The 56,775-nt window shown below is 62.5% G+C and carries 52 protein-coding genes (1 of these 52 only partly in view); 20 read left to right on the top strand and 32 right to left on the bottom strand.

The window, feature by feature from the left end:
- The 3 genes in view from HX830_RS27940 to HX830_RS27930 are tightly spaced (each overlapping or abutting the next) and all read left to right on the top strand, a layout consistent with a single transcriptional unit that may run on beyond the window.
- Positions 1 to 1,044: the 3' portion of a COX15/CtaA family protein gene (locus tag HX830_RS27940; RefSeq protein WP_152736533.1), read on the top strand. The gene continues 36 nt to the left of window position 1, outside the view; only the last 1,044 of its 1,080 coding nucleotides appear in the window; its start codon lies off the left edge, out of view; it ends in the stop codon at positions 1,042 to 1,044.
- A complete protein-coding gene (cyoE, locus tag HX830_RS27935) occupies positions 1,032 to 1,931 on the top strand; it encodes a heme o synthase (protein ID WP_177103915.1) in 900 nt (299 codons plus the stop codon). The genes HX830_RS27940 and cyoE overlap by 13 nt, the downstream gene beginning before the upstream one ends.
- Positions 1,928 to 2,563, top strand: a complete 636-nt coding sequence (locus HX830_RS27930; protein ID WP_177103914.1) for an SCO family protein — start codon at positions 1,928 to 1,930, stop codon at positions 2,561 to 2,563. Before cyoE ends, HX830_RS27930 begins: the two co-directional genes overlap by 4 nt.
- Positions 2,564 to 2,566: 3 nt before the next feature.
- Here the strand turns inward: HX830_RS27930 and HX830_RS27925 are convergent, their stop codons facing one another.
- Positions 2,567 to 2,992, bottom strand: coding sequence for a VOC family protein (locus HX830_RS27925; protein WP_103496261.1), 426 nt, complete (start codon positions 2,990 to 2,992; stop codon positions 2,567 to 2,569).
- Between the two features lie 105 nt (positions 2,993 to 3,097).
- On the opposite strand from HX830_RS27925, the gene HX830_RS27920 reads away from it, so the two are divergent.
- A complete protein-coding gene (locus HX830_RS27920; protein WP_177103912.1) occupies positions 3,098 to 3,958 on the top strand; it encodes a LysR family transcriptional regulator in 861 nt (286 codons plus the stop codon).
- A 134-nt stretch (positions 3,959 to 4,092) separates the two neighbouring features.
- Here the strand turns inward: HX830_RS27920 and HX830_RS27915 are convergent, their stop codons facing one another.
- From HX830_RS27915 to HX830_RS27905, 3 genes are all read right to left on the bottom strand, one after another.
- Positions 4,093 to 4,866, bottom strand: coding sequence for a MetQ/NlpA family ABC transporter substrate-binding protein (locus HX830_RS27915; RefSeq protein WP_177103910.1), 774 nt, complete (start codon positions 4,864 to 4,866; stop codon positions 4,093 to 4,095).
- Between the two features lie 67 nt (positions 4,867 to 4,933).
- On the bottom strand, positions 4,934 to 5,608 hold the full coding sequence (locus HX830_RS27910; RefSeq protein WP_103496264.1) for a methionine ABC transporter permease: 675 nt from the start codon (positions 5,606 to 5,608) through the stop codon (positions 4,934 to 4,936).
- Entirely contained in the window at positions 5,608 to 6,615 is a 1,008-nt protein-coding gene (locus HX830_RS27905; protein WP_103496265.1) for a methionine ABC transporter ATP-binding protein, read from the bottom strand. The genes HX830_RS27910 and HX830_RS27905 overlap by 1 nt, the downstream gene beginning before the upstream one ends.
- 485 nt (positions 6,616 to 7,100) lie before the next feature.
- On the opposite strand from HX830_RS27905, the gene HX830_RS32665 reads away from it, so the two are divergent.
- Positions 7,101 to 9,122: an RICIN domain-containing protein gene (locus HX830_RS32665; protein ID WP_177103908.1), complete on the top strand. Its 2,022-nt coding sequence runs from the start codon at positions 7,101 to 7,103 to the stop codon at positions 9,120 to 9,122.
- Positions 9,123 to 9,180: 58 nt separating this feature from the next.
- Here HX830_RS32665 and HX830_RS27895 read toward each other — a convergent pair whose 3' ends face one another.
- From HX830_RS27895 to zur, 4 genes are read right to left on the bottom strand one after another with little or no spacing between them, the layout of a single operon-like run.
- Positions 9,181 to 9,897 carry a PA5502 family lipoprotein gene (locus HX830_RS27895; protein WP_103496267.1) on the bottom strand — a complete coding sequence of 239 codons (717 nt, stop codon included), beginning with the start codon at positions 9,895 to 9,897 and terminating at the stop codon, positions 9,181 to 9,183.
- Positions 9,898 to 9,934: 37 nt separating this feature from the next.
- Positions 9,935 to 10,723: a zinc ABC transporter permease subunit ZnuB gene (gene znuB / locus HX830_RS27890; RefSeq protein ID WP_100940005.1), complete on the bottom strand. Its 789-nt coding sequence runs from the start codon at positions 10,721 to 10,723 to the stop codon at positions 9,935 to 9,937.
- On the bottom strand, positions 10,716 to 11,504 hold the full coding sequence (gene znuC, locus HX830_RS27885) for a zinc ABC transporter ATP-binding protein ZnuC (RefSeq protein ID WP_103496268.1): 789 nt from the start codon (positions 11,502 to 11,504) through the stop codon (positions 10,716 to 10,718). Before znuC ends, znuB begins: the two co-directional genes overlap by 8 nt.
- Positions 11,504 to 11,986 (bottom strand): zinc uptake transcriptional repressor Zur, encoded by a 483-nt coding sequence (gene zur, locus HX830_RS27880; RefSeq protein WP_103496269.1) that lies wholly within the window; start codon positions 11,984 to 11,986, stop codon positions 11,504 to 11,506. Before zur ends, znuC begins: the two co-directional genes overlap by 1 nt.
- Positions 11,987 to 12,052: 66 nt before the next feature.
- On the opposite strand from zur, the gene HX830_RS27875 reads away from it, so the two are divergent.
- Entirely contained in the window at positions 12,053 to 12,973 is a 921-nt protein-coding gene (locus HX830_RS27875) for a zinc ABC transporter substrate-binding protein (protein WP_177103906.1), read from the top strand.
- A gap of 90 nt (positions 12,974 to 13,063) precedes the next feature.
- On the opposite strand, the gene HX830_RS27870 is transcribed toward HX830_RS27875, so the two are convergent.
- Both HX830_RS27870 and HX830_RS27865 read right to left on the bottom strand, forming a co-directional pair.
- Positions 13,064 to 14,014, bottom strand: coding sequence for a homoserine kinase (locus HX830_RS27870; protein ID WP_177103896.1), 951 nt, complete (start codon positions 14,012 to 14,014; stop codon positions 13,064 to 13,066).
- Between the two features lie 56 nt (positions 14,015 to 14,070).
- Entirely contained in the window at positions 14,071 to 14,361 is a 291-nt protein-coding gene (locus tag HX830_RS27865) for a DUF2782 domain-containing protein (protein WP_103496272.1), read from the bottom strand.
- Positions 14,362 to 14,435: 74 nt separating this feature from the next.
- Here HX830_RS27865 and polA point away from each other — a divergent pair, with 74 nt between their 5' ends.
- Positions 14,436 to 17,255: a DNA polymerase I gene (polA, locus tag HX830_RS27860; protein ID WP_177103894.1), complete on the top strand. Its 2,820-nt coding sequence runs from the start codon at positions 14,436 to 14,438 to the stop codon at positions 17,253 to 17,255.
- A gap of 427 nt (positions 17,256 to 17,682) precedes the next feature.
- Here the strand turns inward: polA and yihA are convergent, their stop codons facing one another.
- Positions 17,683 to 18,327, bottom strand: coding sequence for a ribosome biogenesis GTP-binding protein YihA/YsxC (gene yihA / locus HX830_RS27855; protein ID WP_103496274.1), 645 nt, complete (start codon positions 18,325 to 18,327; stop codon positions 17,683 to 17,685).
- 189 nt (positions 18,328 to 18,516) lie between these two features.
- Here yihA and HX830_RS27850 point away from each other — a divergent pair, with 189 nt between their 5' ends.
- From HX830_RS27850 to HX830_RS27820, 7 genes are all read left to right on the top strand, one after another.
- Entirely contained in the window at positions 18,517 to 18,807 is a 291-nt protein-coding gene (locus HX830_RS27850) for a c-type cytochrome (RefSeq protein ID WP_103496275.1), read from the top strand.
- Positions 18,808 to 18,852: 45 nt separating this feature from the next.
- The gene (locus HX830_RS27845) at positions 18,853 to 19,458 is read left to right on the top strand and encodes a c-type cytochrome (protein WP_152736526.1); all 606 of its coding nucleotides are present in this window, start codon (positions 18,853 to 18,855) and stop codon (positions 19,456 to 19,458) included.
- Positions 19,459 to 19,664: 206 nt separating this feature from the next.
- Positions 19,665 to 20,312, top strand: a complete 648-nt coding sequence (locus HX830_RS27840; RefSeq protein ID WP_103496277.1) for a thiol:disulfide interchange protein DsbA/DsbL — start codon at positions 19,665 to 19,667, stop codon at positions 20,310 to 20,312.
- Positions 20,313 to 20,322: 10 nt separating this feature from the next.
- On the top strand, positions 20,323 to 21,183 hold the full coding sequence (locus tag HX830_RS27835; protein WP_177103892.1) for an endonuclease/exonuclease/phosphatase family protein: 861 nt from the start codon (positions 20,323 to 20,325) through the stop codon (positions 21,181 to 21,183).
- Between the two features lie 17 nt (positions 21,184 to 21,200).
- A complete protein-coding gene (locus HX830_RS27830) occupies positions 21,201 to 23,399 on the top strand; it encodes a diguanylate cyclase (RefSeq protein WP_177103890.1) in 2,199 nt (732 codons plus the stop codon).
- 225 nt (positions 23,400 to 23,624) lie between these two features.
- On the top strand, positions 23,625 to 24,404 hold the full coding sequence (locus HX830_RS27825) for an N-acetylmuramoyl-L-alanine amidase (RefSeq protein ID WP_177103880.1): 780 nt from the start codon (positions 23,625 to 23,627) through the stop codon (positions 24,402 to 24,404).
- Between the two features lie 76 nt (positions 24,405 to 24,480).
- Positions 24,481 to 26,094 (top strand): EAL domain-containing protein, encoded by a 1,614-nt coding sequence (locus HX830_RS27820; protein ID WP_177103878.1) that lies wholly within the window; start codon positions 24,481 to 24,483, stop codon positions 26,092 to 26,094.
- On the opposite strand, the gene HX830_RS27815 is transcribed toward HX830_RS27820, so the two are convergent.
- The gene (locus HX830_RS27815; RefSeq protein WP_103496280.1) at positions 26,091 to 27,869 is read right to left on the bottom strand and encodes an ATP-binding protein; all 1,779 of its coding nucleotides are present in this window, start codon (positions 27,867 to 27,869) and stop codon (positions 26,091 to 26,093) included. The two genes, HX830_RS27820 and HX830_RS27815, sit on opposite strands and share 4 nt — an antisense overlap.
- A 10-nt stretch (positions 27,870 to 27,879) precedes the next feature.
- Positions 27,880 to 29,226: a sigma-54-dependent response regulator transcription factor AlgB gene (algB, locus tag HX830_RS27810; RefSeq protein ID WP_103496281.1), complete on the bottom strand. Its 1,347-nt coding sequence runs from the start codon at positions 29,224 to 29,226 to the stop codon at positions 27,880 to 27,882.
- 449 nt (positions 29,227 to 29,675) lie between these two features.
- Here algB and HX830_RS27805 point away from each other — a divergent pair, with 449 nt between their 5' ends.
- From HX830_RS27805 to HX830_RS27790, 4 genes are all read left to right on the top strand, one after another.
- Positions 29,676 to 29,957: a hypothetical protein gene (locus HX830_RS27805; protein WP_177103876.1), complete on the top strand. Its 282-nt coding sequence runs from the start codon at positions 29,676 to 29,678 to the stop codon at positions 29,955 to 29,957.
- 90 nt (positions 29,958 to 30,047) lie between these two features.
- On the top strand, positions 30,048 to 30,212 hold the full coding sequence (locus HX830_RS27800; protein WP_100940022.1) for a DUF1328 domain-containing protein: 165 nt from the start codon (positions 30,048 to 30,050) through the stop codon (positions 30,210 to 30,212).
- Positions 30,213 to 30,739: 527 nt separating this feature from the next.
- Positions 30,740 to 32,071 carry a glutamate/aspartate:proton symporter GltP gene (gene gltP, locus HX830_RS27795; protein ID WP_177103874.1) on the top strand — a complete coding sequence of 444 codons (1,332 nt, stop codon included), beginning with the start codon at positions 30,740 to 30,742 and terminating at the stop codon, positions 32,069 to 32,071.
- A gap of 175 nt (positions 32,072 to 32,246) precedes the next feature.
- A complete protein-coding gene (locus HX830_RS27790; protein WP_152736521.1) occupies positions 32,247 to 33,476 on the top strand; it encodes a nucleoside recognition domain-containing protein in 1,230 nt (409 codons plus the stop codon).
- A 71-nt stretch (positions 33,477 to 33,547) separates the two neighbouring features.
- Here HX830_RS27790 and HX830_RS27785 read toward each other — a convergent pair whose 3' ends face one another.
- The 19 genes from HX830_RS27785 to HX830_RS27695 form a co-directional block, all read right to left on the bottom strand.
- Positions 33,548 to 34,180, bottom strand: a complete 633-nt coding sequence (locus HX830_RS27785; protein ID WP_177103872.1) for an ABC-type transport auxiliary lipoprotein family protein — start codon at positions 34,178 to 34,180, stop codon at positions 33,548 to 33,550.
- Positions 34,177 to 35,115, bottom strand: a complete 939-nt coding sequence (locus HX830_RS27780; RefSeq protein ID WP_152736519.1) for an MlaD family protein — start codon at positions 35,113 to 35,115, stop codon at positions 34,177 to 34,179. The genes HX830_RS27785 and HX830_RS27780 overlap by 4 nt, the downstream gene beginning before the upstream one ends.
- Position 35,116: 1 nt before the next feature.
- Positions 35,117 to 35,920, bottom strand: coding sequence for an ABC transporter ATP-binding protein (locus HX830_RS27775; RefSeq protein WP_103496287.1), 804 nt, complete (start codon positions 35,918 to 35,920; stop codon positions 35,117 to 35,119).
- Positions 35,917 to 37,062: an ABC transporter permease gene (locus HX830_RS27770; protein ID WP_177104017.1), complete on the bottom strand. Its 1,146-nt coding sequence runs from the start codon at positions 37,060 to 37,062 to the stop codon at positions 35,917 to 35,919. The genes HX830_RS27775 and HX830_RS27770 overlap by 4 nt, the downstream gene beginning before the upstream one ends.
- 66 nt (positions 37,063 to 37,128) lie before the next feature.
- A complete protein-coding gene (locus HX830_RS27765) occupies positions 37,129 to 38,136 on the bottom strand; it encodes a DUF5924 family protein (protein ID WP_103496289.1) in 1,008 nt (335 codons plus the stop codon).
- A 185-nt stretch (positions 38,137 to 38,321) separates the two neighbouring features.
- Complete coding sequence (locus tag HX830_RS27760) at positions 38,322 to 39,698, bottom strand: M16 family metallopeptidase (protein ID WP_177103870.1); 1,377 nt, start codon at positions 39,696 to 39,698, stop codon at positions 38,322 to 38,324.
- A gap of 55 nt (positions 39,699 to 39,753) precedes the next feature.
- Positions 39,754 to 41,412: a Na/Pi cotransporter family protein gene (locus HX830_RS27755; protein WP_177103868.1), complete on the bottom strand. Its 1,659-nt coding sequence runs from the start codon at positions 41,410 to 41,412 to the stop codon at positions 39,754 to 39,756.
- Between the two features lie 205 nt (positions 41,413 to 41,617).
- Positions 41,618 to 42,385, bottom strand: a complete 768-nt coding sequence (locus HX830_RS27750) for a TerC family protein (protein ID WP_103496292.1) — start codon at positions 42,383 to 42,385, stop codon at positions 41,618 to 41,620.
- An 89-nt stretch (positions 42,386 to 42,474) separates the two neighbouring features.
- Positions 42,475 to 43,782, bottom strand: a complete 1,308-nt coding sequence (locus HX830_RS27745) for a CitMHS family transporter (protein WP_177103866.1) — start codon at positions 43,780 to 43,782, stop codon at positions 42,475 to 42,477.
- 289 nt (positions 43,783 to 44,071) lie between these two features.
- Positions 44,072 to 46,039, bottom strand: a complete 1,968-nt coding sequence (locus HX830_RS27740) for a DUF7844 domain-containing protein (RefSeq protein WP_177103864.1) — start codon at positions 46,037 to 46,039, stop codon at positions 44,072 to 44,074.
- Positions 46,036 to 46,356, bottom strand: coding sequence for a DUF2388 domain-containing protein (locus HX830_RS27735; protein WP_103496297.1), 321 nt, complete (start codon positions 46,354 to 46,356; stop codon positions 46,036 to 46,038). Before HX830_RS27735 ends, HX830_RS27740 begins: the two co-directional genes overlap by 4 nt.
- Positions 46,357 to 46,383: 27 nt before the next feature.
- Entirely contained in the window at positions 46,384 to 46,677 is a 294-nt protein-coding gene (locus HX830_RS27730) for a DUF2388 domain-containing protein (protein ID WP_177103862.1), read from the bottom strand.
- Positions 46,678 to 46,742: 65 nt separating this feature from the next.
- Positions 46,743 to 47,060: a DUF2388 domain-containing protein gene (locus HX830_RS27725; protein WP_103496299.1), complete on the bottom strand. Its 318-nt coding sequence runs from the start codon at positions 47,058 to 47,060 to the stop codon at positions 46,743 to 46,745.
- Positions 47,061 to 47,440: 380 nt separating this feature from the next.
- Positions 47,441 to 47,656 (bottom strand): DUF1127 domain-containing protein, encoded by a 216-nt coding sequence (locus HX830_RS27720; RefSeq protein WP_100940038.1) that lies wholly within the window; start codon positions 47,654 to 47,656, stop codon positions 47,441 to 47,443.
- Positions 47,657 to 47,975: 319 nt separating this feature from the next.
- Complete coding sequence (locus HX830_RS27715; protein WP_103496300.1) at positions 47,976 to 49,469, bottom strand: acetyl-CoA hydrolase/transferase family protein; 1,494 nt, start codon at positions 49,467 to 49,469, stop codon at positions 47,976 to 47,978.
- Positions 49,470 to 49,650: 181 nt separating this feature from the next.
- A complete protein-coding gene (locus HX830_RS27710; RefSeq protein WP_100940040.1) occupies positions 49,651 to 51,087 on the bottom strand; it encodes an NAD(P)(+) transhydrogenase (Re/Si-specific) subunit beta in 1,437 nt (478 codons plus the stop codon).
- Complete coding sequence (locus HX830_RS27705) at positions 51,087 to 51,410, bottom strand: NAD(P) transhydrogenase subunit alpha (protein ID WP_003187010.1); 324 nt, start codon at positions 51,408 to 51,410, stop codon at positions 51,087 to 51,089. Before HX830_RS27705 ends, HX830_RS27710 begins: the two co-directional genes overlap by 1 nt.
- Before the next feature lie 15 nt (positions 51,411 to 51,425).
- Positions 51,426 to 52,547, bottom strand: coding sequence for a Re/Si-specific NAD(P)(+) transhydrogenase subunit alpha (locus HX830_RS27700; RefSeq protein WP_177103859.1), 1,122 nt, complete (start codon positions 52,545 to 52,547; stop codon positions 51,426 to 51,428).
- Positions 52,548 to 52,964: 417 nt separating this feature from the next.
- Positions 52,965 to 53,885: a LysR family transcriptional regulator gene (locus HX830_RS27695; RefSeq protein WP_177103857.1), complete on the bottom strand. Its 921-nt coding sequence runs from the start codon at positions 53,883 to 53,885 to the stop codon at positions 52,965 to 52,967.
- A gap of 158 nt (positions 53,886 to 54,043) precedes the next feature.
- Between HX830_RS27695 and HX830_RS27690 the strand changes: the two genes are divergently transcribed.
- Entirely contained in the window at positions 54,044 to 55,225 is a 1,182-nt protein-coding gene (locus HX830_RS27690; RefSeq protein ID WP_100940044.1) for an acyl-CoA dehydrogenase, read from the top strand.
- 17 nt (positions 55,226 to 55,242) lie between these two features.
- Entirely contained in the window at positions 55,243 to 56,463 is a 1,221-nt protein-coding gene (locus HX830_RS27685; protein ID WP_177103855.1) for a CaiB/BaiF CoA transferase family protein, read from the top strand.
- Positions 56,464 to 56,775 lie beyond the last annotated feature (312 nt).

Here is a 56,775-nt window from a genome sequence, read left to right as displayed (position 1 = left end):
ACGCTGCTGGCGCTGATTGTCGTCCTGCTGGGCGCCTACACCCGGCTGACCCACGCCGGCCTGGGCTGCCCCGACTGGCCGGGCTGCTACGGCTTTATCAGCGTGCCCCAGAGCGAAGCCCAGCTGGCCCATGCCGAATTGCATTTTCCCGATACCCCGGTGCAAGCCCACAAGGGCTGGAACGAGATGGTCCATCGCTACTTCGCCGGGACCCTGGGTCTGCTGATCGTGCTGCTGGCCGCACGCTCCTGGCATGAACGCCGGCGTGACGGGCAACCACTGAAGCTGCCGCTGTTCCTGCTGGGAGTGGTCTTCGCCCAGGCGGCCTTCGGCATGTGGACGGTCACCCTCAAGCTCTGGCCCCAGGTGGTCACGGCGCATCTGCTCGGCGGTTTTGCCACCTTGAGCCTGCTGTTCCTCCTGACCTTGCGCCTGTCCGGCGTGCTGCCGGCGCTGGCGGTGCCACGGCGTTTGCAGCGCTGGGCCACGGCCGGGTTGCTGCTGGTGATTCTGCAGATCGCCCTCGGCGGCTGGGTCAGTTCCAATTATGCGGCGGTGGCCTGTATCGACCTGCCGACCTGTCACGGGCAATGGTGGCCGAACGCGGATTTCGCCAATGGTTTTCACCTCACCCAGCATATCGGCCCCAACTACCTGGGCGGCCAGCTCGACAGCGATGCGCGCACGGCCATTCACCTGACCCACCGCATCGGCGCCCTGTTGGTGGCCCTGGTGCTGCTAGGCCTGGCCTGGCAACTGCGGGCGGTGGGCATGACCCGGCTCGCCGGGTTGCTGCTGCTGGCGCTGGCGGCGCAGATCTGCCTGGGCCTGAGCAATGTCTACTTTCATCTGCCGCTGCCGGTGGCCGTGGCGCACAATGCTGGCGGCGCGGCCTTGTTGCTGACGCTGGTGCTGGTCAATTACCACGCGCGTACCGCGCTGGTCCGGGTGCGCGCGCAAGCGCCGGCACGCTGGCGTCTGAGCCCGATCAAAGCGGTCCATGCGCCCATCACGATCAAGGGAGAAATGCCGTGGCGACTGTAATCGGTGAGGCCCAGGCCCAGGCGCTCTGGCGCGACTACCTGGAGCTGACCAAACCCAAGGTGGTGGTGCTGATGCTGATTACCTCGCTGGTGGGCATGTTTCTCGCGACCCGTGCCGGCGTGCCCTGGACCGTGCTGGTGTTCGGCAACCTGGGCATCGCCCTGTGTGCCGGCGGCGCGGCGGTGGTCAATCATGTGGTGGATCGGCGCATCGATGCGCTGATGGCCCGCACCCACAAGCGGCCGCTGGCCCAGGGCCGGGTATCGCCGGCGGCGGCGCTGAGTTTCGCGCTGGTCCTCGCGGTGCTCGGGCAGGCCTTGCTGCTGAGTTTCACCAACCCGCTGACGGCCTGGCTGACCCTGGCGTCCCTGCTCGGTTACGCGGTGATCTACACCGGCTTTCTCAAGCGCGCCACGCCGCAGAATATCGTGATCGGCGGCCTGGCCGGGGCGGCGCCGCCGTTGCTCGGCTGGGTCGCGGCCACCGGTCATGTCAGCGCCGAACCGCTGTTGCTGGTGCTGATCATCTTCGCCTGGACCCCGCCGCATTTCTGGGCCCTGGCCATCCACCGCAAGGAAGAGTACGCCAAGGCGGATATCCCGATGCTGCCGGTGACCCATGGCGAGCATTACACCAAGGTGCATATCCTGCTCTACACCTGTGTCCTGCTGGCGGTCAGCCTGCTGCCGTTCGTGATCCACATGAGCGGCCTGCTCTACCTGGTCTGCGCCACGCTCCTGGGCGCGCGTTTCCTGAACTGGGCGTGGGTGCTGTACCGTGGCAGTCAGCCGCATGCGGCGATCAACACCTTCAAGTACTCTATCTACTACTTGTTCCTGCTGTTTATCGCGCTGCTTGTCGATCACTACCTATTGTTGAATCTATGACTCGAGTTCAGAAAACCGTTTTTATTCTCGTCGCCGTGGTGGCCCTGGTCCTGGGCCTGACGGTCAACAAAGTGATCCATAACCAGCGCCAGGGCGAGCCCACGGCGATGATCGATGCGGGGATCATCCTGCTGCCCCAGAGCCGTTCGCTGCCCGGGGTGAAGATGACCGACCAGAACGGCCAGCCGGTGCAGGTCGACGAGCTCAAGGGCAAGTGGAGCCTGCTGTTCTTCGGCTACACCTTCTGCCCGGACATCTGCCCGACCACCCTCGCCCAGTTGCGCCAGATCAAGAGCGAGTTGCCCAAGGACGTGGTCGGCCAGTTGCAGGTGATCCTGGTGAGCGTCGACCCGAACCGCGATACGCCGCAGCAGCTCAAGCAGTACCTGGGGTATTTCGATCCGGATTTCCGCGGGCTGACGGCGGGTTCGATCGACGACCTGCAGAAGGTCGCCAATGCGCTGAGCATTCCGTTTATTCCGGCGGACACCAGCAAGCCCAACTACACCGTCGACCATAGTGGCAACCTGGCGATCGTCGGGCCGGACGGTACCCAGCGCGGCTTTATCCGCGCGCCGCTGAACAACCAGAAGCTGGTGGCGCAGTTGCCGGGTTTGCTCACGCGCAAGTAGCCGCTATTTGGCAAACATCTGCCCGATATCCTTGAAGGCCTTGAACTCCAGGGCATTGCCGCACGGGTCGAACAGGAACATGGTTGCCTGTTCGCCCACCTGCCCCTTGAAGCGCACGTAGGGTTCGATCACGAACCGGGTGCCCTTCTCTTTCAGGCGCTCGGCCAGCGCTTCCCAGGTTTCCCATTCCAGCACCACGCCGAAATGCGGTACCGGCACGTCGTGGCCGTCCACCGGGTTGCTCAACGCCTGTTCCTGGGCCGCCGTCTTGGCCTGGTAGTGAATCACCAACTGATGACCGAAGAAGTCGAAGTCCACCCAGTGATCGCTGCTGCGTCCTTCCGGGCAGGCAAAAACATCGCCGTAGAAATGTCGGGCCGCGGCCAGGTCATGGACCGGGATTGCCAGGTGGAAGGGTGAAAGCGCCATGTCGGATACCAGGCTGGGGGAAGGAGCTTTCAGTGTAGCGATGATTATTTTGCTGAAAAGCGCATATTCTTGTTTCCGAGCCCGACTATTTTTGTTGAGTAAGCCATGCTTCGTGAACTCAAGACCTTTATCCGCGTTGCCCGCGAAGGCACCTTTGTCGCCGCCGGCCAGCAGGTGGGGCTGACCCAGTCGGCGGTCAGCGCGCAGATGCGCGTGCTGGAGCAGAACCTCGGGGTGCGCCTGTTCGACCGCAGTGGGCGGGCTGCCGTGCTGAATGCGGCGGGTCGCCATGCGCTGCCCCTGGCCGAGCAGATCCTCGCCTTGTACGGGCAGATGGCCCTGTCGACGAGCGCCGCCGAGTGGCAGGGGGAGTTGCGTATCGGCGCCATTGCCACGGTGCAGACCGGTTTGTTGCCCCAGGCCTTGCCGCGCTTTCGCCAGGCGGCGCCACGGGTGGAGTTGAAGCTGGTGCCGGGGGTTTCCCTCAATCTGCTGGGCCAGGTGGATGCCGGTGAGCTGGACCTGGCGCTGTTGATCAAGCCGCCGTTCGAGCTGCCCAAGGAGTTGCTGGAGATTCCCCTGGCCAGCGAGCCCTTTGTGCTGATCGCGCCGCTGCATCTGCCGGGTGATGACCCGCTGCAATTGCTCGCCGAGCAGCCGTTCGTACGGTATGACCGGGCATCCTTTGGCGGGCGGCTGGTCAGTCAGTTTCTGCGGGAACAGCGGATACAGGTACGCGATGCGCTGGAGCTGGATGAGCTGGAAGCGATTGCGCGGATGGTGGAGTGCGGGCTGGGGGTGTCGCTGGTGCCCCGGGCGGGACTGTGGTTGCAGCGGGCGGATCAGTTGCGAGTGATCGGGTTGGGGGCGCTGACTTTCGAGCGGCAGTTGATCGCGGTGTTGCGTCGCGCCCAGCGGCAGCCGGCGCTGGATTGTCTGCTGGAGTGTCTGCGTCAGCCGGTATAACGGCCTGTTCGATTCCTTGCAAACGGCACCAACCCTTGTAGGAGCAGGGCTTGCCCGCGGCCCTGAAGGCCACTAAAAGCTTCGCGGGCAAGCCCTGCTCCTACAGGAACGGTGTTCGGTCTTAACTGTGTGGCTTAGAACGCCGGTACGATCGCGCCCTTGTACTTCTCGAGGATGAAGGCTTTCACTTCAGGGCTGTGCAGCGCCGCGACCAGCTTCTTCATCGCGTCCGAATCCTTGTCGTCCTCGCGGGCCACCAGGATGTTCACGTACGGCGAGTCGCTACCCTCGATGATCAGTGCGTCCTTGGCCGGGTCCAGCTTGGCTTCCAGGGCGTAGTTGGTGTTGATCAGGGCCAGGTCGACCTGGGTCAGCACGCGCGGCAGGGTGGCGGCTTCCAGTTCGCGGATCTTCAGGTCCTTGGTGTTCTCGACGATGTCTTTGGGCGTCGACAGGATGTTGGTGGCGTCCTTCAGCTTGATCAGACCGGCTTTCTGCAGCAGCAGCAGGGCGCGGCCGCCGTTGGTGGCGTCGTTCGGGATCACCACATTGGCGCCGCCTGGCAGGTCGGCGAGTTTCTTGTACTTGCTGGAGTAGGCGCCCAGGGGCTCCACATGCACGCCGGCAACGCTGACCAGGTGGGTGCCCTTGCTCTTGTTGAACTCATCCAGGTACGGCTGGTGCTGGAAGAAGTTGGCGTCCAGGCGTTTCTCGGCCACTTGCACGTTCGGTTGCACGTAGTCGGTGAAGACCTTGACCTTCAGGTCCACGCCTTCCTTGGCCAGGACCGGTTTGACGAACTCGAGGATTTCCGCGTGGGGGACCGGCGAGGCGGCAACGGTCAGGGTTTCGGCGGCGTGGGCCGAGAGGGCGGCAACGGCGGCAAAGGCAGCAATCAGTTTTTTCATCGAACGACTCCATGTGAGGGGCGCATGCCGGCCTGGGGCCGGCTTATTCAGGTGTAAAAAGCGGATTTTACTTACGGGAAAAGTGCACCACCAGCCGGTCGCCGATGCTCTGCAGCACCTGCACCAGGACGATCAGCATGATCACCGTGACCACCATGACATCGGTCTGGAAACGCTGGTAACCATAGCGGATCGCCAGGTCGCCGAGGCCGCCGGCACCGACCACACCGGCCATGGCGGTATAGCTCACCAGGGTAATGGCGGTCACGGTAATCGCCGCGAGAATGCCCGGCCGGGCTTCCGGCAACAGCGCATTGAGAATGATCTGGCGGGTGGTCGCGCCCATCGCCTGGGTGGCTTCGATAATGCCCCGGTCGACTTCGCGCAGCGCGGTTTCCACCAGCCGCGCGAAGAACGGCGCGGCGCCGATCACCAGCGGCGGGATGGCCCCGGCCACGCCCAGGGAGGTGCCGGTGAGAAGCACGGTGAACGGAATCATCACGATCAGCAGGATGATGAATGGCAGCGAGCGCACCACGTTCACCACGAAGGCCAGGATCGCGTAGGTAGCCTTCTGCTCCAGCAACTGGCGCGGGCTGCAGAGGAACAGCAGGATCCCCAGGGGTAGGCCCAGCAGGATGGTGAACACCAGCGAGGTGCCGAGCATCAGCATGGTATCGCCTGTGGCTTCCCAGATATCCGCCCAGTCGACGTTGGCGAAGAAATTCAGAAACAGGTCCATCAGCGCAGTACCTCCATATGGACGTCGGCGGCGGTGAAGCGCGCGAAGGCGGCCTCCATGTCGCCGCCGGTGACGGCGAGCGTCAGTTGCCCATAAGGGGTGTCCTTGATGCGGTCGATGCGCCCGGCAAGGATGCTGTAGTCCACGCCGGTTTCACGGGCGACGGTACCCAGCAGCGGCGCGTAGGTGGCTTCGCCCTGGAAGGTCAGACGCACTATACGGCCCGGCACATGGGCGAAGTCGTCACGCTGCTCGCTTTCGTCGATCTGTTCGTCTTCCTGGACGAAGCGGCGAGTGGTCGGGTGCTTGGGGTGCAGGAACACCTCGGCCACCGGACCCTGTTCGACGATCACGCCGGCATCCATCACCCCGACCACGTCGCAGACCCGGCGGATCACGTCCATTTCATGGGTGATCAGCACGATGGTCAGCTTCAACTCGCGATTGATCTCGGCCAGCAGTTGCAGGACCGACGCGGTGGTTTGCGGGTCGAGGGCGCTGGTGGCTTCGTCGCACAGCAGGATCTTCGGTTTGGTCGCCAGGGCGCGGGCAATGCCGACGCGCTGCTTCTGGCCGCCGGACAACTGGGCCGGGTATTTCTTCGCGTGGTCGGACAGGCCGACCCGTTGCAAGAGTTCGGCGACCCGCTGGTCGATCTCGCGCCGGGACAGCTCGCCGGCCAGGGTCAGCGGCAGCGCGACGTTGTCGGCCACGGTCTTGGAGGCCAGCAGGTTGAAGTGCTGGAAGATCATCCCGACCTGTTGGCGGAAACGCCGCAGGCCATTGGCGTCGAGCGCCGTGACCTCTTCGTCGTCGACGATGATCTGGCCGCCGCTGGGGGCTTCCAGGCGATTGATCAGGCGCAGCAGGGTACTTTTTCCCGCGCCGGAATGACCGATCAGGCCGAAGACCTGGCCGTTCTCAACCCGCAGGTTGGTGGGGTGCAGGGCGGGAATATCCTTACCGGCGACCCGGTAGGTTTTATGGACGTTATGAAACTCGATCACGTAGCGAACCTTGTGGGGCGCAATGGAAAAAGGTCAGCGGTTAGCCGGGCGGGCATTTTAGCCTGTCCGTATAGGTCGTCTTAGCATTTATTTCGCATTCTACCTTTAATTTGGGCATATCTCGATCAGCGGCGGTCGTCGCGCCGAGCGCCGTCGAGTGGCGGTATTGGCTGGCAGTCTCCCCATCAGCGGGTAACGGGTTTACATCGATTGTGCTGTGTTGTGTAGGAGGTTTCTTTTGTGTGAAGTTCAGGGTCTTATAGTAGCGAGTGGATCCAATTCGGCTTCTGGATGTTAATATTTTGAATCGGCTTTTTCCGAGACTTGTTGTTTTTGTTCAAGTAGGCTTTTAACTAATCCGGCTCCCGAAGTGGGGTGTTATCTTCGGGTGTTACAAGTTTCTTGATTGAAATTTGTGAATTGAGTGTTTAGCCGGAAAGCAATGGATGGCCTTAGTCGTTTTATTTGTTTGACACGGAATTTCCGTGTTTCCGATAAGTTTGGAAACAATAAATAAGGTGATCGCATTGAAACCACTCAAGACCATGGTTATGGGTTTGCTTGCCCTGTCGATTCATAATATCGCAGCCGCCAGTGATAGTTCGACGGGTTCGTCGAGCGCCCAGAATATTATCTCCTCTCAAAAACTGCTGATGTTCGGCCCCCCTTCCGCACAGGTGCTTCCGGAGACGTTTGAGGCCTGGCCACGCCTGATGGCCGATGCCCTGGAGCCCGAGGAGATAGAGCGGCAGCGGGCAGGTATTGCCTTGGCTTATCTGGATATCGCGGCCGTTACGCAAGATGAGGACGTTCAGGCCAAGGTGGGTCAGCTGTTTGCCGAGCAGATACCTGTTTTGCTGAAAATGGACGGTGATAATGCCGAGTTGAAGGGGCAGGTTGCCGCTTTGTTTGGTATCGCCGGTTCCTCGCGCTATACGCTGTTTTACCGAAAAAATAACGCCCAGGTAGAGGTCCAGGGTTTCGATGATTTGAACACGCAGGAACAGATTGCCGCACTCGAAGAACAAGTGCTGAAGTGGCAGTCCGGGCAAGATGGGCATACGGCCACTGAGGCGGAAGAAGGCGTCGCGACATTACAGGGATCGGCAGAGCATCCACCTGCCGGTGCTCCGGTGCAAGTAAGTTCTTCGGATTTTACAGCGGTGCCGAGCCTGACATTCAACTTGTCTCAAACGGGCCGCAGGGGTGAAGTCTCGACATTGGCCAATATCGAGATCATCAGAAGTGCCCTGCGCGCTCAAGACAAGAAGTTCATTATTATCAAGGGTAATCCAACGACGATTAAATCGGAGAGAAATGGCATTCTCACACCGATACCCGGTGTCAGGAATCTCTGGGCCTCCTATCTGCCCCAGACGTACCGGGTAAGCCATATGGTCGAGGCCGCCGGTGCCGGTCCGGGCCTGGTGAGATTTGCTCCCCCGAGTGATGGCCGAACGGAGTTCAGTTACAACGAGACGCAGACCCGTGGTTTCACCATCGGTGGCTCGGTAGGTGCCGAGTTCGGGCCCGGAGCGACGGATAAGGCCACCTACGTGGCCAAATCCCCTTTCAGTCTGGGTGCCAGTTATGAGCACACCAATAGCAAAACCCTGGCGACCAGCTTCAAGGACTACTCGTTGTTGGCATCGTCAAATAACCGCGGCGCGCATTGGGTGGCCCCCATCGCACCTCGTCTCAGAAGTGCGTTGATTGACAGGGTCACCGCCAACGGGCCGATTCTGACAGAGAGTCGCATGACGCCGATGATGCGCCAGGCCAGCCTGGAAACCTACAGTGTCTGGGAGTTACCGGGCAGTTACAGCGGCAATGCGAAAGTGATAGTCGGTGCCGGCTATGACCTCCAACTGGATGAATGGTGGCGGGATCGGACCCAGATCAAGAAGAGGAGCGAATTGGTCAACTATGCCCATAACAGTGAGTTTGTCCTGGATTTATCAAGCCCTTACCTGACTCGCGAGATGTCGGTGCTTATCCGCTCCCAGGACGGTGCCGGAAGATGCCTGGTCGAGTCGGGGAGCACGGTGACGCTTGCCGCGTGCAATGCCCAGCAAAAAAGCCATCTATGGGGACTCGACTCGGAAAGTCGTTATGTAAACCGTGGGTCTGGAAAGTGCCTTGCGTTGCAGGAGCGCTCGGGTGCGCTGTCGACTGAAACCTGCCGTATCGACAATCGCCAACAATGGGAGTGGCGTGCCGACCGGATTCATTCGCTCTATAACCTGGACTGGCGCCTGTTTGTCCAGGGGACGCGACCCTCGGCAAAGCCGGACGGCTCGATGGCCTTCGACGATGTGCCGGTCAACGCCTTCAACCGCTTCAATATCCCGTGGGCCAGTTATCCCGGAGCGCCTTCGGCGGGCGACGTGATGCCCAACGAAAATGGTGTTTCACCGCAGGTCAGCCCGGACTGGGTCTCGACCTACAGAAACCCTATCGATGCACGTCAGCGGTGGCGTATCGAGATACTGCGTGATGGGCTGTAATCGCGGGCTCGGATAATGTTTCACCCGCCGCTTGAGGAGCAAGCGGCGGGCGCCGGCTTCAAGGCTTGCGTGGGCTCAAGACCACCTGGGCCTTCACCTGCCGGTCGATCTGCTTGTCGATCGTCAGCGCAAAATCGGCATCGAGCTTCTTCACACGTTTTTCCAGCAAGGTCGCCAGCCACGGGTAATCCTGGGTGCGCGGCACCTGGAAGGTCACCGTGCACTGGTAATTCACCACGTCCGCCGCCAGCGCATCCATCTGTTTGCGCAGTTGCGCAATGTCCTGGATGTTCAGGGCAATGGTGCTGCTCTCGGCGCTCGGGTCGATCAAGCGCGCCGCCGGCTTGGCTTCGGCAGCCTTGAGCGCGGCCTCGGCCTTTTCCAGCTCGGCCTTGCGTGCCTGGGCAATCGCACCGTTGACCCCGCCGGTCAGGGCCGGTGCCTTGGGCATCAGTGCCCGGGCACGGCTCAGGGCCGTGGCGGCGGCGTTGACGTCGCCTTTTTGCAGGACGATCTGGCTGCGTTGCAAATAGGCTTCGGCCAGCTGCCGCTGGTAGGTCACCCATTGGGGATCGTCCGGCGACTGCGTCTGCAAGGCACCCAATTGGTCCTCGGCAGTGGCCAGTTCATTGCTGCTGATGCTCTGCTCCAGCGCGGCGATGGCCGCGACCCGGGCATCGGGCACCGAGGTGTCCACCGGCGGGGTGCTCTGGCAGGCGCCCAGCAGCAGGGAAAATGCGACAAGGAGCAGATAACGGGAGGCGAACGGCTTCATTCCTGCGACTCTCTAATTGCGCAAAAAACGAGCAAGTCTACACCCCTCTGCGTGGCAGGACAAAACTCAGCAGAAACAGGCCGGCGGCCGTGACCACGATGGACGGCCCCGCCGGGGTGTCCTTGAACCAGGACAGCGCCAGACCACCGCACACCGCGAGCATGCCGAGCAGGCTGGCACCCAGGGCCATCTGCTCCGGCGAACGGGCGTGGCGCTGGGCGGCGGCGGCCGGGATGATCAGCAAAGAGGTGATCAGCAGCACGCCGACGATCTTCATCGCCACTGCAATCACCACCGCGATCAGCAGCATCAGCGCCATGCGCAACGACGCCACCGGCAAGCCTTCCACCGTGGCGAGTTCTTCATGCACGGTGATCGCCAGCAGCGGCCGCCAGAGGCTGATCAACAGCACCAGCACCGCCGCGCTGCCACCGAGGATCCAGTACAGGTCGGTGGTGCTGATGGCCAGCAGGTCGCCGAACAGGTAACCCATCAGGTCGATCCGCACTTCATGCATGAAGCTTAGTACCACCAGGCCGAGGGACAAGGTGCTCGGTGCAAGAATCCCCAGCAGGGTGTCGGAGGCCAGGGGCTGGCGTTGTTGCAAGGTCACCAGCAACACCGCCAGCAGCAGGCAGCCGACGGTCACCGCCAGGGTCGGGCTGACGTCCAGCAGAAAGCCCAGGGCCACGCCGAGCAGGGCCGCGTGGGACAAGGTGTCGCCGAAATAGGCCATGCGCCGCCAGACCACGAACGAACCCAACGGGCCCGCCACCAGCGCCAGGGCCAAGCCTGCAAGCAGGGCGTAGAGCAGGAAATCAGCCATGCTTGCAGCTTTCTCCATGAACGTGGGTGTGGGCCGCCGGGGCCGCGTCGCTGACCACGGCACCGTGCAGATCGTGGGCGTGGTCATGGTGGTGGTGATAGATCGCCAGGCTCTGGGCGTTCTGCCCGAACAGCTCGACGAAGGCCGGGTCGCCGCTGACCTGCTCGGGATGGCCGGAGCAGCAGACATGGCGATTGAGGCAGACCACCTGGTCGGTGGTGCTCATCACCAGGTGCAAGTCGTGGGAGACCATCAGTACGCCGCAGCCGTGGCGGTCGCGCAGGCGGGTGATCAGGCTGTAGAGCTCGGCCTGGCCGGCGACATCGACGCCTTGCACGGGTTCGTCGAGCACCAGCAGTTGCGGTTCGCGCAACAGCGCGCGGGCCAGCAGCACCCGCTGCATTTCGCCGCCGGAGATGCTTTGCACCGGGCTGTCGATCACCTGTTCGGCACCGACTTCGCCCAGGGCCGCCATGGCCCGCGCGCGGTCGACGCCCGGCACCAGGCGCAGGAAGCGCAGCACCGACAGCGGCAGGGTCGGGTCGACATGGAGTTTCTGCGGCATATAGCCGACCCGCAGTTTCGGCTTGCGCCAGACCGTCCCGCGATCCGGCTTGAGCAGCCCGAGCACGGCGCGCACCAGGGTGGTCTTGCCGGCGCCGTTGGGGCCGATCAGGGTGACGATCTGCCCGGGCTCGACGCTCAGGTGGATATTGTCGAGCACGTTCTGCCCGGCAAAGGTCACGCCCACCTGCTCGAGGCGAATCAGCGCAGTGCTCATCAGGCCCCCTGGCAACCCGAGCAGAGCCCGATCACTTCGACGGTCTGGGCCTCGACGGCGAAACCGACGTCGCGGGCGCTGCCGATAATGGCGTCGCTGATGGCTTTTTGTTCCAGCTCGATGGCGGCGTGGCACTGGCGGCAGATCAGGAATTGGCCCTGGTGGGCATGTTCCGGATGGTTGCAGCCGACAAAGGCGTTGAGCGAGGCGATGCGATGGACCAGGCCGTTGTCCAGCAGGAAGTCCAGGGCGCGGTAGACGGTCGGCGGCGCGGCGCGGCGGCCGTCCTGCTCGCTCAGTACCGCGAGGATGTCATAGGCGCCCAGGGGCTTGTGGCTCTGCCAGACCAGCTCGAGCACCCGCCGCCGCAGGGCGGTCAGGCGCAGGCCCTGGCGTGCGCACAGGGCATCGGCGTCGGACAGCGCGCTGTGCACGCAGTGAGAGTGATCATGGGGACGACTGGCGAGAGGGGTTTTGGGCATGAGCGGCGACGGCGTTTGTGAGAGACGTTATTATGTTACCTGTTCCTGCCGCCTTGAGTGTTCATCGTGCCCCGTCTTTTTGCCTTTTTTGTCGCGATCAGTGCCAGTTTGTTGGTGATTTCCCCGGTTCAGGCGCAAGTCAGCGTACTGACCAGCATCAAGCCCCTGCAGTTGATTGCCGCCGCCGTGCAGGAGGGCGTCGACACCCCTGAAGTACTGCTGCCGCCGGGCGCTTCGCCGCACAACTACGCGTTGCGGCCTTCCGATGTACGCAAGGTGCAGTCGGTGGATTTGCTCTACTGGATCGGCCCGGACATGGAAAGCTTCCTGCCCCGGGTGCTCAAGGGCCGCAGCCTGCCAACCGTCGCGGTGCAGGACCTGGCGGGGATGAAGTTGCGCCGGTTCGCCGAAGATAGCCACTCCCACGCTGAAGATGCCGACGAGCATGATCACGATCATCGCCCGGGCACGCTGGATGCGCACCTGTGGCTATCGACAGTGAATGCCCGGGTGATTGCCGCGCGCATGGCCGCGGACCTGAGTGCGGCCGATCCGGCCAATGCGCAGCGCTATCAAGGCAACGTGAAGGCCTTCGATGCGCGGCTCGATGACCTGGATGCGCGGTTGAAGGCGCGTCTGGCGGATGTGGTGGGCAAGCCGTACTTTGTCTTCCATGAGGCCTTCGATTACTTCGAGGATGCCTATGGGCTCAAGCACACCGGCGTGTTCAGCGTGGCCGCCGAAGTGCAGCCGGGCGCCCAGCACGTGGCGGCGATGCGCACGCGTTTGCAGGAAGTGGGCAAGACCTGTGTATTCAGTGAGCCGCCGTTGCGTCCGCGCCTGGCGGAAACCCTGGTGAGCGGCTTGCCGGTGAAGCTGGCCGAGCTGGATGCCCTGGGTGGCTACACGCCGGCGTCGGCCCATGGCTATGAGCAGGTGCTGGAGAAACTCGGCAATGACCTGGCGGGATGCCTGGAGCACTTGTAGGAGCGAGCTTGCTCGCGATGGCCGTCAACGATAACGCGGGGAACCTGATGCCCCGCGGCGCCTGGACTACCATCGCGAGCAAGCTCGCTCCTACAATGCGAACGGCAACGAGCAGCTGACCTGCTGGCGCTGGGCCAGGCGGCGCTGGAACTCCATGGGGTCATGGATCAGCACGTCCTGCCCGGCAAAGGACTCGGCGGCAATCAGCCGCGACAGCCAGAAACGTACACAGCCCACCCGCAACATGGTCGGCCACAACTCGGCTTCACTCGCGGTAAACGGCCGCAGACCGGCATACGCGCCCAACAGTGCCCGGGCCCGTTGCCCGTCGAGTACCCCGGCGTCATCCGAACACCAGTCGTTCAAGGCAATGGCCACGTCGTAGAGCATCGGCCCGGAACAGGCGTTGTAGAAGTCGATCAATCCGGTCAGGTGGGTGCCTTCGAACATCGCATTGTCGCGGAACAGGTCGGCGTGCAGGTTGGCCCTTGGCAGCGCGAGGATCTGCGCCTTGTACCGGCCAATCTCCTCCAGCGCCGCTTGCAGCAAGCCGCGCGCCTCCTCGTCCAGGTGCGACTTCAGCTTCTCGCCCTCTTCGAGCATCCAGTCCAGGCCGCGATCGGTCTTGCGCTCTATGATCCTGTCACGGGTCGCCAGGTGCAGATGACCGAGCAGCTCGCCGACCTGGGCGCAGTGCTGGGCGTTGGCCACCTTGATGTGCTTGCCGGCCAGTCGCGGTTGCAGCAACGCCGGCTTGCCGGCCAGTTCGCGCAGGGCCTGGCCGTCGGTGGTGCGCAAGGCATAGGGAACCGGCAGGTCGGCATCATGCAGCACGTCGAGCAGTTCGATGAAGAACGGCATTTCCTGCACCGGTCCGCGTTCAACCAGGGTCAGGACGTATTCACCCTTCTCCAGGCTGATGAAGAAATTGGTGTTTTCACTGCCGGCGGCAATTCCCTGGAAATCGAGCAGACGACCGAGCCCATAAGGGGCGAGAAAGGTTTCCAGCTCGGGCCGAGCCAGGGGGGTGAACACAGACATGGTTAAAACTGCCAGTACGGGCGCCGCTCAAGGCGGCGCCGATTAAAGTTAAGGGCTTACTTCCACTCGAAGATCTTCCACGCTGGAATCAGCATATCGGGCTGGTCCGAGCGGATATAGTTTGCATCAGTACCATCGGCACGGACCAGAAAGTAGGGCTTGCCACCTTTGGGGGTGACCTTGATGGCGTACAGAAAGCCATTTACCCGGTATTCCTGGATCGTTTTGTCACCTTCCGTGTGAATCGTCACTTCTGGTTCGGCTGAAGGCGCATCCGACGCGGCCATGACGGCCAGCGGCGCGAGCGCAAGCAAGCCGCCCAATAACAGGCGATTGAGTTTACGCATGATAACCTTGTCCCTTTGTCGTCAACGGTCCGGCTATTCTAGCGCCGCACCCGCCGAAAAGGTTGATCGTACTCATGAACCAAGCTCCTCTCGTCCTGGTGGACGGTTCTTCCTACCTGTATCGCGCCTTCCACGCGATGCCGCCGCTCACCACGTCCAAGGGGTTGCCCACCGGGGCGGTCAAGGGCGTGCTGAACATGCTCAGAAGCCTGCGCAAACAGTATCCGCAAAGCCCCTTCGCGGTGGTTTTCGACGCCAAGGGCGGGACCTTTCGCGATGAAATGTATGCCCACTACAAGGCCAACCGCCCGAGTATGCCCGACGATATGCGCGTGCAGATCGAGCCGTTGCACGCCAGCGTGCGTGCCATGGGCTTCCCGTTGCTGTGCGTGGAAGGCGTGGAAGCCGACGATGTGATCGGCACTCTGGCCCGCAGTAGCGCGGCCGCTGACCGTCCGGTGGTGATCTCCACCGGTGACAAGGACATGGCGCAGTTGGTCGACGGGCACATTACGCTGGTCAACACCATGAACGAAACCTCGATGGATGTGGAGGGCGTAAAGGCGAAGTTTGGCGTCGCTCCCGAGCAGATCATCGATCTGCTGGCGTTGATGGGTGACTCTTCCGACAACATTCCCGGAGTCAAGGGGGTCGGCGAGAAAACCGCCGTGGCCTTGCTGGTGGGGGTCAACGGTGGTTTGAAAGAACTCTACGAGCAGCTCGACCAGGTGCCGAACCTGCCGATTCGCGGGGCCAAGACCTTGCCGGCCAAGTTGCTTGAGCACAAGGAGATGGCGTTCCTGTCCTACCAGTTGGCGACCATCAAGGTCGACGTGCCGCTGGAGATCGGCCTGGACGACCTGCACCTGGGCGAGCCGGATCGGGAAAAGCTCGCCGAGCTGTATGCCGAGCTGGAATTCAAGAGCTGGATCGACGAGTTGCAGCGCGAAGCCAAGCGCATTGAGTTGGCCGCTGCGGCGGCGCCTGCGGCGGACAACGCCGGGCTCTTCGACGCCGGGCCGGCGGACGCTGCCCCGCCAGTGGCCGAGGCTCCCAGTGAGCCACAATACGAAACCATCCTCGACCAGGCCCGCTTCGATGCCTGGCTGGAGAAACTCAAGGGCGCCAAGCTCTTTGCCTTCGACACCGAAACCACCGGGATCGACGCGCAGCAGGCACAGTTGGTCGGTGTTTCCTTCGCCGTACAGGCCAATGAAGCGGCCTATGTGCCGCTGACCCATTCCTACATCGATGCGCCGCAGCAACTGGATCGCGACAGCGTGTTGCGGGCCTTGAAGCCGCTGCTGGAAGACCCGGAAAAGCTCAAGGTCGGCCAGCACGCCAAGTTCGACATGAATATCCTCGCCAATTGCGCCATCGGCGGCGACCCGGCGTGCGGTATCACGGTGCGCGGCATCGCCTTCGACACCATGCTCGAGTCCTACGTGCTCAATGCCACGGCGACCCGGCACGATATGGACAGCCTGGCGAAGAAGTACCTCGACTACGACACCGTCAGCTTCCAGGACATCGCCGGCAAGGGCGCCAAGCAACTGACCTTCGACCAGATCGCCCTGGAACAGGCCGGGCCCTATGCCGCCGAAGACGCCGACGTGACCTTGCGCCTGCACCAGGCCTTGCATGAGCAACTGGCCGCCGTGCCGAGCCTGCTCAGTGTGCTCACCGATATCGAAATGCCGCTGGTGCCGGTGCTGGCGCGGATCGAGCGCCAGGGCGCGCTGGTGGATGCCGATTTGCTCGGCGTGCAGAGCATCGAGCTGGGCAAGAAGATGGTGGAGCTGGAGCGCGAGGCGTTCGTGATCGCCGGCGAAGAGTTCAATCTTGGCTCGCCCAAGCAGTTGGGCGCGATCCTCTACGAAAAACTCGGCCTGCCGGTGCTGAAGAAGACCGGCAAGGGGCAGGCGTCCACGGCTGAAGAAGTACTGGCCAAGCTGGCCGAGGATGACTATCCGTTGCCCAAGGTGCTGATGCAGTACCGCTCCATGAGCAAGCTGAAAAGCACCTACACCGATCGCCTGCCGGAACAGATCAATCCGCGTACCGGGCGTATCCACACCTCCTACCACCAGGCGGTGGCGGCCACCGGACGCTTGTCCTCCAGCGATCCGAACCTGCAGAACATCCCGGTGCGCACCGCCGAGGGCCGGCGCATTCGCCAGGCGTTCATCGCGCCGAAGGGCTACAAGCTGCTGGCAGCAGACTATTCGCAGATCGAACTGCGGATCATGGCTCACCTGTCCAAGGACGAAGGCCTGCTCAATGCCTTCCGCCACAACCTCGACGTGCACACGGCGACGGCGGCGGAAGTGTTCAAGGTCGAGTTGGGCGCGGTGACGTCCGACCAGCGCCGCAGCGCCAAGGCCATCAACTTCGGCCTGATCTATGGCATGGGCGCGCAGAAGCTGGGCAAGGACATCGGCGTCGACACCAAGACCGCCAAGGCTTACATCGACGTGTATTTCGCTCGCTACCCGGGGGTTCGCGAATACATGGAGCGCACCCGCGGCCAGGCCTCGGAGCAGGGTTATGTCGAAACCCTGTTCGGGCGTCGGCTGTACTTGCCGGAGATCCACTCCAACCGGCCCCAGGAGCGTGCCGGCGCCGAGCGCACGGCGATCAACGCGCCGATGCAGGGTACGGCGGCGGACATCATCAAGAAGGCCATGGTGGCGGTGGATAACTGGCTCTGCGAATCCGGCCTGGATGCCCGGGTCATCCTCCAGGTGCACGATGAACTGGTGCTGGAGGTGCGTGAGGATCTGGTGGAAGAGGTCAGCGAGAAGATTCGCGCCTACATGAGCGGCGCGGTGCAGCTGGATGTGCCGTTGCTGGTGGATGTGGGCGTGGGCAACAACTGGGATGAGGCGCACTGAGTCCGACATTTGCCGCGACATGGCGTCGCGGCAAAACACCATCGAAAGGCCATTAGTTCAGAAATAGGCGGCACTTATGCCAAATAGTTTTTGAAGATTTTCGGAACTAAATCGGCAAAACGACACTCAGAGTTACTGAATGGCTGGTGAAGCCCTTCGATGCTCCTATGTTGTGTTAAGTGTTGGCAGATATTCCGGACGCCGCCCTAGCGGTTCGGAACTTGGACCCCGAACTTCCCCTCCCCATACGAAGTCCGGGGTTTTTTTTGCCCCCAAACTGGCTGTGGCACGCTCATGCTGCGTTAAAAGCGCGGCGTGAAAGACTCATTTACAGCCAGTAAACTTCGCCTTTCACGCCGCGCTTTTGCCTTGCCTGAGCGCACCACAGCCAGTTTGGTGTCCGTCTGTCGGGCCTCAAAAGCGAGCCTTATTCCGCCGCCGCTTCTGCGCCCTTGTCCGCCAGTTCCATCCAGTCCGCCAATACAGTGTAGGCCTCTTCCAGGCCCTGGCGCTTGGGCGCCGAGAACAGCTGGATACTGATGGCGTCACCCCAGCCCTTGCGGATTTCCGCCTGGACCTTGAGCAAGGTGTTCTTCGCCGCGCCGTAGGTCAGCTTGTCGGCCTTGGTCAGCAGGATGTGCATCGGCATGCCGCTGGCCACCGCCCAATCGAGCATCAACAGGTCGAAGTCGGTCATCGGATGGCGGATGTCCATCATCAGGATCAGACCCTTCAAACTCTCCCGGCCACCCAGGTAGGCTTCCAGGTGACGCTGCCAGTGCAGCTTCAGCGGAATAGGAACTTTTGCATATCCGTAGCCCGGCAGGTCGACCAGACGCCGATCATCGTCTAGCTTGAAGAAGTTCAATAGCTGTGTGCGACCCGGGGTTTTCGAGGTGCGCGCCAGGCTCGCATGGGTCAGGGTGTTGAGGGCGCTGGATTTGCCGGCGTTGGAACGGCCGGCAAAGGCCACTTCAAAACCTTCGTCGTCCGGGCACTGGTCGACTTTGGCGGCGCTGAGCATGAAGGTGGACTGTTGGCACAGGCCGAGAATGGGGTTCTTGAGTTGCATGGGATTTCCGATATGGGCGGTGCCGGGGATGGACGCGGCAGCAGTGTCATTTCCGTTTCAGTAGCGCCAGTATATAATGCCGCAGATTTTGTGTGTGCTTTGTCCCTGCATAGGATAAGGCCCACGGGGGCGATAGACCTAGACCGCGCAGTAGAACGCGGTACGTTCCCAACCCTGAGAAGGTCATTGATGACCCAATGGCTGCTGGCCGCCGGGCTCTTGATGCCGCTTTACAGCGCGCAGGCTACACAGGATCCGGAAGCCGTGTACAACCGTGTTTGTGGTGCCTGCCATGCCGGACAGCTGCCGATGGCCCCTCAAAAGGGTGACCAGGCGGCCTGGAAGCCAAGATTGGCGCAAGGTATGGAGACGCTGGTGCAACACGTGACCCAGGGTTTCAAGGCGATGCCGCCGCGTGGTTTGTGCATGGACTGCAGTACCGAGGATTACCGAAGCATCATCCAGTGGATGAGCGAGTAAGCCCGGTCCATAACTCTTAACCCTTAGCCGTAGTTGGATTAGCTGATGAACAAACTGATCGTGAGTCTGCTGTTGACCCTGGGGATCACAGGCCTGGCCCAGGCCGCCGGCGATGCCAAGGCCGGTCAGGCCAAGGCCGCTGTCTGCGGAGCCTGCCATGGGCCCGACGGCAACAGCATGGCCCCCAACTTTCCGAAACTCGCCGGCCAGGGCGAGCGCTACCTGACCAAGCAGATGCAGGATATCAAGTCGGGCAAGCGCACGGTGCTGGAAATGACCGGCCTGCTGACCAACCTGAGCGATCAGGACCTGTCCGATATCGCCGCCTACTTTTCCAGCCAGCAAGGCAGCGTCGGCGCCGCCGATCCCAAGGTCGTGGCCCACGGCGAAGAGCTGTTCCGCGGCGGCAAACTGGACCAGGGCATGCCCTCCTGCATCGGTTGCCACTCGCCCAATGGCGCGGGCAACGCCGCTGCCGGTTTCCCGCACCTGGGTGGCCAGCACGCGCAATACATCGCCAAGCAGTTGACCGACTTCCGTGAAGGCAACCGCACCAACGACGGCGATACCATGATCATGCGCAGCATCGCCGCGAAGATGAGCAACAAGGATATCGAAGCCGTTTCCAACTACGTACAGGGCCTGCACTGAGGCTCTGACGGTCAGGTTCGCGGGGGATTGTCATCTTTGGCAACGTTAATGATCGATTAATCCGCTGCTGCAACGATAAAAGGGTGGCCTTGGCCGCCCTTTTTTGTGGCCGCTGCCGTTACACTAATTATCGAACTAGAGCCCGCACCGGTCTGTCTGAGTTACAGGTCGCGTCTGGGGCCACTTTCCATGTCCAGGAGCAAAGCATGCGTAATCTGATTCTCAGCGCCGCACTCGTCACCGCCAGCCTGTTCGGCATGACGGCCCAGGCCGCCGATGTGCCACTTGAGGCCGGCAAGACCTACGTGGAACTGAGCAACCCTGTACCGGTTGCCGAGCCGGGCAAAATCGAAGTGGTCGAGTTGTTCTGGTACGGCTGCCCGCATTGCTACGCTTTTGAGCCGACCATCAACCCTTGGGTCGAGAAGCTGCCCAGCGATGTGAATTTCGTGCGTATTCCGGCGTTGTTCGGAGGCCCCTGGGATGCCCACGGCCAGCTCTTCGTGACCCTGGACACCATGGGTGTCGAGCATAAGGTCCACGCCGCAGTGTTCAATGCCATCCAGAAGGAACACAAGCAGCTGGTCAAGCCTGACGACATGGCTGACTTTGTCGCCACCCAAGGCGTAGACAAGACCAAGTTCCTGGAAACCTTCAACTCTTTCGCCGTGAAGGGCAAGATGGCCCAGTATCGTGATCTGGCCAAGAAGTATGAAGTCAGTGGCGTACCGACCATGATCGTCAACGGCAAGTACCGCTTCGACCTCGGCACTGCTGGTGGTCCAGAAGCCGCACTGAATGTCGCCGACCAGCTGATCGCCAAGGAGCGGGCCGCCATGACGGCGGCCAAGTAAGGCCGCCGCCGTGATCGGGCGCTGGGGGACGGAGCGTCTCGTTGGCCTGCATGAGCCCAAGGTCAACGAGCGTCACCTGGAGAGCACCGGCCTGCCGGCGGACAACCGCCTGCGCCTGCTCAGTTTCAATATCCAGGTGGGCATCAGCACCCAGCGTTATCGACATTACCTGACCCGTGGTTGGCAACACCTGCTGCCCCATACCGGGCGGGCGGACAACCTGCAGAAGATCGGCGGCCTGCTCGCCGATTTCGACCTGGTGGCCCTCCAGGAGGCCGACGGTGGCAGCCTGCGTTCAGGCTATATCAATCAGGTCGAGCACCTGGCCCAGCTCGGGGCCTTTCCCTACTGGTACCAGCAACTCAATCGCAACCTCGGGCGCCTGGGCCAGCACAGCAATGGCGTGCTGAGCCGTTTGCGGCCCTCGGCGATCGAGGATCATCCCTTGCCGGGGCCGGCCGGGCGCGGAGCCATTCTCGTGCGCTTTGGCGAGGGCTCGGAAGCCTTGGTGGTGGTGATGATGCACCTGGCCCTGGGGGCGCGGGCGCGTACCCGGCAACTGGCCTATATCCGCGAGCTGATCGGCGGTTTTCGGCATCTGGTGCTCATGGGCGACATGAACACCCAGGCCAGCGACCTGCTGCTACACTCGCCTTTACGCGACCTCGGTTTGCTCGCACCGCAGGTGGAAGCCACGTTTCCCAGCTGGCGTCCACAACGTTGCCTGGACCACATTCTGCTTAGCCCCAGCCTGACGCTGGAGCGAGTCGAGGTGCTGGCCCAACCTATTTCCGATCATTTGCCGGTGGCCGTCGAAATTCGCCTGCCAGGCTCCATCGGTTCTGATACGTTGCCGGCCTTGAGTAGCTAAATCTCGCGGACGCCGGCATGAGCAGCGAAGAAGTCGAACGCTGGAAAGAGAAATACCTTAAAAGCATCGAACAACAGGAAAAGCTCGAGCGTCGTTGGGACGCCCGTCTGGACCTGCTTCGCCGTGGGCTGGTGCGCAGCACCCTGGCGGCGGAAGGGACCGACCGCGCGGTCGACCAGTGCATGAAGGAAATGCGCGATATCATCCGCAGTGACGATATGGACGCGGGCCTCGCGGCGCTGCTGCCTCGCTTGGAAAAAGCCGTGCTCGACTCCGAACAGCGTCGCGAGACCCGCGCCGAACAGGTGAGCACCGCGTTGACCTCGCTGGTGACCCAGCTGCAATCCTTGCCGCTGACCCGTGAAGTCCGGCGGCCGCTGAAGAACTTCGCCAAGCAGCTTGAGGGCCGTGCCGGCCAGGCGCGGGAAATCCCGTTGCTGCTCAGCGAGCTCAGTGGTTTGCAAGGCAAGGCACTGACGCAGCTTGAGCAGCCGGCCGAGCCAGGGCGTCCCGGCCTGTTGCAACGGTTGTTCGGTGGCAAGGAGAATCCGCCAGAAGCCACCCCGGGTCAGTCGCCGGCCCAGCCCGCCGGGGCCGAACAGGTTCCGAGCCACGCGGTCGAACCCGTGGCGCGTGACCCCGAGCTTCAAGTGCCGGAGGCTGTTCATGCACCCGCACCCACACCACCTGTACCCGTAGCGGCCCCTGCCGTCGAGCCGGCAGCGGCGCCCGCCCCCGCCCCTGTTGCCCCAGTTGAGGCCGCAGCGCCAGCCGAGCTCGAAGTGCCGGTGTCGGCATCGCCGTCCGCTACTGAGCCCGAGCTGGTGCCCGCGGCCAAGCCCGTCGATGCGGTGGCCTATGTGCCGCAGGTGGTGCAGCCGGAGCCGTCTGCCGCTGTCGCCGAGGCGGTGCCCGAAGTGCCATCCGTGGCTATGGCGAGCTCGGCCGGGCAACCGCCGATTCTGGCTGTCGAGCCCAACATGGTGCCCACGCCTGCCGTCAAGGCGGCCGCCCCGGCTGAAGCGCCAGCCCCTGCGCCGCATCCCGCGCCTACGGTGTTTATCGACAGCCTGCCGTTGCCCCCGGTGATGGCTGAGGCGCTGGCGGCCGTCGACCCGGAGTACCCCGAGCCGGATGTGCTGTTCGCCTTGCCCGAATCCCCGGAACCGTCCTACAGCTCGGTGGCCGAACATATCGAGTCGACGTTGTTGGGCCTGCTCGATGACCTGACCCTGCCCGAACGTCACCAGGCCCATGCCGAAGCCATGCGCCACCGCCTCGAACATGGGTTGAACTGGTACGAATTGCTGCCGATCCTCGATGATCTGGCGGTGTTGATGCTGGCGATCAACGACAGCGGTCAACACGATTTCCAGATCTACCTCAAGCAACTCAACGAACGCCTGGAGTCGTTCCAGAGCAACCTGCAGGCGGCCAGTGCCGGGCATGCCGAAGGGCGTACGGCGGCGAACGAGCTGCACAGCCAGTTGCGCGAGCATGTCGATAGCCTGCAAAGCAGCGTGCAGGATGCCGCGGACCTGGAAAGCCTCAAGCATGTCCTGGAAAATCGCCTCGAAGGTTTGTTGGGCACCATGGACCAGCACCAGCAACAGCGGGCCATCCGCGAGCAGGAGGTTGCCGTGCGCCTGCAAAGCCTGGCCGAACGCGTGGCGCATATGGAGCAGGAGGCCCAGGGCTATCGTGACCACCTTGAGGAGCAACGCCAGAAAGCCCTGGTCGACCCGCTGACCGGCCTGCCCAATCGTGCGGCCTGGAGCGAGCGCCTGGAGCAGGAAATGGCGCAGTGGCAGCAGCACGGCAACACCCTGCTGATCGCCATGCTCGATCTCGATCACTTCAAGCGGATCAACGACAACTACGGCCACCTGGCCGGTGACAAGGTGCTGAAGATCATTGCCGGCGAGTTGCGCAAGCGCCTGCGTGCCGGAGACTTCATTGCCCGTTTCGGCGGCGAGGAGTTTGTCCTGCTGGTGCCCGATACCTCGGTCACCGCGGGGCTCAAATTGACCGAGAGCCTGCGCGCGGCCATCGAGGCCTGTCCGTTCCACTTCAAGGGCGAGCGCGTGACCATCACCGTGTCGGTCGGGCTGTCGGCGTTCAAGACCGGCGAGCGCAGCGACCATGCGCTGAAAAGGGCCGATGAGGCGCTTTACCGGGCCAAGAATGCCGGGCGTAACCGCATCGAACAAGGCTGAGTTGTAGGGGCCGGCTTGCTGGCGATGGCGTCCGCACGGCCAATACAAGGCTTGCGGGCCTCATCGCCAGCAAGCCGGCTCCCACAAGTGACCGCATTGCCCGAAGTTGTGGGGTCAGGGTCAGGAGGGGGATCCAGGTTGCATCAGGTAACAGTGTATTGGGCGCTGCTGTGCCTGCCAGTACGTTATGCTGCCAAATTACTGTCTTCATTTGTTGCCGCTGCCATGAAACTGTTCCCTCTCCTTCTTTCGATCCTGCTGCTGGCGGGCTGCGCCAGCGCTCCGCGAATGGACACCAGCCACCCTTCGGTCAACTACGACAATCGCGTGCAGTTCGTGATCCTGCACTACACCTCGGCAAACATGGAAAACTCACTGCGGTTGCTGACCCATGGCCAGGTCAGCAGCCATTACCTGATCGGCGACGACCCCCGCGCCACGATCTTCAAGCTGGTGGATGAGAGCCAGCGTGCCTGGCACGCCGGGGAAAGCGAGTGGCTGGGACGCACCTGGCTGAACTCCAGCTCCATTGGCATTGAAATCGTCAATCCGGGTTTCCGCGATACACCCACCGGCCGCGTCTGGTACCCCTACAGCGAAGCGCAGATCCAGGCATTGATCGTGCTGCTCAAGGACATCGTCAAACGCAATCACATCGAACCACGCAATGTGATCGGCCATAGCGATATCGCGCCGCTGCGCAAACAGGACCCGGGCCCGTTGCTGCCCTGGAAGCGCCTGGCCGCGGAAGGCCTCGGCGTATGGCCTGACGAGCAGGCGGTCGCCCGGCAGCAGACTGTCTACACCGCGCAACTGCCGAGCATCACCTGGTTCCAGCAGCAGCTCATGCGCCTGGGCTATGCCACGCCGCAGACCGGCGAGCTGGATGTTGCCACGCGTCATGTCCTGGCGGCGTTCCAGATGCACTTCCGCCCGGCTCGTTTCGACGGCCTGCCGGATGCGCAAAGTGCGGCGATCCTCCAGGTGCTCAACCAGTCAAAATAACGTCAGCGCCGGACGGTCAGCGCCGATTCGCCAATCTGTTGCTATAACTCATTGGTAAGTCTTCGGATATTCGCTGATGCCGGTTCGCCAGACGTTGCGCTCCTGGTTCCATCGTCCCTGGTTGCTGGCATTGCTGGCGGCTCTGTTCAGTGTCGCCCTGTTATTGGCCGGCAGCCTGGGGGTGGTGATGCACCAGGCCAGGCAGCACGAAAGCGAACAGATGAATGCCCAGGGGCAACGTTTCCTGGAGCGGCTGGAGCAGCTTTTCGGGCAACTGCGCGAGGGGCTCGATCAATTGGAGGCCCAGCCCCTGCGGGACTGTAGCCCGGCCATGATCGGCACCCTGCAGCAACTGAGCTTCAACTATCGCTTTATCTACGAAGCCTTCTATGTCGACGCCACCCGGTCCTGTTCCAACTGGCCGAACCAGGATGCCCAGGTGACCTTGGGGATGCCGGATATCCGCGGGCCGACCTACAGCTATTGGCTCAATACCTCGGCCCAGCCCAATGACAACCTGGCCGCCCTGATGTTGGGGCGCGGTCACTTCCGGGTATCCACTTCCCGTGGCCATTTGAGCGATGTGGTGGAACTGCCGCCGGGGGCCAGCCTGCTGGTGGTGGTCGACCGTGGCCGGCGGGCGATTCCGGTGCTCGGGCCGGAGCAGGACTGGCCGCCCCCCGGCTGGCCGGCGAAGGGCCAGGACCCGTTGCTGATCACGCCAGATGAATTGATCTACCGCATGCCCACCCGTACCCCGGAATACCAACTGGTGATGGTCGCGCCGCGCGCGGCCATGCCGCTGGTCATCGACCCGCTGTGGTGGTGGCTGCTCTCGGTGAGCCTGGTGATTGCCTTCTGCATCGGCGGCCTGACCTTGCAGTTGGCCCGCCAGCGCCAATCGCTCAACGGCGAACTGCAAGGCGCGCTGCGGCGCGGCGAGTTCCAGGTCTTGTATCAACCGATCTTCGACCTCGGCAGCCGTCGGTGCGTGGGCGCCGAAGCCCTGATCCGCTGGCGCCGGCCGGACGGCACGCTGACCAGTCCCGACCTGTTCATTCCCCTGGCGGAAAATACCGGGCAGATCCGCCAGATCACCGATTTTGTCCTGCAACGGCTGCTGGACCAGCTGGGTCACCTGCTGCGGGCCAATCCGCAGCTGTACATCTCGGTGAACCTGGCGGCTTGCGATGTGATGGTGCCGCGTATCGGCGAGGTGATTGCCGACCTGTTGCGCAGGCATCGGGTCAGTGCCCGGCAGATTGCCTTCGAAGTCACCGAGCGTGGTCTGATCGACGTGGTGGTGGCACGGGACAATTTGCAGGCCCTGCGGGATGCCGGCCATCAGGTGTTGATCGACGACTTCGGCACCGGCTATTGCAGCCTGGCCTATCTGCAAACGCTGCCGGTGGATTGCCTGAAGATCGACAAGGCCTTTATCGACGCCTTGGGCCATGACGCCGCCAGCAGCGGCGTGGCGCCGCATATCATTCGCATGGCCCATGCGCTGCACTTGCGGGTGATCGCCGAGGGCATCGAGTATGAGCACCAGGCCCTGCTGCTCAGCAGCGAAGGGGTCAATTATGGTCAGGGTTGGTTGTTTGCCCAGGCGCTGACGGCGGTGCAGTTCGTCGAATTGATCACTCGCGGCCGACGCCTGGCTTCGCGTCGCCTGGACGACGAGGCCTAGAGCGGCAGCGCCATATAGAACTGCGTGCCCTGCCCCGGCCGTGAATACACGCCCATCCGCCCGCTGTGCAGTTGCACGATCTCCTTGCACAGGGCCAGGCCCAGGCCGGCGCCGCCTTTCTTGCGGCCGACCTGGACGAAAGGTTCGAAGATGCGTCCCTGTTGCCCGTAGGCAATACCCTCGCCGTTGTCCTCGACGCTGATGATGACCCGCTCGCCATGGCGCCGGGCCTGCAAGCGAATCTGCCCGCCCCGGGCGGTATGGCGCAGGGCGTTGTCCAGCAGGTTGTCGAGGACGCGCTCCAGTTGCGGTTGATCGGCCGGCAGGCGCGGCAAGGGCGGCTGCAGCTCGACCTGCAGGTCGATGCCCTGGCTCAGGGCCTGTTCGGCAAAGCGCAGGCGACAGGCCTCGAGCAGTGTCTCGATATCGCAGGGCAGCAGGGTCAGTTTCTGCAGGCCGTTCTGGTAACGGGAGAAATTCAGCAGGTCGTTGATCAATTGCATCAGCCGCTGCATTTCTTCGTTGACCGTGTTCAGCAGGTCCGCTTCCCGCGATTCGCTGTCGAAATGCACGCGCTCCTGCAACAGGCCGAAGGCCATGTGCATGCCGGTGACCGGCGTGCGCAGTTCGTGGGAGGCGCGCAGGACGAACTCGCTGCGCACCCGCTCGAAGGCCCGCTGTTCGGTGACGTCGTGGAGCACCATCACCGCGCCGAGAATATGGCCTTGGGTATGACTGACCGGGGTCAGGCTGTAGGTCAGCAGGCGGGATTCCCCTTCGACCTCGACCTCGAGGTCTTCCGGTGCCCGTTCCAGGCTGGCACCGCGCAGGATCAATTGCAGTTGTTCGTCCAGTTCGGGCCGCTGCAGCGCCTCGCCAAGGCCTTGGCCGAGGCGATCGCCGTCCCAGCCCAACTGGCGCTGCGCCACCGGGTTGAGGTGCTCCAGGCGGCCTTCACGGTCAATCATCAGCAGCCCGTCGTCGATGCTGTCGAGCACGGCCTGCAAGCGTTGCTGGCCGGCGAGCAATTCGTCGATATTGGTTGCCTGATGCTGGCGCAGGGCCTCGGCCATAAGGCCGAAACGTCGGGTCAGCAGGTTCATCTCGACCGCGGGGGAAATCGGCAGGGTGACGTCGAAGTTGCCCTGGCCGATATGGTCCGCCGCCTCGGCCAGGGCCTCGATCGGTGCACCGAAACGGCGGGCGATGCCGTGGGCGGTGATGAAGCCGATGATCAGCACCGCCAGGCCGACAAACCCCAGCAGCCCGGCCACCAGCAGTGCCCGCTCGCGGGCATCGTTTTCCGTGGCGCTGATGTTGTCCAGCGCCTGCTTGTGCTCGGCGATCAGGCCGTTGCGCAGGATATTGAAAGTGTTGGTGAGCTCCTCGATGCTGCCACTGCCGTCCCGTGAACGGGCGAAGGCCTGGTAGAACCGTTCGTAGTCGATACGGGCCTGGGCGAAGCCGCTGCGCACGTCGTTGCTCTGCTCATGCTCGATGCCTTCGTGGAGCAGTTGCAGATAGTGTTCGCGCGAGGCCTCGAGCGCGGCCTGGTCCGGCTTGTCACCGAGCATCAGAAGCAACTGGTCGCCCAGGCTCTGGCGCAGCTTGAGGCCCAGGTCGAGGGTGATGAAGTTGTCGCTGACCAGCGACTCCTGGGTCTTGGCCATCTGCATCACGCTGACCAGGCCGAGCATCAGGCCCAGCAAGGCGACGGTGATCAGTGCCGAAATACTCAGGAAGAGCCGGGTGCGCAGCTTCATCGTGAGCTTCATGGTGGGCTACTCACAGGTTGTACTGTTTGCGTTTGCGGTACAGCGTCGAGGCGTCGATGCCCAGTGTCTTGGCGGCCTGGTCAAGGGTATCGCTGTTGGCCAGTACCGCGCCGATATGGGCTTTCTCCAGTTCGTCCAGGCTCAGCGCGGCGCCGATGCGCGGTGCGCTGTTGGCCGGTTGCTCGGCCATGCCCAGGTGGCTGATCTCCACGCGCTCCTGGGGACAGATGATGCTGGCGCGTTCGACCACGTTGCGCAGCTCACGGATATTGCCCGGCCAGCGGTAGTTGAGCAGGGCTTCGCGGGCCTCATCGCCGAAGCCGCGGGCTGGTCGCGCGTATTCCTTGACGAAGCGGGCGAGGAAACGATCGGCGAGCATCAGGATATCTTCACTGCGCTCGCGCAGGGGCGGCAGGTGCAGGGTGATGACGTTCAGGCGATAGAGCAGGTCCTCGCGAAAACGCCCGTCGCGGACCATGTCTTCGAGGTTGAGGTTGGTCGCGGCGAGAATCCGCACATCGGCCCGTCGTGTCACCGGATCGCCGACCCGTTCGTATTCCTTGTCCTGGATAAAGCGCAGCAGCTTGGGCTGCAGGGTCAGGGGGAAATCGCCGATCTCGTCGAGAAACAGCGTCCCGCCGTCGGCCTGGTTGACCCGGCCCAGGGTGCTTTCGCTGGCGCCGGTGAAGGCCCCGCGGCTGTGGCCGAACAGCTCGCTTTCCATCAGCTCGGCGGTCAGCGACGGGCAGTTGATGGTTACGCAGGATTTCTTCGCGCGTTTGCTCCAGCCATGGATGGCCCGGGCCAGTTCGCCCTTGCCGGTCCCGGACTCGCCGAGGATCAGGATGTTCGCGTCGGTGCCGGCCACCTGCCGCGCGGTTTCCAGCACCGCCATCATCGATGGGCTGTGGGAGTCGAGGCCGTCCTTGGGCTTGCGCACTTCGCCTTCCAGGGCCTCGAGGCGCGCCGACAGTTGCCGCACTTCCAGCTGTTTGGCCGTGGCTAGGCGCAGTTGGTCCGGGCTGCACGGCTTGACCAGGTAATCGGCGGCACCGGCCTGGATGGCGTCGACCGCGGTGTCCACGGCAGAGTGGGCGGTGACAATCACCACGCGCATCCAGGGCGCCTGGATGCGCATCTGGGCCAGGACATCGAGGCCGTTGTCTTCGCCAAGGCGCAGGTCGAGGAAGCACAGGTCGAAAACCTGGCGCTGCAGCAAGGCCTCGGCCTGGGCCGCGCTGTTCGCCGTGGCGACGCTGTAGCCCTCGTCTTCCAGGCAATAGCGAAAGGTGCGAAGGATGGCGGACTCGTCATCCACCAGCAGAATACGGCCTTGATGTTCCGTGGCGGACTCCATCTCCCATGCTCCTTTAGTAAAAGTTTTCAGTCTCTACCGGAAATATCCGGCACGTTAGAGAGCTGTTTCTGATTGACCTTATGACAAGCAGGGTAACGGTCTGCGCCCCTGATTGCTAACCCGCTGATTTGGGGAATTTTTTAGGCTCTTTGCTTCCGACAGTTGGGCTCTCAGCTAATTCCTACTGATTTTCTTACTATTTATTCTTTTGGTAGGGCTATTTCCTACGGATTCATCGTGCAATACGCACGACCGTATGGCGGGCATCGTGCAGGATGCTGGTCGATCAATCTTGTGTATTTTATAACTTATTGATTTTATTGATGTTTTTCCAATAAAAAAGCTGGCATGCAGACTGCAATGTTCCTCTCAAGAACATTCGCGGTGGTCGGTCTGGTTCATCTCTCCCGACCCCGCCACACCCATCATTGAGTCGGAGGAGTTTCAGGATGAATCGCCCACGTGCCGCCCATCTCCATCTCTCGCCACTGCACCTGCAGCAAGGATTGTTTGCCGTGTTGGCGTTGCTGGTCACGCTGATTGCCGGCCAGCAGTTCCAACGCTGGAACCAGGCCAGTGTCCAGGTCCAGCGCCTGCCCGGGCATGCCCTGCAACAAACCCATTTCAGCGCGGCCGCTACCAGTATCAGCGACCCCGCCGCCTACCGCCTGACGTCGGTCGATCAAGCCCAGGTGCCTGACGAGCCGTTGCAGCAGCGCTGGGTGTTCTAGGCAAGAACCGGGCCGTCGGATGATAGCCCGGGGCAGTACCCGGGGCAGTAAAGGCTGCATCCAAACACTTGTAAGTCGAGGAGAATCACCATGTTGAGCTGGGCAGTCACATTCCTGATCATTGCCATTGTCGCCGCGGTATTGGGCTTTGGTGGCATCGCCGGTACAGCCACGGGTATCGCCAAGATCCTCTTTGTCGTATTCCTGGTGATGTTCGTGGTTTCCTTCCTGTTCGGACGCCGTGGTCGAGGCTGACCATGAGCCACAGCCGCCCTGCTGACGGGCGGCCGCTCCTGTCGTTGCATGACCGCGTTTGCCGCTTTGACCCTATGTCTTTCTGACATTAAGTGGCCTTTTCAGCGGGTGCATTTTTCCGATGTGACCGTACGTCTAGAAACACCCCTCTGATTACCCCTCGTTTACGATTGAATTTGTAGGAGTTTTCTACTTATTTGGCCTCGCTTCATTCCCGTGCCGTGGAGGAAAAAATGCTTTGAAATGGCCGGTCTACGGCACTTTTTTCGGCTGAAATGTCCTGTTGATGGGGGACAAAACGGTCGTATTGTTGAATAAAGGTCATGCCGATTCGGCATGGGGTAGGCGTTTACGGCATTAGACGTCCCCCCCTTGCATGGGAATAGTTGCGCCTTTTTTCGCCTGCCAAAAAGCCATCAGGCCGGTGGGCGATGACCTTCCATGGGGGACAGTTGCCATCACCTGACCTGCATCAGTGCAACGGTGAGGGGCTTCTGTCCGACTCCACTTGAAGCAAGGGTAACGACATGAAGAAGGCAAAGCTCAGCCTCGCCTGGCAGATCCTTATCGGTCTGGTACTGGGGATTGCAGTCGGCGCGCTGCTCAACCATTTCAGTGCCGAGAAGGCCTGGTGGATCGGCAACGTCCTGCAACCGGCAGGCGATATCTTTATCCGCCTGATCAAGATGATCGTTATCCCGATTGTCATTTCCTCGCTGGTGGTCGGCATTGCCGGTGTCGGCGACGCCAAGAAGCTGGGGCGCATCGGCCTCAAGACCATCGTCTACTTCGAGATCGTCACCACCATCGCCATTGTGGTCGGCCTGCTGCTGGCCAACGTGTTCCACCCGGGCTCGGGCATCGATATGAGCACCCTGGGCACCGTGGACATCTCCAAGTACACCGCCACCGCCGCCGAAGTACAGCATGAGCATGCGTTTATCGAAACCATCCTCAACCTGATTCCTTCGAACATCTTTGCCGCCATGGCCCGCGGCGAAATGCTGCCGATCATCTTCTTCTCGGTGCTCTTCGGCCTCGGCCTGTCGAGCCTGCAGGCCGAGTTGCGCGACCCGCTGGTGAAGATGTTCCAGGGCGTCTCGGAAAGCATGTTCAAGGTCACCCACATGATCATGAACTACGCGCCGATCGGTGTGTTTGCCCTGATCGCGGTGACCGTCGCCAGCTTCGGCTTCGCCTCCCTGCTGCCGCTGGCCAAGCTGGTGCTGCTGGTCTACGCCGCCATCCTGTTCTTCGCCTTTGCCGTGCTCGGCCTGGTGGCCCGTTTGTTCGGCTTCTCGGTGATCAAGCTGATGCGCATCTTCAAGGACGAACTGGTACTGGCCTACTCCACCGCCAGTTCCGAAACCGTGTTGCCACGGGTGATCCAGAAGATGGAAGCCTACGGTGCGCCGAAAGCCATTTGCAGTTTTGTGGTGCCGACCGGTTACTCCTTCAACCTCGACGGCTCGACCCTGTACCAGAGCATCGCGGCGATCTTCATTGCCCAGCTTTATGGCATCGACCTGTCCATCAGCCAGCAATTGCTGCTGGTGCTGACCCTGATGGTCACCTCCAAGGGCATTGCCGGGGTACCGGGCGTGTCCTTCGTGGTGTTGCTGGCGACCCTGGGCAGCGTCGGTATTCCGCTGGAAGGCCTGGCCTTTATCGCCGGTGTCGACCGAGTCATGGACATGGCGCGGACCGCGCTGAACGTGATCGGCAATGCCCTGGCGGTGCTGGTGATTTCCCGTTGGGAAGGCATGTACGACGATGCCAAGGGCGAGCGCTACTGGAACTCCCTGCCGCACTGGCGCAGCAAGGCGCCGCTGCCGGCGGGCGAGGCTTCCAAGGGCTGATCGAATGGCGCTTGCCGGCGAAGCGTCTAGTGCTCTCGCTGGCCCCTTCGCGAGCAAGCTCTGCTCCTACAGGTCCGCGTACTGCCAAAGCTGATCGATAGACCCCGGACTTTCCGGGGTTTGTTGTTTCTGGCCCGACCGCTATCATTCGCCGCATCTTCAAGGAGTTTTCCCGATGCTCAATGGCCTGTGGCTTGGCTTTTTCGTAGTGGCGACCGTCTCGGCGCTGGCGCAATGGCTGGTGGGTGGCAACCCCGCGATCTTCGCCGCGATGGTGGAAAGCATCTTCGCCATGGCCAAGCTCTCGGTGGATGTCATGGTCCTGCTGTTCGGCACCCTGACCCTCTGGCTCGGCTTTCTGCGCATCGCCGAAAAGGCCGGGATCGTCGACTGGCTGGCCAAGGCCCTGGGGCCGCTGTTCAGCCGCCTGATGCCGGACGTGCCGCGCGGCCATCCGGCCATCGGCCTGATCACCCTCAACTTTGCGGCCAACGCCCTGGGCCTGGACAACGCCGCCACGCCCATCGGCCTCAAGGCCATGCGTTCCCTGCAGGAGCTCAACCCGAGCCAGACCGTGGCGAGCAACGCGCAGATCCTGTTCCTGGTGCTCAATGCCTCGTCCCTGACCCTGCTGCCGGTAACCATCTTCATGTACCGCGCCCAGCAAGGCGCGGCGGACCCGACCCTGGTGTTCCTGCCGATCCTGCTGGCCACCTGCGCCTCAAGCCTGGTCGGCCTGCTTTCGGTGGCGGTGATGCAGCGCCTGCGGTTGTGGGACCCGGTGGTGCTGGCCTACCTGATTCCCGGCGCTTTACTGCTCGGCGGCTTCATGGCAGTGCTGGCCGGGCTGTCGGCCACGGCGTTGGCCAGCCTGTCGTCGATCCTCGGCAACCTGACGCTGTTCGGCCTGATCATGCTGTTCCTGGTCATTGGCGCGTTACGCAAGGTGAAGGTCTACGAGGCTTTTGTCGAAGGGGCAAAAGAGGGCTTTGATGTCGCCAGGAATCTGTTGCCGTACCTGGTGGCGATGCTCTGCGCGATTGGCGTGCTGCGGGCTTCCGGGGCGCTGGACTTCGGCCTCGACGGCATTCGTCACCTGGTGCAGTGGGCCGGTTGGGATACGCGCTTTGTCGATGCGTTGCCGACAGCGATGGTCAAGCCGTTCTCCGGCAGTGCGGCGCGGGCGATGTTGATCGAGACCATGAAGACCCAGGGCGTGGACAGCTTCCCGGCGCTGGTGGCGGCGACGATCCAGGGCAGCACCGAAACCACCTTCTATGTGCTGGCGGTGTATTTCGGCGCGGTGAATATCCAGCGGGCGCGACACGCGGTGGGCTGCGCCTTGCTGGCGGAACTGGCCGGGGTGCTGGCGGCGATCGGGGTGTGCTATTGGTTCTTCGGCTGAAACCGGTACCTGTCTAGGATGGCGATGCAAGATTCACCGCCGTCATCGCCGGCTTGCTGGCGATGAGGCCCTCAGCGTTTAGCCGAGGCTTCGCCCTGCCGTACCGCCCAGTCGATCAACTGTACCATCAGCTTGTCACCCGCCCGCCCGAAGCCCTCGACCACACCGGGCACCTGCTTGTCACTGAGTGGCTGGCGTACTTCAAAGCGCCGGCTGGCGAGGATCCGCTGGTCAATCCCACGGACCAGCCGCGCATCGAAGCGGATCACCACCTCGGCCCCCTGACCTCGGTACTCGGTCTGGAAGGCCTGCAACTCGCCGCCCAGCTCGAAATCCGCCTGCAGGTTGCTGTCGTCGGTGCTCAGCAGGCGCACCCGGCCGTCGCGCTGGAAGGCGTCGAGAATCCGGTTGCGCAGCAGCACCGGTGCCGGATCGCTCCAACGTGAGGCCTTGTAGTGGCTGATCAGGTCACCCTGGGGCACCACGGCGATATTCGGGCTGTTCAAGGCGTCACTGGCAATCGGCTTGGCAATGCGCAACGACCAGTTGACCGGCTGACTGTTGGGCGCCGGAACACTGTTCTGTGCCGTCGGCAGGCGATAGACATCCGCCGGGTCCGCCTGGGGCAGGATCGAACAGGCGCCGCTCAAGGCCAGGCCGACAACCAGGGTAAGCTGGCTCAATACACGAGGGACATGCCTCATGGGGTGAATTCCTTGTTCTTGTCACGGCCCAGCAAGTAGCCGCTGGGGTTGGCATCCAGGCGCTTGGAGATCGCGCGCAGGGAACTGAGGGTGTCACGCAGTTCACGGATCGCCGGGGCCAGTTCATTCAAGCCCTGTAATCCACTGTTGACCGAGTCCTGGTTTTTGCTCAGCAGCGTGTTGATGGTCGCGGTGCTCTGCTCCAGGGATTGCATGGCCCGTTCGGCGCTGCCAAGGGCCTGCTTGCCCTGGTTGTCGAGCAGGCCGTTGGCGTTGCGCATCAGCGCGGTGGTCTGTTCCAGGGTCGCGCTGACCTGCTTGCTGACCAGGGTCATCTGTTTCAGGGTCTGGCGGATATCGTCGCGCTGGCCGGCAATCGCCCCGGTGGCTTGCTGGAGGTTGTCCAGGGTCTGGCTGACCTGGGCGACGTTTTTCTGCGAGAACATTTCGTTGGCATTGTGCAGCAGCAGGTTGATCCCGCTCATCAGGTCGTTGCTGTCGTTGAGCAGGCGTGAGATCGGCGACGGCGAGGCGATGATCTGCGGCAGGTTGCCATCCTTGCCCTTGAGCTCGGGACTCTGCGGCGTGCCGTCGCTGAGCTGGATCAGCGAGGTGCCGGTGATGCCGGTCAGGGCCAGCTTGGCGCGGGTATCCTCCTTGATCGGCGTGTCGCCGGCCAGGCGGATGCGTGCCAGCACCCGGCGCGGGTCTTTCGGGTCGAGGCTCAGTTGCAGCACGTCGCCGACCTTGATCCCGCTGTATTGCACCGGGCTGCCCTTGGACAGGCCGCTGACCGCCTCGTTGAACACCACTTCATAGTCCTTGAACGCAGTGTCGACACTGGACTTGGCCAGCCACAGGCCGAACAGCAACGCGGCCACGACCACCAGCACACTGAACAGGCCGATCATCACATGATGGGCACGGGTTTCCATCTCATCCCTCCTTGTGCGGGGTTACCGCGTCAAATGCGGCGCGGCCACGCGGGCCATGGAAGTATTCGTGAATCCACGGGTCGTCGGTTTCGGCGACCCGGTCGATGGCATCGGCCACCAGTACGTGTTTCTGCGCCAGCACCGCGACCCGGTCGGTGATGGTGTAGAGCGTGTCGAGGTCGTGGGTGACCAGGAACACACTCAGGCCCAGGGCATCGCGCAGGGTCAGGATCAGTTGGTCGAAGGCCGCCGCGCCGATGGGGTCGAGGCCGGCGGTGGGTTCGTCGAGAAACAGGATGTCCGGGTCCAGCGCCAGGGCGCGGGCCAAGGCGGCGCGCTTGATCATGCCGCCGGACAGCGAGGCCGGGTATTTGTTGGCGGCCGACAGCGGCAGGCCGGCCAAGGCCAGCTTGACCGCCGCCAGGTGTTCGGCATCGCGCCGACTGAGGCCGGCGTGTTCGATCAGCGGCAGGGCGACGTTCTCGGTGACCGTCAGCGAGGAAAACAACGCACCTTTCTGGAACAGCACACCGAAGCGCCGTTCGACCTGGGAACGCGCCTGTTCCGAGAGGCTGCGCAGGTCCTGGCCGAACACCCGTACGCTGCCCTCGCTGGGTTTGCGCAGGCCGACGATACTGCGCAGCAGCACCGACTTGCCACTGCCGGAGCCGCCGACCACGGCGAGGATTTCGCCGCGGTAGAGGTCCAGGTCAAGGTTTTCGTGGACGCTCTGGCTGCCGAAGCGATTGCACAGCCCGCGCACTTCGATCACCGCCTCGCTCGGCGCCCGTGGCGGTCGACTCACCAGCCCATCTCCATGAAGAACAACGCGGCAACGGCATCCAGCACGATCACGATAAAGATCGACTGGACCACGCTGGAGGTGGTGTGGGCGCCGACCGACTCGGCACTGCCGCTGACCTTGAAACCTTCCAGGCAACCGACGGCGGCGATCAGGAAGGCGAAGATCGGCGCCTTGACCATGCCGACGAGGAAATGCTGGACGCCGATATCGGCCTGCAACAGGGACAGGAACATCGCCGGCGAGATCCCCAGGGACAAGGCGCAGACCACGCCGCCGCCGACAATCCCGCAGAGCATCGCCAGGAAGGTCAGCATCGGCAGGGCGATCAGCAGGGCCAGGACCCGGGGCAGCACCAGCAATTCCATGGGATCGAGGCCGAGGGTGCGAATGGCGTCGATCTCCTCGTTGGCCTTCATCGAGCCGATCTGCGCGGTAAAGGCGCTGGCGGTGCGCCCGGCCATCAGGATGGCGGTGAGCAGTACGCCGAACTCACGGAGGAAGGAGAAGGCCACCAGGTCGACGGTGAAGATACTGGCGCCGAAGCTTTTCAACACCGTGGCGCCGAGAAAGGCCACCACGGCGCCCACCAGGAAGGTCAGCAGGGCGACGATCGGGGCGGCGTCGAGGCCGGTCTGTTCGATATGGGCGACGGTCGCGGTCATGCGCCAGCGCCGCGGGTTGAAAATCCCCCGCGCCAGGGTCTCCAGGATCAGGCCGACAAACCCGAGCAGTTGTAGGGTGTCTTGCCAGACGGCATCGACGGCTTTGCCAATGCGTTCGAGCAACTGGATGCCGGCTGCTTCTTCCGGTTCGCGTACCGGTTCGCAGAAATCCGCCAGGGAGCAATACACGGTGTGCAGCAGGGCCCGGTCGGCGGCACTGATGCGGCAGTCCGGGTGTTCGGCCGAACGTCCGAGGCGATCGGCCCCCAGCAGCTCCACCAGCAAGGACGCGCCGGCGGTGTCGAGGGCGCCGAGGTCATTGAGGTCGATATCGGTGCTGGCGTCGTATTGGCCAACCAATTGGGCGGCCCGCTGCTTCAGATTGGTGTAATGGGCCAGCGTCCAGTCACCACTGATCCTCAGGCGCGCGGGACTGCTCGAGGTATCCAGGTGGGCGGTGCCGGCCGTTGCGCTAATGATTGAAAGCTCCGTGCTTAACAGACATTGATACTGGCCTCTGTAATAGCACGATCTGGCCCCTGATCTCTAGTCGCTCACCTTGAAGCGCAGCACGCCGAGCATCTGGCCGCCCTCGGTCAGTACTCGCACCTGCCAGTCACCGGTGGGGTCGGCCGGGAAGTTCTGCTTGTGCGACCAGGCGCGATAACCTTCCTTGCGCCCGCCATGGATATCCAGGGCGATGCGGTCGACTTCGCGGCCGTTGAACTGCCAGACGTGGTAGATCCGCTCGTCCAGCCCGCGCGGCGCACTGATCGAGGTGTAGGCATACAGCCCATCCTTGCGCACCTGCTGGGTGCTGACTTGCTCCAGGCCCTCACCCGGGGTGCGGTCCTGCAGCTCGGTGGTCACCGCGACTTCGGTCATCCACAAGGTCGCCGGCGGCACCCACGAGCGCAGGAACCAGCCCGCGCCGCCAATCGCCAGGGTCACGCCGATCAGCATCAACCAGCCGCGCAAGCTGCGCAGCGGCAGGCTCACCGCCAGGCTCGGGATCGATAACAGCATGGCGATGCCCAGGGCCAGCTGGTAGCTCTGGGGCGTGGTCAGGTGCAGGATGATCGGCAGCGCGGTGAGCAGCGCGGCGAACAGCGTCAGGGTATGCAATCCCAGCAGCAGCCAGCGTTTCGGCGAGAGCCAGTTGTAGTACAGCGGATCGATGATCGAGACCAGCGCCGCCGCGCCGAGCAGCCCGGTGAACAGCAACTGGCTGCTGTTCCAGGTGGTGGTAATGAAAAAGAACGGCAGGACAAAGGACAGGCTTTGCTGGTGGATCATCTGCGTGGCATAGCGCAGCAGCGGCTCGGGGATATCGTGTTTGAACAGGCGACTGAAGAACTGCGTCAGGACGTTCTCCAGCATCAACCAGAGCCAGCTCACCAGCAGAATGACCGCAATCCAGCTGGCGGAGTTCTGCTGGCGATCAACCAGGATGAAACTGGCGATACCGGAGCAGAAACCGAAAGCCGCAATCACCCCTGGATAACGCTTCATCAGTGCGAGGAGGCGTTGGATATGCAGGGTCCAGTTCGGCATTCGGCAGTTCACAGTCAGGCAGTTGAAAGATCGCGACACAATACCGTTTCAGGCGCGATTAGTCGTGTTTGTGGTGGCCCCATCGCGAGCAAGCTTGCTCCTACAGGACTCGCGTCGTACGCAAAGCCCGGGCACGACACAAATCCTGTAGGAGCAAGCTTGCTCGCGATGAACGATAACGCGGTCTAGCGTCGATAAGCCCGCCAACCCAGCAGCCCGATCAGCAGCAAGCCCGCGAGGGCGGCGCCCAGGCCGATCAGCTGTTCATCGCTGAGCAGCGGTTTTTCGATCCGCAGGTAGCCCGGCTGCTTGAACAACTGGCGCAGCGCCTGGTTGGCATCCGCCAGCGTCACCGCCCGCAGGGCCTGGGCCGGGTCGGCAAAATGGCCGTCCTCGTAGTCGCCCAGCGCCCCCCAGTAATAGTCGGCCAGGGCACTGTTGCCCTGCACCGCCCAGGCCTGGCGGGCAATGGCGGCTTGTTGCAGGCGGGCGAAGGTGTCCGGGTCGAGGCCGTCCTTGAGCAGGCGGGCCCTGAGCGCTTCGAGCACCTGTCGGGCGTCGTCCAGATTATCGCGTTCGACATCGGCGTTGACGCTGAAGAAGCCGACGCCGCCCAGCACTTCGCGTTCGCTCCACGGCCCATAGGACAGGCCGTGGTCCAGGCGCAAATGCCGATACAGCGCCCAGTCCAGATAGTCCTTGAGCAGATCGAAGGTTTCGTCGGGCAGCCCTTCCAGCGCCGGCTCCGGAAACAGCCAGTGGATTTTCGCCCCGTTGCCGACCCAGCCGCGTGGCAGGTCGCGTTGCGCGGCGGCGGCCTGGTCATGGATTTCCGGCAGCGGCAGGTGGTCATTGGGCTCGATCGGTGCCAGGGCGCCGAAGGCCCGGTCCAGGTAGGCCGGGAGCAGGCGATCAAGCTCGCCGACCATGATCAGGGTCATATTGTTCGGCGCGTACCAGTTCTTGCGCACGGCCTCCAACTGCTCCCGGGTCAGGTGCTGGACATCGGCGCGCTCGGCGCATTTGAGTCCCAGCTCCACCGCCAGCTGGTTGCTGGCGTTGTGACCGAAGTCCTGGCGGTCCAGCCAGCGCTGCAAGTGCGAGTAATGGCCGCCCTCCTCGCGCTCCACCACCTGTTTGGCGGCGGTGATGGCGTTGTCGCTGAGCTCGGTACGGGTGAGGATCTCCAGCAGCAGGTCGAGAATCTTGCGCTGGTTGGCGGCCGGGGCCTCGATCACGAAGGTGGTGTCGGCGTTGCTGGTGTAGGCGTTCCATTCGCCACCCAGGGCCTGCATGCGTTCTTCCAGGCCGCCTTCACCGCTGGCGTCGACGCCACTGAACAACAGGTGTTCGAGCAGGTGTGGCAGTTCCTTGTCGGCACAGGAGAAATCGTCGAACCCGACCCCCACCACCAGGCGGATCGCCACGTGGCCGCGTTCGCTGCCGGGTTTGAGCAGCAGTTGCAGGCCGTTGGGCAATTGATAACCCTCGACCTGGAAGCGATCGAGGGCGGCGGCGTGCAGGGTATTGAGCAGCAGGCAGGCGAACAGCAGGCAACGCATAACCATTTTCCGAAGGCGGGGTCCTACGCACAGACAACGGTGCAACCATGGACGTTCAAGACGATTGGCTGATGTCGTCGAGTTCTTCCGAGGCCAGGGCGCCGGTCTCGGCGGTTTCCAGCACCGCATAGGCGCTGCCGCAGAATAACGAATTCAGGCGTTTCATGTCGGCAATCAGCTCCAGATGCAGCGAACTGGTTTCCAGGCTCTGCACCACGCCGCGCTGCAGGCGACTGACGTGGGCGTGGGCCAGGCGCCGTTCCTGGGCGCGGAAACGACGCTTTTCTCGCAGCAGTTGCCGGGCGGTCTGGGGATCGGCCCCGAGGAACACCGTGAGGCCCAGGCGCAGGTTGTCGATCAATTGCCGGTGCAGCCCGGCGAGCTCTTCCAGGCCGTCCTCGGAAAACGAGCGGCGCTGCGAGGTCTTCTGCCGCTGCACCTTGCGCAGCATCTGCTCGATCAGGTCGGCGGCCAGCTTCAGGTTGACCGCCAGTTCAATGATTTCCGCCCAGCGCCGGCTGTCCTGTTCGCCGAGGTCTTCCCGGGGCATCTGCGCCAGGTAGAGTTTGACCGCGCTGCAAAGCACCTCGACATCGTCGCACAGACGACGTATCTCGATGGCCACGGCGGTCTGCTTGCCGTTGAGCACATTGAGCATGGCGTCGAGCATGCTGTCGATCAGGTCGCCGATGCGCAGGGTTTCCCGTACGGCGTTGGACAGCGCCAGGCTCGGTGTGTCGAGGGCGGCGGGGTCGAGATGACGGGGCTTGGCCTTGCCGTTGACCTCGGGCCGTTCCGGCAGCAGCCAGGCACAGACCCGGGCCATCGGGCCGACACTGGGCAGCAGCAAGACGCAGCGCGCGGTGTTGTAGAGCAGGTGGAAGCCGATCACGATTTCCTGGGGGCTGTACTCGAGGCCATCGAGCCAGTGTGCCAGCGGGGTCAGCGCCGGGATGATCAGCAGCAGGCCGATCAGCTTGTACAGCAGGCTGCCGAGGGCCACCTGGCGGCCGGCGGCGTTCTGCATGCTGGTGCCGAGGAAGGCCAGCACGCCGCTGCCGATGTTCGCGCCGATCACCAGGCCGATGGCCACCGGCAGGCTGATCACGTCGGCGCCGGCCAGGGTCGCGGTCAGCAGCACGGCGGCGAGACTGGAATAGGAGACCATGGCAAACAGCGCGCCGACCAGGGCATCGAGAAGGATATCGCCGGTCAGGGAGGCGAACATCACCTTCACCCCCTGGGCGTGGGTGATGGGCGCGGCGGCTTCGACGATCAGTTGCAGGGCGAGGATGATCAGTCCCAGGCCGATGCCCACGCGACCGAGCTGGCCGGCGCGGGTCTGCTTGCGCGAGAGGAAAAAGATCACCCCGATGAAGATCAATAGCGGCGACAGCCAGGACAGGTCGAAGGTCAGCACCCGGGCCATCAGCGCGGTACCGACGTCGGCGCCGAGCATCACCGCCAGCGCCGGGGTCAGGGTCATCAGGCCCTGGCCGACGAAGGAGGTGACCAGCATGGCAGTGGCATTGCTGCTCTGGACCATGGCGGTGACCAGGATCCCGGCGACAAAGGCCAGCGGACGCTTGGACATATTGCGGCCGATGACGTGGCGCAGGTGTGAACCGTAGACCCGCAGGATGCCGGTACGGACGATGTGCGTGCCCCAGATCAGCAGGGTCACGGCGGAAAGCAGATTGAGCAGGGTCAGCATGGACGGCCCCCTGGCATGACGGGTGCCCCATGGGGGCAAGTTCGGATTGTGACGGTTCGCCTTTTTTCTACGACTTGTCCTTAAGCTGTAGTTGGCTATTTGGCCGAGCGCCAGCATCGCATGACCGGCGCCGGGCTTGAAACAAAAATGTCATATTTTCATAAGGCGTCGTGGGAACCGGTTTTCCGGCCCCCACCGTTCAGGGTTATTGACCCGCCACATCCTTGTGTCGTTCCCCGGCTTCGTGTTCCTGCTTCTTTTTCTGCATAGCGGTACGCATCTTGATGTTGATCGCTTCCACCGCCAGGGAGAAGGCCATGGCGAAGTAGACATAGCCCTTGGGCACATGCACATCGAAGGCTTCGGCGATCAGCACGGTGCCGACCACGATCAGGAACGACAGCGCGAGCATCTTCAGCGACGGGTGCTTGTCGATAAAGTCGCCGATGGTCTTCGAGGCCAGCATCATCACCAGCACCGCCACCACGATCGCCGCGATCATCACCGGCACATGGGAGACCATGCCCACGGCGGTAATCACCGAGTCGAGGGAGAACACGATGTCGATAATGGCGATCTGGATGATGGTGTAGAGGAAGTTGCCGCCCTTGCCTTTCGGCCCTTCGCCGGCTTCTTCCTCGCCTTCCATGCCGTGGTAGATCTCCTGGGAGCTTTTCCACAGCAGGAACAGGCCGCCGAAGAACAGGATCAGGTCACGTCCGGAAATACCCTGGCCGAAGACCACGAACAGGTCGTCGGTCAGGCGCATGACCCAGGTGATCGACAGCAACAGCAGGATCCGCGTGACCATCGCCAGGGCCAGGCCGAAGATCCGCGTGCGCTGCTGCATGTGCCGGGGCATGCGGCTGACCAGGATCGAGATCATGATGATGTTGTCGATGCCCAGGACAATCTCCAGGGCGGTCAGGGTGAAAAAGGCCACCCAGATTTCCGGGTTGGTCAGCCAATCCATATCTATTCCTTTGAACGAGTATTTGAGCCGTATCGGCGCCGGGCTTCAGCTTCTGAAGTCCGGCGCCGACGCGACAGTGAATCATTGCCTTATAGACTGCCGTACAGCGGAAAGGTCCCCAGCAACAAGGCGGCCAGCAGGATGCACAGGCACACCAGCACCGCCCACTTGAGGGTGAAGCGCTGGTGATCGCCGAACTCGATACCGGCCAGGGCCACCAGCAGGTAGGTCGAGGGCACCAGCGGGCTCAACAGGTGGACGGGCTGGCCGACGATCGAGGCACGGGCCATTTCCACCGCGCTGATGCCGTAATGGCTGGCGGCTTCGGCCAGTACCGGCAGCACGCCATAGTAGAAGGCGTCATTGGACATGAAAAAGGTGAACGGCATGCTCACCAGCGCGGTAATCGGCGCCAGGTAAGGGCCGAGTGCCGGCGGGATCACCGCCAGCAGGCTCTTGGACATGGCGTCGACCATGCCGGTGCCGGACAGGATACCGGTGAAGATCCCGGCGGCGAAGATCAGCCCGACCACTGCCAGCACACTGCCGGCGTGGGCGGCGACGCGCTCCTTCTGCTGTTGCAGGCAGGGATAGTTGACGATCATGGCGATACTGAACGCCACCATGAACAGCACCGGCAACGGCAGGAGACCGGCGATCAGCGCGCCCATCAGGGCGATGGTCAGGGCGCCGTTGAACAGGATCAGTTTCGGCCGGCGGGCGTCGGGGTATTGCGAGACGCTGATTTCGCTGTGGTCGACTTCATCGCCGACAACATGCAGTTCGCCCAGGCGTGCTCGCTCGCGCAGGCCATAGAAGTAGGCGATGGCCAGGATCGCCAGCACTCCCGCGAGCATGGCCGGGATCATCGGCACGAAGATATCCGAGGGGTCGACGTGCAGCGCGCTGGCGGCACGGGCGGTCGGGCCGCCCCAGGGGGTCATGTTCATCACCCCGCCGGCGAGGATGATCAGCCCGGCCATGATCCGCGGGCTCATGCCGATGCGGCTGTACAGCGGCAGCATGGCGGCGACGCAGATCATATAGGTGGTGGCGCCGTCCCCGTCGAGGGACACCACCAGGGCCAGCACGGCGGTGCCCACCGAGACTTTCAGCGGGTCGCCCTTGACCAGCTTGAGGATCTTGCGCACGGCCGGGTCGAACAGGCCGGAGTCGATCATCAGGGCGAAATACAGGATGGCGAACATCAGCATCACGCCGGTGGGCGCGAGCTTGGTGATGCCGTCGATCATCATCTTGCCGATCCCCGCGGCAAAGCCGCCGAACAGGGCGAAGACAATGGGTACGATGATCAGGGCGATCAGCGCGGACAGGCGCTTGGTCATGATCAGGTACATGAAGGTAATGACCATGGCAAAGCCAAGGAAAGTCAGCATGGGGAGGCTCCGGGCGTAACGCGGCTGGGGAAAGGCGAAGCGACTGGGGTCAGTGCTGGGCGAGCGGCGCGAAAGGGACGAACGGAGTTGCAGCGAACAGGCGGGTCGTAGCGGACATCGGTATCACCATCTTATTGTTGTGAAGGGGCCGTCGAGCGTCTTCAAGACGCGCCACGGCCGACCGGTCTGGTGCCGGCGGTGAGGTGATGCTAAAGGGGCAAGCTTTCAGCCAGCTTTCGCTGGCGGCTTGGGGGAGAAAAAACTGTGGAGGCGTCGTCGAGCTGCGCGGTCAGGGCAGCTCCAACCCGCCCGCCGCCTTGTGCAGCGCCCGCAGGTGTTCGCCGACCATCTTCAGGTTGGTTTCGCTGGCCTCGATCTGCGCTTCCCGGGCCGGGTCCAGCAACTTGCGGATCTCCTTGTCGAGGTCGCCGGTCAGCCGTTGCAATTGCTGCTGGCGCTGGCTGCTCTCGGCTTCCAGGCGCTTCCACTCGGACGGTTGTGGCAAGCCGTAGCCGCTGCTGCCGAGCAATTCCGCCGGACGACTGAGGTAGCCACTGTTGGCAAGGATCTCCTGCAAGGTGCGGTTGGCCTTGTCCATGTCGTTGTCCTTGAGCTTGATGTCGCGGGCACCGAGGTACTTCTGTTTCACCTCGTCCTGGGCCAGCAGCAACTGTCGGCGAAAGCTCGCCTGCTCCAACAACAGCATGGCCGCGCTGGCCCGCAGGTTGGCCTGGGCAAACCATGGGCGCCGGGCTTCGGCGGGCTGCGACAACCAGTCCTCGACGGTTTCCTGCTTGATCGGCAACTGTTTTCTCAAGACATCGAACATGGCCTGGTAGCGATCCCGGTAGGAGTCGAAGCGGTAACCCAGGCGCAAGGCCTCACGGGGATCGTCGAGCACGCTGGTGTCGGCCAGGCCACGGCCCTTGAGTACCTCCAGCAAACCATTGGGGACAATGCTGTCCAGGCCCTTGAGCTGGGCGTTGTCGCTGCCGCTGCGCAACAGCTTCAAGGTCTCCACCGCGCAGTTGTTGCTGATGAAGTAGTAGTTGCCGTCGTAGCTCCAGTGCATTTCGGCGGCATGCTCGACCACTTCCTCGATTTCCTTGCGCGACAGCTTCAGCGGCACCGAGGCCAGGCTGCGCAGTTCGGTCTTGGTGTATTCGTCGATCACCTGGGACAGCGGCAAGACGAACAGCCGCGACGGATAGGCCCCGTTCAGCCCACCCCAGGTCGAAAGCTGGACGTCGTTGACGAAAGCGCGATAGGACAGCACCAGGTGCTGGTCCAGATCCAGCCGGCAATCCGGCCCCCGTGGCCGGCCCGGGGCACAGATCACCAGGCGCAGCATGCTGTGGCCCCAGCGGCTGACCCAGTTCTGGTTGGCTTCGGCCAGCAGGTAGTCGACTTCGTAGACCCGCTCGGGGTCGATCTTGCCCAGGGGCGTCTTGCCGAAGTCATTGCCGGCGTTGAGGAACGGGAACGCCCGGTCGCAGCTGTCCTTGGCCGGTGGCGCCCAACCGAAGCGTTCCTGGTAGTAGCGATACAGTGCCGGACGGCGACAGGCGTAGGCCGGGTCGAGGAGGAAGTACTCCATATTGACCGCGACGAACTCCTTGGGATTGGTGGTCTCGTAGATATCCGGGCTGCGCACGACCTGGCTGTTGCGCTGTTCCCGCTGGCCACGGGTGCCGACCACTTGTGGCCAGCCGGCGAGGTCGAGCAGGCGCGGGTCATCGCTGAGGGTAAAGCGTCGGCCGGTCTGGCCCCGGCATTGATCGGGCAGGCCGACCAGGCCGGTATTGCTGTCACGCTGGGTGCAGCGCTGGATCAGCGTCCGTTCGGCGTCGGGCCACAAGCGGGCGCGGTCATAAATATGGGTCAGTTCGTGAAGAACGGTGGCGAGCATTTCCTCGCGCACGGTGCCGTGGGACCGATTGGTTTTTTTCGTCGCGGCCGAACCGTCCACCAGGCCGGGCAACAGCCTGCGATTGAGGTCCACTTCGGAGACCAATGAGGCCTCGCCGTAGGCGTTGTCCGGCATCTGGGTCGACCAGACAAAATCAATGCTGCGGTCCAGCTGTTCGATAAAACGCGGCGGCAGATGGGCCATGGCCTCATCGATCAACACTTGGCTGGCCTGTTGCTCGGCCGGGCTCAGACCTTCGGTCTTGAGGTGCAATTGCAGGCTGGCCTGGGCCGCGTTGCCGAACAGCAACAGGGCGCAGGCCAGCAGCCCGCCGGTGAGTAATCTCACAGGGCGAGAATGGCTTCGGCGAGGTCTTGATCGCTGGCGTCACGGGCGCCTGGCACTTCAGTACGCAAGGCGGCAAAGGCGGCTTCCAGGTGGGCCCCACGGATATCGCCCTGGCTGGCGACGAAACTGGCGGCGTCGTCGTGGGCTTCCCGGACCACTTTCGAGTCGCGGATCGAGGTGGTGGTGTCCGAGGTGAAGTCGAGGGTACGGCCCGTGGCCCGTACAAGCATATTGCTGGTAGCCACCAGGGTGTGCGCCGAAGCCACGTCGGTCAGCAACAGCAGGCCGAGGGCGGCGGCGATCAGGGGGGTACGCATGTAAAGGTCTCCGGGAATGCAAAGTGACTATTGGACGAGAATTGCCTGGGCCAGTTCAAGGTCGCTGGCATGAAGTTTTGGCTGGGTTCGGCGCAGGTACGCCAGGGCCGACTCCAGTTGCGCGCCGCGCAGTTGGCCATCGCTGGCTACAAAAGCGGCTGCGTCATCCTGGGCGGCCAGTATCAGTTTACGGTCGAAGGGCGCGGTGGTCACTTGGCTGGTGACATAACCGCTGCCGACCAGGGTCTGGGTGGTCAGGTCGAAGGCCTGGGCCTGGCTGATCCAGGCGAGCGCTATGAACAATAAGGTGAGTGAACGCATGGGTCTCTATGTCTTATTGAGCGAGCGCCCAGGCTAGCGGAATCCACGGCCCATGCGCCAGGGTTTCAGATGGCCAGGATCGCCTGGGCCAACTGTGCATCGCTGGCCTGCAATTGCGGGGCCTGGCGACGGATGGTGTCGAAGGCGCTTTCCAGCTTCACGCTGCGGATCTGGCCATTGCTGGCGACGAAGCTGGCGGCGTCATCCTGGGCCGCACGCACGATCTTGTTGTCGCGCAACGACGAGGTGGCATCGGACGAGGCGTCGGAAGTGGCCTTGAGGGCGCCGACCAACGAGTCGGTGGTGACAATAAAGCTGCTGGCATGGGCGGCGCTGGCCAGGGTCAACAGGGCGGCGGCACTCAGCAGGCGAAGGCGGGACATGGTGAATCTCCAGGGGTATGAAGAGGAACGGTGGCAGCGGATAAAGGCCGCCACTCGAACACAATGGACGATAAACCTCAGACGCACATTCCGCGCTGCTGGCTACCTAAGACCGCGATATTAGACAGAGTTCCCTGCCTGCTGAAAGCGAGTTTCGTCGGCTGATCCGCGGTTTAGAGGCGTTCGTTCAGGTTGAGCAAAAGTGTACTGGTATATTTTTATATCTATATAACTGTACCTGTCTGGCGTTTTCTCGCGCCTTTTCCTGAAATCCACTTGCCGGAAACGACAAAGCCCGTCGCGGTTTCCCGCGACGGGCTCTGTTTTTTCAATTCGGGTGCTGGCGGTGGACCCGGTGGGTCAGGGCCAGCGAGCGCTGCTTAGCGCCAGAACGGCTTGCTCAACTCTTCGTAACGCTGTGCTTCGCTGATCCCGGCATCGGCCAGCAGACGCGAATCCAGGCGAGCCAGTTGATGGCGGCTGGCAATGCGGCGCTGCCACAACATCAGGTTGGCGAGAACGCGCAGAGGCATCGAAGCTTGAGCGTCAGTAGCGGTGTTTTCGTAGAACATGTCGGAACTGAGTGTACGTTCCATGATTAGCATCCTTCCGCTTGTGGCGGGATTAGGTAGTGGTTTAACTGATGCCAATGATCCTCCTCTTTGCCTAGTCTCTGTAGATACAGTTCATCTGTATTGTGAGGGCTCAGTTAACTGTTTAAGGGTGCTGTACTGCTCGAAACTGAGGCAACTGTACCTGTCTGCCTCTAAATGGTGCATTTTAGTCTGGCCGAGGGAGATCCGAGGTGATTCAAGGTGGGAAATGACCGGTACAGCAGTACAGTTTTTCTCACATTACCGAGAAATGCAGAGGGGCTGACGAAACTGTGTTTGCGTCAGCGCCCAACTGTATCAATCAGCTCGGCAGCATCTTCCCGGTTTCGTCCAGGTTGATGTGCCAACTCAGTGCTTCACGGAGGATGTGTGGGGTGTGACCGCCCAGGGCACAGGCACGATTGAAGTAACTGTTCAGGGCTTCGCGGTAGTCCGGATGCACACAGTTGTCGATCACCACCCTCGCCCGTTCCCGTGGCGCCAGGCCGCGCAGGTCGGCCAGGCCGATTTCGGTGACGAGGATATCCACGTCATGCTCGGTGTGGTCGACGTGGCTGACCATGGGCACCACGCTGGAAATGGCCCCGCCTTTGGCAATGGACTTGGTGACGAAGATCGCCAGGTGCGCGTTGCGGGCGAAGTCGCCGGAGCCGCCGATGCCGTTCATCATCCGCGTACCGCAGACGTGGGTGGAGTTGACGTTGCCGTACAGGTCGAACTCCAGGGCGGTGTTGATGGCGATGATGCCCAGGCGCCGCACCACTTCCGGGTGGTTGGAGATTTCCTGCGGGCGCAGTACCAGCTTGTCTTTATAGTGTTCCAGGTTGCCGAACACATCGCTGTTGCGCCGGCTCGACAAGGTGATCGAGCTGCCGGAGGCGAAGGACAGCTTGCCGGCGTCGATCAGGTCGAAGGTCGAGTCCTGCAGCACTTCGGAGTACATGGTCAGGTCTTCGAACGGCGAGTCGATCAGGCCGCACATCACCGCGTTGGCGATGTTACCGATCCCGGCCTGCAGCGGGCCGAGCTTGTTGGTCATGCGCCCGTCGGCCACTTCTTCCTTGAGGAAGGCGATCAGGTGACTGGCAATGGCCTGGGTGTCGTCGTCTGGCGGGGTGACGGTGGACGGCGAGTCGGGCTGGTTGGTGATCACGATGGCAACGATCTTGGCCGGGTCGATCGGGATCGCGGTGCTACCGATGCGGTCGTCGACCTTTACCAGCGGGATCGGCGTGCGGGTCGGCCGGTAGCTGGGGATATAGATGTCGTGCAGGCCTTCCAGGTTCGGATTGTGCGCCAGGTTGATCTCGACGATCACCTGCTTGGCAAAGATCGCGAAGCTGGCCGAGTTGCCCACCGAAGTGGTCGGCACGATATGCCCCTCTTCGGTGATGGCCACGGCTTCGATCACCGCCAGGTCCGGCAGCTTGAGCTGCTTGTTGCGCAGTTGCTCGACGGTTTCCGACAGGTGCTGGTCGATAAACATCACTTCGCCGGCGTTGATCGCCTTGCGCAGGGTGCTGTCCACCTGGAATGGCATACGGCGCGACAGCACGCCGGCTTCGGTGAGCTGTTTATCGAGGTCGTTGCCCAGGCTGGCACCGGTCATCAGGGTGATTTTCAGCGGCGACGTCTTGGCGCGCTCGGCCAGTGCATGGGGCACGGCCTTGGCTTCACCGGCGCGGGTGAAGCCGCTCATGCCGACGGTCATGCCGTCCTGAATCAGGGCGGCAGCGTCGGCTGCGCCCATGACCTTGTCCAACAACGAAGGCAAGCGAATACGATCACGGTACATGGCGTGTTATCTCAGGCAACGGAAGCAAGATGCGCAGTCTAGAGGTTTCAAAAAGTTTCGCCGCGCGACCAAGGTCGAATGCCGATTGAGGATTCAGCGCCTTTGGTCGGTTTTTTGCGGGCAAAGAAAAACCCCAGCCTACGGGAGGCCGGGGTTTTCGATATTGCGTTAGCGCAAGCTTTTACTCGACAGCCTTGACCATGTCCTCGATGACCTTCTTCGCATCGCCGAAGACCATCATGGTCTTGTCGAGGTAGAACAGTTCGTTGTCCAGGCCGGCATAACCGCTGGCCATGGAGCGCTTGTTGACGATGATGGTCTTGGCCTTGAAGGCCTCGAGAATCGGCATGCCGGCAATCGGCGATTTCGGATCGTTCTTCGCCGCCGGGTTGACCACGTCGTTGGCGCCGAGCACCAGCACCACGTCGGCCTGGCCGAACTCGGAGTTGATGTCTTCCATCTCGAACACCTGGTCGTAAGGCACTTCGGCCTCGGCCAGCAGCACGTTCATATGCCCGGGCATGCGTCCTGCCACCGGGTGGATCGCGTATTTCACGGTCACGCCACGGTGGGTCAGCTTCTCGGTCAGTTCCTTGAGCGCATGCTGTGCCCGGGCCACCGCCAGGCCGTAGCCGGGCACGATGATCACGGTGTCGGCGTTGGTCAGCAGGAAGGTGGCGTCATCCGCCGAGCCGGATTTCACCGGACGGGCTTCCTTCGAACCGGCCGGGCCCGCTGCGTCGGCCGTGTTGCCGAAGCCGCCGAGCAGCACGTTGAAGAACGAGCGGTTCATGGCCTTGCACATGATGTACGAGAGGATCGCACCGCTTGAACCCACCAGGGAGCCGGCGATGATCAGCATCGAGTTGTTCAGCGAGAAGCCGATCCCCGCCGCGGCCCAGCCGGAGTAGCTGTTGAGCATCGACACCACCACCGGCATGTCGGCGCCGCCGATGGGGATGATGATCAGCACGCCGAGGACGAAGGCCAGGGCCAGCATCAGGGCGAAGGCATTGAGGTTGCCGGTGAGCATAAAGGTCAGGCCGAGGCCGAGGGTGGCCAGGCCCAGCAGCAGGTTCAGTTTATGCTGCCCGCCAAACTGTACCGGTGCGCCCTGGAACAGGCGGAACTTGTACTTGCCCGACAGCTTGCCGAAGGCGATCACGGAACCGGAGAAGGTAATCGCACCGATCGCGGCACCGAGGAACAGCTCCAGGCGATTGCCCGGCGGGATCGAATCCCCCAGCTGTTTGACGATACCCAGTGATTGCGGCTCGACCACCGCGGCGATGGCGATAAACACCGCCGCCAGGCCGATCATGCTGTGCATGAAGGCGACCAGTTCCGGCATCTTGGTCATCTCGACCCGCTTGGCCATGATCGAACCGGCGGTGCCGCCGATCAGCAGGCCGACGATTACGTAGCCGATGCCGGCCGTGGCCAGCTCGGCACCCAGCTTATAGATGAGGCCGATGGTGGTGAGGATCGCCAGGGCCATGCCGAGCATGCCGAACAGATTGCCGCGCCTTGACGTGGTCGGGTGCGACAAGCCCTTGAGGGCCTGGATAAAGCAGATCGACGCGATCAGGTAGAGCGTCGTGACGAGATTCATGCTCATTACTTGGGCGCCTCTTCTTTTACCGCTTTCGGGGCTTTTTTCTTGAACATCTCAAGCATGCGGCGGGTCACCAGGAAGCCACCGAACACATTGACCGCCGCCAGCGCGACGGCCAGGGTGCCCATGGTCTTGCCCAGCGGGGTCACGGTCAGGGCGGCGGCCAGCATGGCGCCGACGATGACGATCGCCGAGATTGCGTTGGTCACCGCCATCAAGGGCGTGTGCAGCGCAGGTGTAACGTTCCAGACCACGTGGTAACCGACATAAATCGCCAGCACGAAGATGATCAGGTTGTAGATACCGGGGGAGATAAGCTCTTCCATCGTCTGAATCCCTGCTTAGGCGTTTTTGCGGATGACTTGGCCGTCGCGGCACATCAGGCACGCGGCGACGATGTCGTCTTCGAGGTTCACTTCGAATTGGCCTTCCTTGTTGAAGACCAGCTTGAGGAAGTCCAGCAGGTTGCGCGCATAGAGTGCCGAAGCATCCGCCGCGACTGCGCCGGCCAGGTTGGTCGGGCCGCAAATGGTCACGCCATTTTCGACCACCACCTGGTCCGCCAAGGTCAGCGGGCAGTTGCCGCCTTGCGCTGCCGCGAGGTCGATGACCACCGAGCCGGGCTTCATCTGCGCGACGGTCTCGGCGCTCAGCAGCACCGGCGCCTTGCGACCGGGGATCAGCGCGGTGGTGATGACGATATCGGCCTGCTTGGCGCGCTCGTGCACCGCCAGGGCCTGGCGCTGCATCCAGCTGGCGGGCATCGGCCGGGCATAACCGCCGACGCCGACCGCGCATTCGCGTTCTTCATCGGTCTCATAAGGCACGTCGACGAACTTGGCGCCGAGGGATTCGATCTGTTCCTTTACCGCAGGGCGCACGTCAGAGGCCTCGATCACCGCACCCAGGCGCTTGGCGGTGGCGATGGCCTGCAGGCCGGCCACGCCCGCCCCCAGAATCAGCACGCGCGCCGCTTTCACGGTACCCGCCGCCGTCATCAGCATTGGCATGAAGCGCGGGTAGTGATGGGCCGCCAGCAACACTGCCTTGTAGCCGGCAATGTTGGCCTGGGACGACAGCACATCCAGGCTCTGGGCGCGGGAGGTGCGTGGCGCGGCCTCCAGGGCAAAGGCGGTGATGCCGTGTTCGGCGAGCTTGGCGAGGGTTTCGTTGTTGAACGGATTGAGCATACCCACCAGGACGGTGCCGCGCTTGATCAGCGTCAGTTCGCTGTCGCTGGGCGCCACCACCTTGAGGATCAGCTCGGCGCCAAAGGCGTCGTTGGCGTTGCCAATGGCCGCCCCCGCCGCTTCATAGGCACTGTCGACAACGCTGGCGTTAAGCCCGGCGCCGCTTTGCACAGTGACCTTATGACCCTGGCCGATCAGCTTCTTGATGGTTTCCGGGGTTGCAGCAACCCGGGTTTCACCCGTCTGGGTTTCGAGAGGAACACCAATGTGCACGTCAAATCTCCTGCGTGATCTTTTTTATAAGAGGCCAGCGCACTGCGGATGGTGCGTCTGGAGCGGCCGATCAGCACGATCCCGCCGGATTTGTCGGCGGGGCGCGGCATTTTGCAGGTGAAAACCACACCCTTCAAGATATTCTGAAAGGTGACGCAAGATTAACTACAAGTCACGCTGTGACCAAATGTCGCATGTAAACGCCATGAGCCCATAATACAGGGGGCTCACAAGGATTCTGGCTGGAATTGAAGAAAATTCGAATCGGTGGCGTGAATGAGTCGGTATTGGACGGAAATAGGCCTTACAAGCCTTGCTGGCAGGCACTTTCGTACCAAATTTGCGGGTATCGGTACAGTCTGCCTAAAGGCGACATATTGTTATATCTGTAGGTATTAAGAGTAACTGACTACAGGGTCAGGTAATTGCTGTGGGCCTTGAAGACAGGAGGCTATAGCCGTGCGCCTGGTTTACCAGCCAGTCACGAAAAGCGCGCAAGGACGCCGATTCGACCTTTCGCTCGGGAATCATCAGGTAATACGCCTTGATGCTGGACAACGCATTGGGGTTGGCGATCACCAGGCGCCGCTCTTCCAGTTCCCGCTGGATCAGGAAGGGTGGAATCAGCGCGACGCCCATCTCGTGCATGGCGGCCTGGGCCAGCATGGAGAATAGCTCGTAACGCGGGCCTGTCATGTCCCGCGGCACATTCAGCTCCTGGGCGTTGAACCACTGGCGCCAGGCATAGGGTCGGGTGGTCTGTTGCAGCAGCGGCAGTTCGGCGATCCGCGTGGCGCTGAGGCTTTGCTGGCTGCCCAGCAGGCTGGGGCTGCACACCGGCATGGGGTTCTCGCCCATCAGCCGATGGGACTCGGTACCCGACCAGTCGGCATCGCCGAAGTAGATCGCGGCGTCGAAGTCGGTATCGGCGAAAAGAAACGGTCGGGTGCGGTTGGTCAGGTTGACGGTGACTTCCGGGTGCTGCTGCTGGAAGTCCTTGAGCCTGGGCAGCAGCCATTGGGTGCCGAAGGTCGGGACCACGGCCAGTTCGATGACGTTGGCGCCCTGCTGCCCCATGACTGACAGCGTGTCGCGTTCCACCGCGTCCAGCTGCGTGGCGACCCGCCGACTGTAGGAAAGCCCTGCTTCGGTCAGCTTTACGCCGCGTCGGGAGCGTCGGAACAGTTCGACGCCAAGAAACTCCTCCAGGCTGGCGATCTGTCGGCAAATGGCACCTTGAGTGAGGGAGAGCTCCTGGGCGGCCTTGGTAAAACTCTCGTGACGGGCCGCGGCTTCGAAGCTGATCAGTGCGGTGGTACTGGGGATTTTGCGGCGCATGTACGGCAACCTCACTAAAGGTGGTGCTAAATAGCGGTTGAAAGCTTTTCGGAGTGAGAAATTAGCACAACAGTATGCGAAATCCTCGTTTGCCGGATGGCTGGGTGGCGCCTAGGATCAGTCCAGACCTTTTTCACTGACTTCACGAGGACTCACCCATGGGCGCCAAGGCAAGCTTCAACTGGATCGATCCCCTGCTGCTGGATCAACAGCTCACCATCGATGAGCGCATGATCCGCGACACGGCCGAGCAATTCGCCCAGGACAAGTTGGCGCCACGGGTGCTCGAAGCCTTCCGTCATGAAAAGACCGACCCGGCGATCTTCCGTGAAATGGGCGAAGTCGGCCTGTTGGGTGCGACCATTCCGGTGGAGTACGGTGGCAGCGGGCTGAACTATGTCAGCTACGGCCTGATCGCCCGGGAAGTCGAGCGTGTCGATTCGGGCTATCGCTCGATGATGAGTGTGCAGTCTTCCCTGGTAATGGTGCCGATCAATGAGTTCGGCACCGAGGCACAAAAGCAGAAGTACCTGCCGAAGCTGGCCTCCGGCGAATGGATTGGCTGTTTTGGTCTGACCGAGCCGAACCATGGTTCCGACCCGGGCGCGATGATCTGTCGTGCACGCAAGGTCGACGGCGGCTACAGCCTGACCGGCAGCAAGATGTGGATCACCAACAGCCCGATCGCCGATGTGTTCGTGGTCTGGGCCAAGGACGATGCCGGGGATATCCGTGGTTTCGTGCTCGAGAAAGGCTGGAAGGGGCTGAGTGCTCCGGCGATTCACGGCAAGGTCGGCCTGCGGGCATCGATCACCGGTGAGATCGTCATGGATAACGTGTTTGTCCCTGAAGAGAACATCTTCCCTGAAGTGCGTGGCTTGAAAGGCCCGTTCACTTGCCTCAACTCCGCGCGTTATGGCATTTCCTGGGGGGCACTGGGCGCCGCCGAGTTCTGCTGGCACACCGCTCGCCAGTACACCCTGGACCGTCAACAGTTCGGCCGGCCATTGGCGGCGACCCAACTGATCCAGAAGAAGCTGGCCGATATGCAGACCGAGATCACCCTCGCCCTCCAGGGCTGCCTGCGTCTGGGGCGGATGAAGGATGAAGGTACCGCGGCGGTGGAAATCACTTCGATCATGAAGCGCAATTCCTGCGGCAAGTCCCTGGATATCGCCCGTATGGCTCGTGACATGCTCGGTGGCAACGGCATCTCCGACGAGTTCGGGATCGCCCGTCATCTGGTGAACCTGGAAGTGGTGAATACCTATGAAGGGACCCATGACGTCCATGCGCTGATCCTCGGGCGCGCGCAGACCGGCCTCCAGGCGTTCTATTAATAGAAGGAGCTTGGCTCATGGGCGCGCTATCGCATCTGCGAGTGCTGGATTTGTCGCGAGTATTGGCCGGGCCCTGGTCCGGCCAGATCCTGGCGGACCTTGGGGCGGAGGTGATCAAGGTCGAGCGGCCGGGTAATGGCGACGATACCCGTGCCTGGGGGCCGCCCTTCCTTAAGGACGCCTACGGCGAGAACACCACGGAGGCGGCTTATTATCTGTCGGCCAACCGTAACAAGCAGTCGGTGACCATCGATTTCACCCAGCCCGAGGGGCAGCGTCTGGTGCGGGAGCTGGCGGCCAAGTCCGATATCCTGATCGAGAACTTCAAGGTGGGTGGCTTGGCGGCTTATGGGTTGGATTATGGGTCGCTCAAGGCGCTCAACCCGAAGCTGATCTATTGCTCGATCACCGGCTTCGGTCAGACCGGACCCTATGCCAAGCGTGCCGGCTATGACTTCATGATCCAGGGGCTGGGTGGGCTGATGAGCCTGACCGGTCGGCCCGAGGGTGATGAAGGTGCCGGGCCGGTGAAGGTGGGTGTGGCGTTGACCGATATTCTGACCGGGTTGTATTCCACGGTGGCGATTCTGGCGGCCCTGGCCCATCGCGATCAGGGTGGCGGCGGCCAGCATATCGATATGGCGTTGCTGGATGTGCAGGTGGCGTGCCTGGCGAACCAGGCCATGAACTACCTGACCACCGGAGTGGCGCCCAAGCGTCTGGGTAATGCCCATCCGAATATCGTGCCGTATCAGGACTTCCCGACGGCTGATGGTGATTTCATCCTGACGGTGGGCAATGACGGACAGTTCCGCAAGTTTGCCGAGGTGGCGGGTCAGCCGCAGTGGGCGGACGATCCACGGTTTAAGACCAATACGCAGCGGGTGGCCAACCGGGCGGTGCTGATTCCGTTGATTCGCCAGGCGACGGTGTTCAAGACCACGGCCGAGTGGGTGACACAGTTGGAGCAGGCGGGTGTGCCATGCGGGCCGATCAACGATCTGTCGCAGGTGTTCGCCGATCCCCAGGTGCAGGCCCGTGGCCTGGCGGTAGAGTTGCCGCATCCGCTGGCGGGAGTGGTGCCGCAGGTGGCGAGTCCGATCCGGTTGTCCGCGACTCCGGTGGAGTATCGCAACGCCCCTCCTCTATTGGGTGAGCACACGCTGGAGGTGTTGCAGCGGGTGTTGGGCCTGGCGCCGGAGGCGGTCGCGGCATTGCGTGAAGCGGGAGTCCTCTAAGGCGTCCCGTTCTCTTCTATATAGAAGCACCACAAGGCTTGAGGCATGCACCGTCCTTGTTGGCGTCCGGCTTACAGGTGATGACCTCCTTGAGGTCGCTAAAAGCTTCGCGGGCAAGCTCCGCTCCCACGGGATCGAGTCACACCGCGAACTATCGGTCAGGCCTGGAGACTGTGGGAGCGGAGCTTGCCCGCGAAGGCGTCAGTACAGACACCGCAAAACCCGGGACGCGCACTGTTTTTGACCTTTATGACAGAAAAGTGAAAATAAGCGTTGACGGGAAATTCTGTGGCTCTATAATTCGCCCCACTT

This window comes from Pseudomonas gingeri, assembly GCF_013385425.1.
GTDB classification, from domain to species: domain Bacteria; phylum Pseudomonadota; class Gammaproteobacteria; order Pseudomonadales; family Pseudomonadaceae; genus Aquipseudomonas; species Aquipseudomonas gingeri_D.
This window is presented reverse-complemented; position numbering and strand designations above follow the sequence as displayed.

Excerpts from the sequence above, each read along its gene's own strand:
- znuB (WP_100940005.1), bottom strand. The coding sequence starts at position 10,723 with ATGGCTGATTTCCTGCTCTACGCCCTGCTTGCAGGCTTGGCCCTGGCG.
- HX830_RS27920 (WP_177103912.1), top strand. The coding sequence starts at position 3,098 with ATGCTTCGTGAACTCAAGACCTTTATCCGCGTTGCCCGCGAAGGCACC.
- HX830_RS27730 (WP_177103862.1), bottom strand. The coding sequence starts at position 46,677 with ATGCGTTCACTCACCTTATTGTTCATAGCGCTCGCCTGGATCAGCCAG.
- HX830_RS27895 (WP_103496267.1), bottom strand. The coding sequence starts at position 9,897 with ATGAAGCCGTTCGCCTCCCGTTATCTGCTCCTTGTCGCATTTTCCCTG.
- HX830_RS27925 (WP_103496261.1), bottom strand. The coding sequence starts at position 2,992 with ATGGCGCTTTCACCCTTCCACCTGGCAATCCCGGTCCATGACCTGGCC.
- HX830_RS27735 (WP_103496297.1), bottom strand. The coding sequence starts at position 46,356 with ATGCGTACCCCCCTGATCGCCGCCGCCCTCGGCCTGCTGTTGCTGACC.
- HX830_RS27820 (WP_177103878.1), top strand. The coding sequence starts at position 24,481 with ATGCCGGTTCGCCAGACGTTGCGCTCCTGGTTCCATCGTCCCTGGTTG.
- HX830_RS27930 (WP_177103914.1), top strand. The coding sequence starts at position 1,928 with ATGACTCGAGTTCAGAAAACCGTTTTTATTCTCGTCGCCGTGGTGGCC.
- gltP (WP_177103874.1), top strand. The coding sequence starts at position 30,740 with ATGAAGAAGGCAAAGCTCAGCCTCGCCTGGCAGATCCTTATCGGTCTG.
- HX830_RS27805 (WP_177103876.1), top strand. The coding sequence starts at position 29,676 with ATGAATCGCCCACGTGCCGCCCATCTCCATCTCTCGCCACTGCACCTG.
- HX830_RS27690 (WP_100940044.1), top strand. The coding sequence starts at position 54,044 with ATGGGCGCCAAGGCAAGCTTCAACTGGATCGATCCCCTGCTGCTGGAT.
- HX830_RS27915 (WP_177103910.1), bottom strand. The coding sequence starts at position 4,866 with ATGAAAAAACTGATTGCTGCCTTTGCCGCCGTTGCCGCCCTCTCGGCC.
- HX830_RS27720 (WP_100940038.1), bottom strand. The coding sequence starts at position 47,656 with ATGGAACGTACACTCAGTTCCGACATGTTCTACGAAAACACCGCTACT.
- znuC (WP_103496268.1), bottom strand. The coding sequence starts at position 11,504 with ATGAGCACTGCGCTGATTCGCCTCGAGCAGGTGGGCGTGACCTTTGCC.
- HX830_RS27790 (WP_152736521.1), top strand. The coding sequence starts at position 32,247 with ATGCTCAATGGCCTGTGGCTTGGCTTTTTCGTAGTGGCGACCGTCTCG.
- HX830_RS27865 (WP_103496272.1), bottom strand. The coding sequence starts at position 14,361 with ATGCGTAAACTCAATCGCCTGTTATTGGGCGGCTTGCTTGCGCTCGCG.
- HX830_RS27765 (WP_103496289.1), bottom strand. The coding sequence starts at position 38,136 with ATGCCGAACTGGACCCTGCATATCCAACGCCTCCTCGCACTGATGAAG.
- polA (WP_177103894.1), top strand. The coding sequence starts at position 14,436 with ATGAACCAAGCTCCTCTCGTCCTGGTGGACGGTTCTTCCTACCTGTAT.
- HX830_RS27725 (WP_103496299.1), bottom strand. The coding sequence starts at position 47,060 with ATGTCCCGCCTTCGCCTGCTGAGTGCCGCCGCCCTGTTGACCCTGGCC.
- HX830_RS27705 (WP_003187010.1), bottom strand. The coding sequence starts at position 51,410 with ATGGAAGAGCTTATCTCCCCCGGTATCTACAACCTGATCATCTTCGTG.
- HX830_RS27745 (WP_177103866.1), bottom strand. The coding sequence starts at position 43,782 with ATGCTGACTTTCCTTGGCTTTGCCATGGTCATTACCTTCATGTACCTG.
- HX830_RS27800 (WP_100940022.1), top strand. The coding sequence starts at position 30,048 with ATGTTGAGCTGGGCAGTCACATTCCTGATCATTGCCATTGTCGCCGCG.
- yihA (WP_103496274.1), bottom strand. The coding sequence starts at position 18,327 with ATGCAACTCAAGAACCCCATTCTCGGCCTGTGCCAACAGTCCACCTTC.
- algB (WP_103496281.1), bottom strand. The coding sequence starts at position 29,226 with ATGGAGTCCGCCACGGAACATCAAGGCCGTATTCTGCTGGTGGATGAC.
- HX830_RS27750 (WP_103496292.1), bottom strand. The coding sequence starts at position 42,385 with ATGGATTGGCTGACCAACCCGGAAATCTGGGTGGCCTTTTTCACCCTG.
- HX830_RS27760 (WP_177103870.1), bottom strand. The coding sequence starts at position 39,698 with ATGCGTTGCCTGCTGTTCGCCTGCCTGCTGCTCAATACCCTGCACGCC.
- HX830_RS27815 (WP_103496280.1), bottom strand. The coding sequence starts at position 27,869 with ATGAAGCTCACGATGAAGCTGCGCACCCGGCTCTTCCTGAGTATTTCG.
- HX830_RS27850 (WP_103496275.1), top strand. The coding sequence starts at position 18,517 with ATGACCCAATGGCTGCTGGCCGCCGGGCTCTTGATGCCGCTTTACAGC.
- zur (WP_103496269.1), bottom strand. The coding sequence starts at position 11,986 with ATGCCCAAAACCCCTCTCGCCAGTCGTCCCCATGATCACTCTCACTGC.
- HX830_RS27840 (WP_103496277.1), top strand. The coding sequence starts at position 19,665 with ATGCGTAATCTGATTCTCAGCGCCGCACTCGTCACCGCCAGCCTGTTC.
- HX830_RS27785 (WP_177103872.1), bottom strand. The coding sequence starts at position 34,180 with ATGAGGCATGTCCCTCGTGTATTGAGCCAGCTTACCCTGGTTGTCGGC.
- HX830_RS27870 (WP_177103896.1), bottom strand. The coding sequence starts at position 14,014 with ATGTCTGTGTTCACCCCCCTGGCTCGGCCCGAGCTGGAAACCTTTCTC.
- HX830_RS27910 (WP_103496264.1), bottom strand. The coding sequence starts at position 5,608 with ATGGACCTGTTTCTGAATTTCTTCGCCAACGTCGACTGGGCGGATATC.
- HX830_RS27845 (WP_152736526.1), top strand. The coding sequence starts at position 18,853 with ATGAACAAACTGATCGTGAGTCTGCTGTTGACCCTGGGGATCACAGGC.
- HX830_RS27685 (WP_177103855.1), top strand. The coding sequence starts at position 55,243 with ATGGGCGCGCTATCGCATCTGCGAGTGCTGGATTTGTCGCGAGTATTG.
- HX830_RS27825 (WP_177103880.1), top strand. The coding sequence starts at position 23,625 with ATGAAACTGTTCCCTCTCCTTCTTTCGATCCTGCTGCTGGCGGGCTGC.
- HX830_RS27780 (WP_152736519.1), bottom strand. The coding sequence starts at position 35,115 with ATGGAAACCCGTGCCCATCATGTGATGATCGGCCTGTTCAGTGTGCTG.
- HX830_RS27715 (WP_103496300.1), bottom strand. The coding sequence starts at position 49,469 with ATGTACCGTGATCGTATTCGCTTGCCTTCGTTGTTGGACAAGGTCATG.
- HX830_RS27710 (WP_100940040.1), bottom strand. The coding sequence starts at position 51,087 with ATGAGCATGAATCTCGTCACGACGCTCTACCTGATCGCGTCGATCTGC.
- HX830_RS27830 (WP_177103890.1), top strand. The coding sequence starts at position 21,201 with ATGAGCAGCGAAGAAGTCGAACGCTGGAAAGAGAAATACCTTAAAAGC.
- HX830_RS27755 (WP_177103868.1), bottom strand. The coding sequence starts at position 41,412 with ATGCTGACCCTGCTCAATCTGCTTTCCGCCGTGACCCTGCTGATCTGG.
- HX830_RS27695 (WP_177103857.1), bottom strand. The coding sequence starts at position 53,885 with ATGCGCCGCAAAATCCCCAGTACCACCGCACTGATCAGCTTCGAAGCC.